Annotated in this window: 53 protein-coding genes and 1 riboswitch (2 of these 54 only partly in view); of the genes, 7 read left to right on the plus strand and 46 right to left on the minus strand. The window is 71.8% G+C overall.

Annotated elements, in window-relative coordinates; genetic code table 11:
- The 9 genes from IE142_RS25360 to IE142_RS25400 form a co-directional block, all read right to left on the minus strand.
- On the minus strand, nt 1-280 hold the beginning of the coding sequence (locus IE142_RS25360) for a hemolysin family protein (RefSeq protein WP_191887902.1). The gene continues 758 nt to the left of window position 1, outside the view; only the first 280 of its 1,038 coding nucleotides appear in the window; the start codon lies at nt 278-280; its stop codon lies off the left edge, out of view.
- Nucleotides 277-1,608, minus strand: coding sequence for a hemolysin family protein (locus IE142_RS25365; protein ID WP_191887903.1), 1,332 nt, complete (start codon nt 1,606-1,608; stop codon nt 277-279). Before IE142_RS25365 ends, IE142_RS25360 begins: the two co-directional genes overlap by 4 nt.
- 204 nt (nt 1,609-1,812) lie before the next feature.
- Nucleotides 1,813-2,280 (minus strand): PH domain-containing protein, encoded by a 468-nt coding sequence (locus IE142_RS25370; protein WP_191887904.1) that lies wholly within the window; start codon nt 2,278-2,280, stop codon nt 1,813-1,815.
- Between the two features lie 47 nt (nt 2,281-2,327).
- Nucleotides 2,328-3,176 (minus strand): ATP phosphoribosyltransferase, encoded by an 849-nt coding sequence (hisG, locus tag IE142_RS25375; protein ID WP_043375216.1) that lies wholly within the window; start codon nt 3,174-3,176, stop codon nt 2,328-2,330.
- A gap of 49 nt (nt 3,177-3,225) precedes the next feature.
- Nucleotides 3,226-3,498: a phosphoribosyl-ATP diphosphatase gene (locus IE142_RS25380; protein ID WP_011027788.1), complete on the minus strand. Its 273-nt coding sequence runs from the start codon at nt 3,496-3,498 to the stop codon at nt 3,226-3,228.
- A gap of 34 nt (nt 3,499-3,532) precedes the next feature.
- Nucleotides 3,533-4,018 carry a 6,7-dimethyl-8-ribityllumazine synthase gene (gene ribH, locus IE142_RS25385; RefSeq protein ID WP_043375214.1) on the minus strand — a complete coding sequence of 162 codons (486 nt, stop codon included), beginning with the start codon at nt 4,016-4,018 and terminating at the stop codon, nt 3,533-3,535.
- Nucleotides 4,019-4,039: 21 nt separating this feature from the next.
- Nucleotides 4,040-5,329, minus strand: a complete 1,290-nt coding sequence (locus IE142_RS25390) for a bifunctional 3,4-dihydroxy-2-butanone-4-phosphate synthase/GTP cyclohydrolase II (protein ID WP_191887905.1) — start codon at nt 5,327-5,329, stop codon at nt 4,040-4,042.
- Nucleotides 5,326-5,970, minus strand: coding sequence for a nicotinamide mononucleotide transporter family protein (locus tag IE142_RS25395; RefSeq protein ID WP_191887906.1), 645 nt, complete (start codon nt 5,968-5,970; stop codon nt 5,326-5,328). The genes IE142_RS25390 and IE142_RS25395 overlap by 4 nt, the downstream gene beginning before the upstream one ends.
- Nucleotides 5,967-6,569, minus strand: a complete 603-nt coding sequence (locus IE142_RS25400; protein WP_043375208.1) for a riboflavin synthase — start codon at nt 6,567-6,569, stop codon at nt 5,967-5,969. The genes IE142_RS25395 and IE142_RS25400 overlap by 4 nt, the downstream gene beginning before the upstream one ends.
- Before the next feature lie 150 nt (nt 6,570-6,719).
- A riboswitch (FMN riboswitch) is annotated at nt 6,720-6,850 on the minus strand.
- 218 nt (nt 6,851-7,068) lie between these two features.
- Here IE142_RS25400 and IE142_RS25405 point away from each other — a divergent pair.
- Nucleotides 7,069-9,444: a chitinase C-terminal domain-containing protein gene (locus IE142_RS25405; RefSeq protein WP_191887907.1), complete on the plus strand. Its 2,376-nt coding sequence runs from the start codon at nt 7,069-7,071 to the stop codon at nt 9,442-9,444.
- A gap of 173 nt (nt 9,445-9,617) precedes the next feature.
- Here the strand turns inward: IE142_RS25405 and IE142_RS25410 are convergent, their stop codons facing one another.
- The gene (locus tag IE142_RS25410) at nt 9,618-10,811 is read right to left on the minus strand and encodes an ROK family transcriptional regulator (RefSeq protein ID WP_191887908.1); all 1,194 of its coding nucleotides are present in this window, start codon (nt 10,809-10,811) and stop codon (nt 9,618-9,620) included.
- A gap of 151 nt (nt 10,812-10,962) precedes the next feature.
- On the opposite strand from IE142_RS25410, the gene IE142_RS25415 reads away from it, so the two are divergent.
- Nucleotides 10,963-12,174, plus strand: coding sequence for an MFS transporter (locus IE142_RS25415; RefSeq protein ID WP_191887909.1), 1,212 nt, complete (start codon nt 10,963-10,965; stop codon nt 12,172-12,174).
- Here the strand turns inward: IE142_RS25415 and IE142_RS25420 are convergent.
- Nucleotides 12,134-12,601, minus strand: a complete 468-nt coding sequence (locus IE142_RS25420; protein WP_191887910.1) for an acyl-CoA thioesterase — start codon at nt 12,599-12,601, stop codon at nt 12,134-12,136. The genes IE142_RS25415 and IE142_RS25420 overlap by 41 nt on opposite strands.
- 163 nt (nt 12,602-12,764) lie before the next feature.
- On the opposite strand from IE142_RS25420, the gene IE142_RS25425 reads away from it, so the two are divergent.
- Nucleotides 12,765-14,201, plus strand: a complete 1,437-nt coding sequence (locus IE142_RS25425) for a uracil-xanthine permease family protein (protein ID WP_191887911.1) — start codon at nt 12,765-12,767, stop codon at nt 14,199-14,201.
- On the opposite strand, the gene IE142_RS25430 is transcribed toward IE142_RS25425, so the two are convergent.
- Complete coding sequence (locus IE142_RS25430) at nt 14,183-15,319, minus strand: glycoside hydrolase family 6 protein (protein WP_191887977.1); 1,137 nt, start codon at nt 15,317-15,319, stop codon at nt 14,183-14,185. The two genes, IE142_RS25425 and IE142_RS25430, sit on opposite strands and share 19 nt — an antisense overlap.
- 174 nt (nt 15,320-15,493) lie before the next feature.
- On the opposite strand from IE142_RS25430, the gene IE142_RS25435 reads away from it, so the two are divergent.
- Entirely contained in the window at nt 15,494-16,189 is a 696-nt protein-coding gene (locus tag IE142_RS25435) for a DUF5995 family protein (protein WP_191887912.1), read from the plus strand.
- Between the two features lie 242 nt (nt 16,190-16,431).
- Here the strand turns inward: IE142_RS25435 and IE142_RS25440 are convergent, their stop codons facing one another.
- Both IE142_RS25440 and IE142_RS25445 read right to left on the minus strand, forming a co-directional pair.
- Nucleotides 16,432-18,129 (minus strand): flavin monoamine oxidase family protein, encoded by a 1,698-nt coding sequence (locus IE142_RS25440; RefSeq protein WP_191887913.1) that lies wholly within the window; start codon nt 18,127-18,129, stop codon nt 16,432-16,434.
- A gap of 46 nt (nt 18,130-18,175) precedes the next feature.
- Complete coding sequence (locus IE142_RS25445; RefSeq protein ID WP_191887914.1) at nt 18,176-18,973, minus strand: carbon-nitrogen hydrolase family protein; 798 nt, start codon at nt 18,971-18,973, stop codon at nt 18,176-18,178.
- Between the two features lie 294 nt (nt 18,974-19,267).
- Between IE142_RS25445 and IE142_RS25450 the strand changes: the two genes are divergently transcribed.
- Nucleotides 19,268-19,813 (plus strand): Repetin, encoded by a 546-nt coding sequence (locus tag IE142_RS25450; protein ID WP_191887915.1) that lies wholly within the window; start codon nt 19,268-19,270, stop codon nt 19,811-19,813.
- On the opposite strand, the gene IE142_RS25455 is transcribed toward IE142_RS25450, so the two are convergent.
- The 9 genes from IE142_RS25455 to fmt all read right to left on the minus strand — a co-directional run bounded on the left by IE142_RS25455 (nt 19,761) and on the right by fmt (nt 29,800).
- Complete coding sequence (locus IE142_RS25455) at nt 19,761-20,993, minus strand: MFS transporter (RefSeq protein WP_191887916.1); 1,233 nt, start codon at nt 20,991-20,993, stop codon at nt 19,761-19,763. The two genes, IE142_RS25450 and IE142_RS25455, sit on opposite strands and share 53 nt — an antisense overlap.
- A gap of 139 nt (nt 20,994-21,132) precedes the next feature.
- Nucleotides 21,133-21,585, minus strand: coding sequence for an Lrp/AsnC family transcriptional regulator (locus IE142_RS25460; protein WP_043375183.1), 453 nt, complete (start codon nt 21,583-21,585; stop codon nt 21,133-21,135).
- A gap of 10 nt (nt 21,586-21,595) precedes the next feature.
- The gene (locus IE142_RS25465; protein ID WP_191887917.1) at nt 21,596-23,080 is read right to left on the minus strand and encodes an amino acid permease; all 1,485 of its coding nucleotides are present in this window, start codon (nt 23,078-23,080) and stop codon (nt 21,596-21,598) included.
- Nucleotides 23,081-23,498: 418 nt separating this feature from the next.
- A complete protein-coding gene (locus tag IE142_RS25470) occupies nt 23,499-24,941 on the minus strand; it encodes a GuaB1 family IMP dehydrogenase-related protein (RefSeq protein WP_191887918.1) in 1,443 nt (480 codons plus the stop codon).
- A gap of 108 nt (nt 24,942-25,049) precedes the next feature.
- A complete protein-coding gene (locus IE142_RS25475; protein ID WP_191887919.1) occupies nt 25,050-25,403 on the minus strand; it encodes a barstar family protein in 354 nt (117 codons plus the stop codon).
- A 28-nt stretch (nt 25,404-25,431) separates the two neighbouring features.
- Nucleotides 25,432-26,475 carry a sugar-binding transcriptional regulator gene (locus tag IE142_RS25480; RefSeq protein ID WP_191887920.1) on the minus strand — a complete coding sequence of 348 codons (1,044 nt, stop codon included), beginning with the start codon at nt 26,473-26,475 and terminating at the stop codon, nt 25,432-25,434.
- A 77-nt stretch (nt 26,476-26,552) separates the two neighbouring features.
- Entirely contained in the window at nt 26,553-27,239 is a 687-nt protein-coding gene (rpe, locus tag IE142_RS25485) for a ribulose-phosphate 3-epimerase (RefSeq protein ID WP_191887921.1), read from the minus strand.
- Between the two features lie 138 nt (nt 27,240-27,377).
- Nucleotides 27,378-28,787, minus strand: a complete 1,410-nt coding sequence (locus IE142_RS25490) for an RsmB/NOP family class I SAM-dependent RNA methyltransferase (RefSeq protein ID WP_191887922.1) — start codon at nt 28,785-28,787, stop codon at nt 27,378-27,380.
- An 80-nt stretch (nt 28,788-28,867) separates the two neighbouring features.
- Nucleotides 28,868-29,800 carry a methionyl-tRNA formyltransferase gene (gene fmt / locus IE142_RS25495; protein WP_191887923.1) on the minus strand — a complete coding sequence of 311 codons (933 nt, stop codon included), beginning with the start codon at nt 29,798-29,800 and terminating at the stop codon, nt 28,868-28,870.
- A 327-nt stretch (nt 29,801-30,127) separates the two neighbouring features.
- Between fmt and IE142_RS25500 the strand changes: the two genes are divergently transcribed.
- A complete protein-coding gene (locus IE142_RS25500; RefSeq protein ID WP_191887924.1) occupies nt 30,128-30,679 on the plus strand; it encodes a hypothetical protein in 552 nt (183 codons plus the stop codon).
- 126 nt (nt 30,680-30,805) lie between these two features.
- On the opposite strand, the gene IE142_RS25505 is transcribed toward IE142_RS25500, so the two are convergent.
- The 14 genes from IE142_RS25505 to pyrR form a co-directional block, all read right to left on the minus strand.
- A complete protein-coding gene (locus IE142_RS25505) occupies nt 30,806-32,956 on the minus strand; it encodes a primosomal protein N' (protein WP_191887925.1) in 2,151 nt (716 codons plus the stop codon).
- A 441-nt stretch (nt 32,957-33,397) separates the two neighbouring features.
- On the minus strand, nt 33,398-34,606 hold the full coding sequence (gene metK / locus IE142_RS25510) for a methionine adenosyltransferase (protein ID WP_043375162.1): 1,209 nt from the start codon (nt 34,604-34,606) through the stop codon (nt 33,398-33,400).
- Between the two features lie 240 nt (nt 34,607-34,846).
- Nucleotides 34,847-36,049, minus strand: a complete 1,203-nt coding sequence (coaBC, locus tag IE142_RS25515; protein WP_191887926.1) for a bifunctional phosphopantothenoylcysteine decarboxylase/phosphopantothenate--cysteine ligase CoaBC — start codon at nt 36,047-36,049, stop codon at nt 34,847-34,849.
- Nucleotides 36,050-36,176: 127 nt separating this feature from the next.
- The gene (rpoZ, locus tag IE142_RS25520; RefSeq protein ID WP_003977348.1) at nt 36,177-36,449 is read right to left on the minus strand and encodes a DNA-directed RNA polymerase subunit omega; all 273 of its coding nucleotides are present in this window, start codon (nt 36,447-36,449) and stop codon (nt 36,177-36,179) included.
- Between the two features lie 51 nt (nt 36,450-36,500).
- Complete coding sequence (gene gmk, locus IE142_RS25525) at nt 36,501-37,094, minus strand: guanylate kinase (protein ID WP_043375157.1); 594 nt, start codon at nt 37,092-37,094, stop codon at nt 36,501-36,503.
- Between the two features lie 37 nt (nt 37,095-37,131).
- Complete coding sequence (locus tag IE142_RS25530; protein ID WP_003977346.1) at nt 37,132-37,455, minus strand: integration host factor; 324 nt, start codon at nt 37,453-37,455, stop codon at nt 37,132-37,134.
- Between the two features lie 232 nt (nt 37,456-37,687).
- Nucleotides 37,688-38,533 carry an orotidine-5'-phosphate decarboxylase gene (gene pyrF, locus IE142_RS25535; RefSeq protein WP_191887927.1) on the minus strand — a complete coding sequence of 282 codons (846 nt, stop codon included), beginning with the start codon at nt 38,531-38,533 and terminating at the stop codon, nt 37,688-37,690.
- Nucleotides 38,530-39,636 carry a quinone-dependent dihydroorotate dehydrogenase gene (locus IE142_RS25540; protein ID WP_191887978.1) on the minus strand — a complete coding sequence of 369 codons (1,107 nt, stop codon included), beginning with the start codon at nt 39,634-39,636 and terminating at the stop codon, nt 38,530-38,532. The genes pyrF and IE142_RS25540 overlap by 4 nt, the downstream gene beginning before the upstream one ends.
- A gap of 62 nt (nt 39,637-39,698) precedes the next feature.
- Nucleotides 39,699-43,007, minus strand: a complete 3,309-nt coding sequence (gene carB, locus IE142_RS25545) for a carbamoyl-phosphate synthase large subunit (protein ID WP_191887928.1) — start codon at nt 43,005-43,007, stop codon at nt 39,699-39,701.
- Nucleotides 43,000-44,142, minus strand: a complete 1,143-nt coding sequence (carA, locus tag IE142_RS25550; RefSeq protein WP_191887929.1) for a glutamine-hydrolyzing carbamoyl-phosphate synthase small subunit — start codon at nt 44,140-44,142, stop codon at nt 43,000-43,002. The genes carB and carA overlap by 8 nt, the downstream gene beginning before the upstream one ends.
- Nucleotides 44,139-44,705 carry a PH-like domain-containing protein gene (locus tag IE142_RS25555; RefSeq protein ID WP_191887930.1) on the minus strand — a complete coding sequence of 189 codons (567 nt, stop codon included), beginning with the start codon at nt 44,703-44,705 and terminating at the stop codon, nt 44,139-44,141. The genes carA and IE142_RS25555 overlap by 4 nt, the downstream gene beginning before the upstream one ends.
- Entirely contained in the window at nt 44,702-45,988 is a 1,287-nt protein-coding gene (locus tag IE142_RS25560) for a dihydroorotase (protein WP_191887931.1), read from the minus strand. Before IE142_RS25560 ends, IE142_RS25555 begins: the two co-directional genes overlap by 4 nt.
- A 5-nt stretch (nt 45,989-45,993) precedes the next feature.
- Nucleotides 45,994-46,974, minus strand: coding sequence for an aspartate carbamoyltransferase catalytic subunit (locus IE142_RS25565; protein ID WP_191887932.1), 981 nt, complete (start codon nt 46,972-46,974; stop codon nt 45,994-45,996).
- A 115-nt stretch (nt 46,975-47,089) separates the two neighbouring features.
- Nucleotides 47,090-47,683 carry a bifunctional pyr operon transcriptional regulator/uracil phosphoribosyltransferase PyrR gene (pyrR, locus tag IE142_RS25570; protein ID WP_191887933.1) on the minus strand — a complete coding sequence of 198 codons (594 nt, stop codon included), beginning with the start codon at nt 47,681-47,683 and terminating at the stop codon, nt 47,090-47,092.
- A gap of 300 nt (nt 47,684-47,983) precedes the next feature.
- Between pyrR and bldD the strand changes: the two genes are divergently transcribed.
- Entirely contained in the window at nt 47,984-48,487 is a 504-nt protein-coding gene (bldD, locus tag IE142_RS25575) for a transcriptional regulator BldD (protein ID WP_019325075.1), read from the plus strand.
- Nucleotides 48,488-48,710: 223 nt separating this feature from the next.
- Here the strand turns inward: bldD and nusB are convergent, their stop codons facing one another.
- The 9 genes from nusB to mltG all read right to left on the minus strand — a co-directional run.
- A complete protein-coding gene (gene nusB / locus IE142_RS25580; RefSeq protein ID WP_019325076.1) occupies nt 48,711-49,139 on the minus strand; it encodes a transcription antitermination factor NusB in 429 nt (142 codons plus the stop codon).
- A gap of 2 nt (nt 49,140-49,141) precedes the next feature.
- Entirely contained in the window at nt 49,142-49,708 is a 567-nt protein-coding gene (efp, locus tag IE142_RS25585; RefSeq protein ID WP_043375134.1) for an elongation factor P, read from the minus strand.
- Nucleotides 49,709-49,776: 68 nt separating this feature from the next.
- The gene (locus IE142_RS25590; protein ID WP_191887934.1) at nt 49,777-50,883 is read right to left on the minus strand and encodes an aminopeptidase P family protein; all 1,107 of its coding nucleotides are present in this window, start codon (nt 50,881-50,883) and stop codon (nt 49,777-49,779) included.
- 172 nt (nt 50,884-51,055) lie between these two features.
- Nucleotides 51,056-51,985 carry a Pro-rich N-terminal domain-containing protein gene (locus IE142_RS25595; protein WP_191887935.1) on the minus strand — a complete coding sequence of 310 codons (930 nt, stop codon included), beginning with the start codon at nt 51,983-51,985 and terminating at the stop codon, nt 51,056-51,058.
- Nucleotides 51,986-52,148: 163 nt separating this feature from the next.
- Complete coding sequence (gene aroB, locus IE142_RS25600) at nt 52,149-53,240, minus strand: 3-dehydroquinate synthase (protein ID WP_043375128.1); 1,092 nt, start codon at nt 53,238-53,240, stop codon at nt 52,149-52,151.
- The gene (locus IE142_RS25605) at nt 53,237-53,752 is read right to left on the minus strand and encodes a shikimate kinase (RefSeq protein WP_191887936.1); all 516 of its coding nucleotides are present in this window, start codon (nt 53,750-53,752) and stop codon (nt 53,237-53,239) included. The genes aroB and IE142_RS25605 overlap by 4 nt, the downstream gene beginning before the upstream one ends.
- Complete coding sequence (gene aroC, locus IE142_RS25610; RefSeq protein ID WP_043375125.1) at nt 53,749-54,933, minus strand: chorismate synthase; 1,185 nt, start codon at nt 54,931-54,933, stop codon at nt 53,749-53,751. Before aroC ends, IE142_RS25605 begins: the two co-directional genes overlap by 4 nt.
- Nucleotides 54,934-55,120: 187 nt before the next feature.
- Nucleotides 55,121-55,957, minus strand: a complete 837-nt coding sequence (locus IE142_RS25615; protein ID WP_191887937.1) for a shikimate dehydrogenase — start codon at nt 55,955-55,957, stop codon at nt 55,121-55,123.
- A protein-coding gene (gene mltG / locus IE142_RS25620) for an endolytic transglycosylase MltG (protein WP_191887938.1) crosses the window boundary here: on the minus strand, nt 55,938-57,259 show its 3' portion. Its footprint extends 391 nt past the window's final position; 1,322 of the gene's 1,713 nt are visible here — the last part of the coding sequence; its start codon lies off the right edge, out of view — the gene reads right to left on this strand; the stop codon is at nt 55,938-55,940. Before mltG ends, IE142_RS25615 begins: the two co-directional genes overlap by 20 nt.

Genomic DNA, 57,259 nt, shown 5'->3' on the forward strand with positions numbered 1-57,259 from the left:
CGTGCGGAAGGTGCATCCGCTCGAAGACCGGCTCCAGGAGGTGCGCGACCGTCGGTTCGGCGACCGCGCCGAGGGTGAGTGAGCAGACCGTGATGCCGAACTGGGCGGCCGCCATCATCTGCGGCAGCCGCTCCAGGCCGTACAGCACCTGGCGGGCGCGGGCGGTGCCGAGCGGTTCGATCTGGCTGCGGCGGACCGAGACGAGGGCGAACTCGGCGCCGACGAAGAAACCGTTGGCGAGCACGAGCAGTGCGGCGAGGAGAAGTTGCAGGACGCTCATCGGGCGGCCTCCAGCACGGAGACCGGTGCCGTCCGCACGAGCCGTATGCGCTCGGCGCGGTAGTGGCCGACCTGGCGGACGGACAGCCGCCAGCCGGGCAGTTCCGCGCGGTCGCCGACGGCCGGGATGCGGCCGAGCAGGTCGGCGACGAGGCCGGCCACGGTCTCGTACGGTCCTTCGGGGGCGTCGAGGCCGATGCGGCGCAGGGCGTCGACACGGCAGCTGCCGTCGACGTCCCAGGCGGGCCGGCCGTCCTCGGGCGACGCGGCGGCGAGTTCGGGGACGTCCTGGCCGTCGTGCTCGTCACGGACCTCGCCGACGAGTTCCTCGACGATGTCCTCCAAGGTGACGACACCGGCCGTGCCGCCGTACTCGTCGACGACGACCGCGATGGGCTGCTCGCTGCGCAGGCGGGTGAGCAGCGGCCGTACGGGCAGGGTCTCGGGGACGAGGAGCGCCGGGCGGGCGATCCGGCCGACGGGGGTTCGCAGCCGGTCCCGCGCGGGGACCGCCAGAGCGTCCTTGAGGTGGACCATGCCGACGATCTCGTCGATCTTCTCCCGGTAGACGGGAAAGCGGGACAGGCCGGTGGCGCGGGTCAGGTTGACCACGTCCTCGGCGGTGGCCGAGGAGTGCAGGGCGCTGACCTTCACGCGCGGGGTCATGACGTGCTGGGCGGCCAGTCCGCCCAGCGACAGGGTCCGTACGAAGAGGTCGGCGGTGTCCTGTTCCAGGGCGCCGGCCCGGGCGGAGTGCCGGGCCAGGGAGACCAGTTCATCGGGGGTGCGGGCGGAGGCCAACTCCTCGGCGGGTTCGATGCCGAGCGCGCGGACCAGGCGGTTGGCCACGGCGTTCAGCGCGGCGATCACCGGGTGGAACAGCCGGGCGAAGGCGTGCTGCGGGCCCGCGACGAAGCGTGCGACCTGAAGGGGCCTGGACACCGCCCAGTTCTTGGGCACCAACTCGCCGATCACCATCTGCACCGCGGAGGCCAGCAGCATGCCGACGGCGACGGACACGCCGGGGACTGCGCCGTCGGGAACGCCGATCGCCGTGAACGGGCCGTCCAGGAGCCGGGCGAGCGCCGGTTCGGCGAGCATGCCGACGACGAGGGAGGTGACGGTGATGCCGAGCTGGGTGCCGGAGAGCTGGAAGGACAGCTCCTTCAAGGACTCCACGACACGGTGGGCGCGCCGGTCGCCGTCGGCGGCGGCCTGCTCGGCGTCCGGGCGTTCGACGGTCACCAGGCCGAACTCGGCGGCGACGAAGAAGCCGTTGGCGAGAATCAGCAGGAACGCGGCTGCCAGGAGCAGCAGGGGGGTGGTCATGAGGCCGCCGCCTGTGGGGATTCACAGCAGGGGGCGGCGCAGGTACTGCAGGACGATCCGTCCATCGCCGGAGGGAGTCACTCCTCGGGTAGCAGGAACCCCCGCGCACCGGGCGGAGCGACAGGGGCGAGGACGCGACGGCCGCGTCCTCGTTCCCAGATTAATCACGAAAGGGGTGCCCGCGGCAGGGTCGGCGCCTCCGCGTCAGCCGCGCGGTGCCTCGGGGGTGGCGGTGGAGCGGGCCTCGACGAGGGCGCGCAGGGCACGCGCGTCCTGGATGGCGCGCTGACGGGCGATGCCCGGCTGGATGCCGAGCGCGGGCAGGCTGCTGCCGTCGCTGAGATCGAGGAAGGCCCAGGGATCGCCCTGCCGGAGGTTGACCCGGATGATCTCGGCCCAGGCCAGGCGCCGCTTGGCGGTGAGGTTGACGACGGTGACGCCCGTCTCGTCGGCGGTGACGTGCGGCCTGGCCAGCAGGAACAGGACCCCGGCGAGGAGGAGGGCGGTCAGCACGAAGCTGAGGCGCTCCCCGATGCCGAGGCCGTCCAGCAGCATGCCGACCGCCGTGACGGCCGCGAACGCGAACACGGCGAGGACGGTCAGGACGGCGCGGGTACGGCCCGGCCGGAAGGTGACGGGCAGGGCCGGCAGGTCCGGCGTGGTGTCGGGCATGAGGTGCTCCGGGGCGCGCTCAGTAACGGCAGGCGTGAGGGCCGTGGTCACAGACGGCAGGCGTGGATGGCCGTGGTCAGGATGGCCCGGGCGCCGATCTCGTAGAGGTCGTCCATGATCCGCTGGGCCTCCTTGGCGGGGACCATGGCGCGGACGGCGACCCAGCCCTCGTTGTGCAGCGGGGAGACGGTCGGGGACTCCAGGCCGGGGGTGAGGGCGACGGCCTTCTCGAGCTGCTCCACCCGGCAGTCGTAGTCCATCATCACGTACGTCCGGGCCACCAGGACGCCCTGGAGGCGGCGCAGGAACTGCTGCACCTTGGGCTCCTCCGCGTCCGCGCCGGAGCGGCGGATCACGACGGCCTCGGACTTCATGATGGGCTCGCCGAAGACCTCCAGCCCCGCGTTGCGCAGGGAGGTGCCGGTCTCGACCACGTCCGCGATGACCTCGGCGACACCGAGCTCGATGGCGGTCTCGACGGCGCCGTCGAGGTGGACGACGGAGGCGTCGACGCCCTGCTCGGCCAGGTGGGCGGCGACGATGCCCTCGTAGGAGGTGGCGACGGTGCGGCCCTTGAGGTCGGTGACGCCGTTCGCGGTGCCCGGCTTGCCGGCGAAACGGAAGGTGGAGCGGGCGAAGCCGAGCGGCAGGATCTCCTCCGCGTCGGCGCCGGAGTCGATCAGCAGGTCGCGGCCGGTGATGCCGATGTCGAGCTTGCCGGAGGAGACGTAGATCGCGATGTCGCGGGGGCGCAGATAGAAGAACTCGACCTCGTTCGTCGGGTCGACGATCCGCAGTTCCTTTGACTCGCGGCGCTGCTGGTAGCCGGCCTCATGCAGCATCTCCCCCGCGGGGCCTGACAGGGAACCCTTGTTGGGGACGGCGATGCGCAGCATGAGGTCGGCTTCCTTTGTGTGGAGGGGTGGAGAAGAAGGGGGTCCGGCTTTACAGGTGGGCGTAGACGTCGTCCAGGGAGATGCCGCGGGCGACCATCATCACCTGGACGTGGTACAGCAGCTGGGAGATCTCCTCGGCCGCCGCGTCCTTGCCCTCGTACTCGGCGGCCATCCAGACCTCGGCGGCCTCCTCGACGACCTTCTTGCCGATGGCATGGACCCCCTTGTCCACCAGTTCGGCGGTGCGGGATGTGGCGGGGTCGCCGTTGGCGGCCTTGTGCTGGAGCTCGGTGAAGAGCTCCTCGAAAGTCTTCTTGGACATGGTGCCGCCCACTTTACGCGTAGTGCCGGGCGGCCTAGCGCCACGGTTCGGATACTGAGCGGAGCGTGGCCGCCGTGGCGACGGCCGCGGTCACCGCCTCGTGCCCCTTGTCCTCGCTGGAGCCCTCGATGCCGGCCCGGTCGAGGGCCTGCTCCTCGGTGTCGCAGGTGAGGACGCCGAAGCCGACGGGGACACCGGTCTCCACGGAGACCTGGACCAGGCCCTGGGTGACGCCCTGGCACACGTAGTCGAAGTGGGGGGTGCCGCCGCGGATGACGACGCCGAGGGCGACGATCGCGTCGTAGCCGCGGCCGGCGAGGACCTTGGCGACGACCGGGAGCTCGAAACTGCCGGGGACCCTGAGCAGGGTCGGCTCGTCGATGCCCAGCTCGTGCAGGGCGCGCAGGGCGCCGTCCACCAGTCCGTCCATCACCTTGTCGTGCCACTGTGCCGCGACCACGGCGACCCGCAGGTCCCCCACGTTGCGTACGGACAGTTCCGGTGCACCCTTGCCGCTCACGTCTCTCCTCGTGTTACTTGCTTACTGGTTGCCGCAGGTGGACACGGGCGTCGTGTCCAGCCAGGGCAGGTCGTGGCCCATCCGGTCCCGCTTGGTGCGCAGGTAGCGGAGGTTGTGCTCGCCGGCCTGGACGGGCATCGGCTCGCGGCCGGTGACGTCGATGCCGTGCCGTTCGAGGGCGTCGCTCTTGTCCGGGTTGTTGGTCATCAGGCGGACGGCGCGCACACCGAGGTCCTGGAGGATCTGGGCGCCGGCGCCGTAGTCGCGGGCGTCGGCGGGCAGGCCCAGTTCCAGGTTGGCGTCGAGGGTGTCCCGGCCGCGCTCCTGGAGTTCGTAGGCGCGCAGCTTGGACATCAGGCCGATGCCGCGCCCCTCGTGGCCGCGCAGGTAGACGACCACTCCCCTGCCCTCGGCCTGGATGCGTTCCAGGGAGGCGTCGAGCTGGGGGCCGCAGTCGCAGCGCTGGGAGCCGAAGACGTCGCCGGTGAGGCATTCGGAGTGGATACGGACGAGGACGTCCTTGCCGTCGCCGATCTCGCCGTGGAGGAGGGCGACGTGCTCGACGCCGTCGACGGTGGAGCGGTAGCCGTACGCCGTGAACTCGCCGTGCCGGGTGGGCAGGTTGACCTCGGCCTCGCGGCGGACGGTGGGCTCGGCGCTGCGGCGGTAGGCGATCAGGTCCTCGATGGAGATGATCGTCAGACCGTGCTTGCGGGCGAACGGGATCAGCTCGGGCAGGCGCAGCATCCGCCCGTCCTCGCCGGCGATCTCGACGATGGCGCCGGCCGGGCGCAGGCCCGCGAGGCGGGCGAGGTCGACGGCGGCCTCGGTGTGGCCGTTGCGGACGAGGACGCCGCCGGAGCGGGCGCGCAGCGGGAAGATGTGGCCGGGACGGACCAGGTCGGTCGGCTCGGCGGTGCCGCTCGCCAGGAGCTGGAGGGTCGTGGCGCGGTCGGAGGCCGAGATTCCGGTGCTCACGCCGTGCGCGGCGGTGGCGTCGACGGAGACGGTGAAGGCGGTCTTCATCGACTCGGTGTTGTCGTCGACCATCTGCGGCAGGCGCAGCCGGTCGAGTTCGTCGCCCTCCATGGGTGCGCAGATCAGGCCGCGGCACTCGCTCATCATGAAGGCGACGATCTCCTCGGTCGCCTTCTCGGCGGCGATGACGAGGTCGCCCTCGTTCTCGCGGTTCTCATCGTCGACGACGACGATCGGGCGGCCGGCGGCGATGTCGGCGATGGCCTGCTCGACGGGGTCGAGGAGCAGGCCCTCGGGGCCGTCGGGCGTGTAGAGGATGGGTGCCGTGCTCATGTGGGCGCTCCTTCCGGGACGGGCCGCGTCGCGGTGCGGGAGCGCAGCCACCAGTCGCGCAGGCCCCACAGGACGAGCGCCCCGTAGATGACGTAGACCAAGCCGGAGAAGGCGAAACCGTTGGCGAAGTTCAGCGGGACGCCGACCAGGTCGACCAGCAACCAGGCGAACCAGAACTCGACCATGCCGCGTGCCTGGGCGTACATGGCGACGACGGTGCCGACGAAGATGTACGCGTCCGGCCAGGGGTCCCAGGACAGGGTGGGGAAGGCGGTGAACAGTCCGCCGACGACGAGGGTGCCGACGGCGGCGGCGGCCACGAGGGCGCCGCGCTCGCGCCAGGTGGCGAACCGGACGGCGATCGAGCCGTCCTGCGTCTGCTGCCGGCCGCGGTTCCACTGCCAGAAGCCCCAGGCGGCGACGATCATGACGACGATCTGCTTGCCCGCGCTGCCGGAGAGGTGGGCGGTGGCGAAGGCCGTGAAGAGGATGAGCCCGGAGACGAACTGCACGGGCCAGGTCCAGATCGAGCGCCGCCAGCCGAGCGCGAGACCGAGCAGACCGATCACGTTGCCGATCATGTCCGACCACTTGATGTGCTGGTCGAAGAGCGTGAACGCCTCGGAGTTGAGCCAGTTCACCGGGTACCCCCCTGGGTGCCGAGCAGCCGCTCGACGTACTTGGCGATGACGTCCACCTCGAGGTTGACCGGGTCGCCGGGCTGCTTGAGGCCGAGCGTGGTCAGGGCGAGGGTGGTGGGGATGAGGCTGACGGTGAAGAAGTCGGGACCGGCGTCGACAACGGTGAGGCTGATGCCGTCGACGGTGATGGAGCCCTTCTCCACGACGTAGCGGGCGAGGTCGGCGGGGAGGGAGATCTTGACGATCTCCCAGTGCTCGGAGGGCTTGCGCTCCAGGATCTCGCCGGTGCCGTCGACGTGGCCCTGCACGATGTGCCCGCCGAGGCGGGCGCCGACGGCGGTGGGGCGCTCCAGGTTGACGCGGGAGCCGGTGGTGAGGACGCCCAGGCTGGAGCGGTTCAGGGTCTCCGCCATCACGTCGGCGGTGAACTCGTCGCCCTCGTGGTCGACGACGGTGAGGCAGACGCCGTTGACGGCGATGGAGTCGCCGTGCCGTGCCCCTTCAGTGACCACGGGGCCGCGCAGGCGGAAGCGACAGGCGTCGTCGAGGGTCTCGACGGCGGTGATCTCGCCCAGCTCTTCGACGATTCCGGTGAACACTTCCCGGGTCCTCCTGCCTCTTCGGGCACGGACTCCGGGGCTGTCGAGGACGACAGAGATCGCGAGCGAGGACACCGGGAGCGACGCCGGACGGGGCCCGCCCTCGACGGGCGGTCCCAGAGGTCGGCGGCGCGCACGCATGCCCGCCCGCCGCGCACTGCCTCCCATCCGGACTTTAACCGTCGGTCCAGGAATTTCACCTGGTCAACCGGCCGCTGGAGGCGACCGGGTCGCGGACTGTAACCGCCGGTTCGGACTTTCACCGACCCCGGAGTGCGCTGCTTCTGGTACAGGGTCAGTGTGCCACGCCCGATCGCCCTCCATGCGGCCGGGGTGTGTGGAGTGGCTCACAGGACACCCCTCCACCGGAACCCACCCCGACCCTCGACCGCACCAACCCGCCTGCCGGGACCCCGGACTTGAGATTGGTCCATACCTATTGACTCACTGGTCTAGTCCTCTCTAGGGTCTGCGCAACTTCCGTGGAGAGGAACCGACTGTGCCTTCCCCCTCACGCTCCAGAACCCGCCACAGAGTGAGACCGGCCCTGTTCGCGGCGGCCGCCGCCGTCGCGGGCCTCGTGCTCGCCGGCCTCCCGGCGTCCGCGTCGCACGCCGCCGACCAGGGCAGCTGCCGTCCCGACGGGCTCTACCAGACCCCTGGCGTCGACGTCCCCTACTGCTCGGTCTACGACACCGAGGGCCGGGAGAGGATGGGCGCGGACCACCCCCGCCGGGTGATCGGCTACTTCACGGGCTGGCGCACCGGCAAGGACGGCAAGCCCGCCTATCTCGCCTCCGACATCCCGTGGGACAAGGTCACCCACATCAACTACGCCTTCGCGCACGTGGACGGAGGCAACAAGCTCTCCGTCGGCTCGGACAGCGCGACGAACCCGGCGACCGGCATGACGTGGCCGGGGGTCGAGGGCGCCGAATTGGACCCGGACCTCCCCTACGAGGGCCACTTCAATCAGCTGAACAAGTTCAAGAAGCAGCACCCGAACGTCAAGACGATGATCTCGGTGGGCGGCTGGGCGGAGACCGGCGGCTACTTCGCGGACGACGGCGAGCGCGTGGACTCGGGCGGCTTCTACGCGATGGCCACCGCCGCCGACGGCTCGGTCAACCAGGCCGGCATCGACACCTTCGCCGACTCCGCGGTCGACTTCGTACGGAAGTACGGCTTCAACGGCGTCGACATCGACTACGAGTACCCGACGACGATGAAGGACGCGGGCAACCCGCTCGACTGGTCGTTCGCGAACGGCCGCCGGGCCGGGCTGGTCAAGGGCTACGCGGCCCTGATGAAGACGCTGCCCGAGAAGCTCGACCGCGCGGGCGCCGTGGACGGAAAGCACTACCTGCTCTCCGTCGCCGCGCCGTCCTCCGGTTACCTGCTGCGCGGCATGGAGACCTTCCAGGTCCAGAAGTACCTGGACTACGTCAACATCATGTCCTACGACCTGCACGGCGCCTGGAACGAGCACGTCGGCCCGAACGCCTCCCTCTTCGACGACGGCAAGGACGCCGAACTCGCCGCCGCGGGCGTGTACACCACCTCCCAGTACGGCGGCATCGGCTACCTCAACACCGACTGGGCCTACCACTACTTCCGCGGTTCGATGCCGGCCGGCCGGATCAACATCGGGCTCCCGTACTACACGCGCGGCTTCAAGAACGTCACCGGCGGGACCGACGGGCTCTGGGGCAAGGCACCGGCCACGGACTGCCCGGCGGGCTCCGGCCTCACCGAGTGCGGTGACGGCGCGGTCGGCATCGACAACCTCTGGCACGACCTGGACACCGACGGCGAGGAGTCACCCGCGGGCTCCAACCCGATGTGGCACGCCAAGAACCTGGAGAAGGGCATCGTCGGCGACTACGTCACCGACTACGGCTTCCCTGCCGACACGAAGCTGACCGGGACGTACGCCCGCAAGTACGACGCGACGCTGGTCGCGCCCTGGCTGTGGAACGCCGAGAAGAAGGTCTTCCTGTCCACCGAGGACGAGCAGTCGGTCCAGGCCAAGGCGGACTACGTGGTCGACCGCGGCATCGGCGGGACGATGGTCTGGGAGCTCGCGGGCGACTACGCCTGGGACACCGGCAAGGGGCAGTACGTGCCGGGCTCGACGCTGACCGACACGATGTACGAGACGTTCAAGGGCGCGTCGCCCTACGGTGCCGAGCGCGCCACGATCGACATGCCGGCCCAGGCGCTGGACGTCGACGTGGAGTTCGGGGAGTTCCCGCTCGGTGACTCCAACTACCCGATCAGCCCCGAGCTGAAGATCACCAACAACACGAGGACCACCCTGCCCGGCGGTACGGAGTTCGAGTTCGACTACTCCACCGCCGCGCCCGGCAACGCCAGGGACCAGTCCGGCTGGGGCACTTCGGTGATCCGCAGCGACCACACGGGCGGCAACGCGGGCGGTCTGAAGGGCGACCACCACCGCGTCTCGCTGAAGCTGCCGGCCTGGCAGTCACTGGCGCCGGGCGCGTCGACGACAGTGGACTTCGTCTACTACCTGCCGGTGTCGACGCCGTCGAACTGGACGGTGACGTTCGGCGGGAAGACGTACGCCCTCGCGGGCGATCTGGCCCGGGGCACGACCGTCGTGGAGCCGGGAACGGAGACACCGAACCCGACCCCGACGCCCACGGGTACCGGGGCACCCAGTCCGAGTCCGAGCCCGACGGCCGGCACCGGGCAGTGCACGGCGCCGGCCTGGGACGCGGCGACGCCGTACGGCGGTGGCATCACGGTGTCGCACGAGGGGCACTCGTGGAAGTCCAAGTGGTGGACGACGGGCGAGGAGCCCGGCACCACCGGCGAGTGGGGTGTCTGGCAGGACCTCGGCGCCTGCTGACCTCCGGCGAGACCGGCCCGGCGGCGGTGACGACGGCCCTTGCCCGCCGCCGGGCCTCTCCAGCGCATCCGCATGTCACATCCCGCGGATGCCGGACGTCCCGGGCAACGACGGGGCGCCCCGCCCGGGAGCGCCCCCTGGGGTCCAAGGGGCTGAACCCGCGCGGCAGACCGCTACCCCTGCGACGGCGAGAACAGCTCGTCCTGCGCGCGGTCCCGGGCGGTCAGCAGTGCCCCGCGCAGTACGGCGCCGCCGCCCAGCGTGCTGGCCCGTACCTCGGTGGCCAGCGGCGACATGCGGTTGAGGCGGTGCTGCACGCGAGCGGCGAGGGCGCCGGCGCCGGCCCGGCCGACCTCGCCGGCCAGCACCACGCATCCGGGGTCGAGGACGGAGACGACGGCGGCCGCGCCGAGGGCGACCCGGTCGGCGAGGGTGTCCAGGAAGCGGGCGGCCTCCGGGGTCGTGGCCGACCTGCGTACCGCCTCCCGCACCAGCGCGGCGGCTTGCGGCTCGGGCCCCTCGGGCACGGCCGTCACACCGTGCTCCGCCGCCAGGGCGCTCACCGCCGCCGCTCCGGCCACGGAGTGGAACCCGCCGTCGCAGTCGGTTGCCGACGGCAGACCCGCGGTGCCCGGCACCGGCATGAAGCCGATCTCGCCCGCGCCGCCGGAGACGCCCCGGCGCAGCGTGCCGTCGAGGACGACCGCGGCGCCGATGCCGAGGCCGAGCCAGAGCAGGACGAACGTCTCCCGGTCCCGGGCCGCCCCGTCGCGCTGCTCGGCCAGGGCCGCGAGGTTGGTCTCGTTCTCCACGCCGACCCGCGCCTCGGGAAACTTCTCCTGCAGTGCGGCCATCAGCCGGCGGTGCCACGCGGGCAGGCCGGTGGAGTCGCGGAGCTCACCGCTCGCCGGGTCGATCAGGCCGGGCGCGCCGATGCCGACGGTGTGCAGCCGGTCGGCGCCGGCCTCCTTCGCCGCGCGCTCGACCAGGCTCACCGCCTGCTCCACGGCGGGGCCCGTCCCGGTGTCGTCGCCGATCGGCACGGACGCCTCGGCGAGCACCCGGCCGAGCAGGTCGGACACCAGCACGGCGACGCCCTCGGTGCGCACGTCTAGGGCGGCGAGGTACGCGCGGTCGGCGACGATGCCGTACAGCTTGGCGTTGGGACCGCGGCGCTGCTCCCCCGACTCGCCGGCCACCTCGATGAGGCCGGAGGCGATGAGGCGTTCGACGAGGTCGGCCACGGTGGGCCGGGACAGGCCGGTCAGCTGCTTCAACTGCCCCGCCGTCAACGGGCCTTCACGTTGCAGCAGGCGCAGGGCGAACCGGTCGTTGATGGCCCGGGCGGTGCTCGGTGATGCGGGCATGCCGGGATCCTTCCAGATCGGCGGCGCGGCGGCCCGCGCCGATGATCCCCTATCCATCAGGAAGGGACCCTGATAGTTTACGCGGCGCGGTACGGCAGCGAGCGGTGCGGCAGGGAGACGAGCCGGTGCGGACCGGACGGAGGGGCCGAGAATGAGCGCAGTGGTCTACGAACAGGGCCGGGTGAGGCGCGCCCGGTACGCCGTGGCGGCCGTGTTCGCCGTGCACGGCGCCGTCACCGGCTCGTTCGCGACCCGGGTGCCGTGGATCCAGGACCATGCCGGGGTCAGCGCGGGCCAGTTGGGCCTGGCGCTCGCCTTCCCGGCACTCGGCGCGTCCCTCGCCATGCCGCTGGCCGGGAGCGTCAGTCACCGCTTCGGCGCCCGCACCGCCCTGCGCGGCCTGCTGGCCCTGTGGACACTGGCGCTGGTCCTGCCCTCCCTGGCCCCGAACCTGCTCACGCTCTGCCTCGCCCTGTTCGTCTACGGCGCCACGGCGGGCATGTCGGACGTGGCGATGAACGCGCTCGGCGTCGAGATCGAGAACCGCCTGGACAAGTCGATCATGTCCAGCCTGCACGGCATGTGGAGCGCCGGAGCCCTGATCGGTTCGGCGGCCGGCACGCTCGCCGCCCACCTGGGCTCGGACGCCCGTCTGCACCACGTCCTGGCCGCCGCGGTACTGACCGTGGCGGGCCTGGTCGCCTGCACCTGGGTGCTGGACATCCAGCCCGCCGAGGACGAGGACCCGCCACCGAGGTTCGCGCTGCCGCCCCGGTCGGCGGTGCTGATCGGCGCGGTCGGGTTCTGCGCGGTGTTCGCGGAGGGCGCCAGCCTGGACTGGTCGGCGGTCTACCTGCGGGACGAGCTGGAGACGTCGGCGGGACTGGCGGCGGCATGCACGACGGGCTTCACGCTCACCATGGCCGTGGCCCGGCTCGCCGGCGACAAGGTGGTGGACCGGTTCGGCGCGGTACGCACGGTGCGGGTGAGCGGCGTGCTGGCCTCCCTCGGCGGCCTGCTCGTCGTCGTCGGCGGCCACCCGGGGGTGGCGATGACCGGCTTCGCGCTGATGGGGCTCGGTATCGCCGTGGTCGTCCCGCTGTGCTTCGCGGCGGCCGGCCGCGCCGGTTCCAACCCGAGCCTGGCCATCGCCGGTGTCGCCACCATCACGTACACCTCGGGCCTGGTCGCCCCGAGCGCGATCGGCGGCCTCGCCCAGGCGACCAGCCTGGTGGTGTCGTTCGGCCTGGTGACCGTCCTGGCCTGCTGCCTCGTGGTGTTCGCGAAGGTGCTGCGCGCCGGGGACCGGGACCGGCCGAAGATCAGTCCGTCGAACGCAGGAGTGCCCGACCGGCATCCCTGAAGGTGTCGCTCCACGGCGCCGGGCGCAGGGTTCCCGAGTCCAGCCGGACCAGCACCCGGGTGCCGCGGGCGTACGTGGTGGCGCCGTCCGCCGAGCAGAAGCGGAAGCCGTAGGTCAGCCCGGTCGTGCCGAGCCGGTCCAGCCAGAGGTGGACGGCGTAGGCGCCCGGCCGGGTGACCGGCGCGTCGTAGGTGATCGTCAGTTCCTTGACCGCGTTGCAGGCGTCGCCGGCCGCCGCCCAGTCTCCCTCGAACCGGAATCCGTGCTCCGTCCACAGCTCGGCCCAGGCACGCTCGACCATCACGGGGTACCGGGCGTTGTGCAGCAGGCCGAGCGCGTCGAGGTCGTCGAAGTGGACGGTGACGGGGACGAGGCGGCCGTACGGCACGGCGGGCAGGGCGGGGGCGGCGGGCGCTTCGGCGGTCACGGCGGGCTCCTGAGTGGTGCGCGGTGGTACAGGCGTACGGACGATCACCACCATCCTAAGCGGACGCTCAGCATGCCCGTCGGGGAAGGGTGCAGGTCAGCCGCACGTGCCGCACCCCTGACAATGGTCCGGACAGTCATCACGTACAGAAAGCGAAACCTCCATGGACCTCGGCGTGCGCTGGAAGCTGCACGGGGACGGGAAGGTCCCCGCCCCCGGAGCGGTGGTCCGCCCCGACGAACGGCTCTCGTGGCCCCGCACGGTCGGGCTCGGCGCCCAGCACGTGGTGGCCATGTTCGGGGCGTCCTTCGTGGCTCCGGTCCTGATGGGCCTGGACCCCAACCTCGCGATCATGATGTCGGGCGTGGCGACGGCCATCTTCCTGCTCGCCACCCGCGGCCGGGTCCCCAGCTACCTCGGCTGCTCCCTCTCCTTCGTCGGCGTCGCCGCGGTGATCCGGGCCCAGGGCGGTACGAGCGCCACGGTGACCGGCGCGGTCCTGGTCGTCGGCGCCGCGCTGTTCCTGGTGGGGCTCGCCGTTCAGCGGTTCGGGGCGCGGATCATCCACGCCGCGATGCCGCCGATCGTCACCGGCGCGGTGGTGATGCTGATCGGCTTCAACCTGGCCCCGGTCACCGCCTCCACCTACTGGCCGCAGGACCAGTGGACGGCCCTGCTGGTGATGCTGTTCACCGGTCTGGCCGTGGTCTGCCTGCGGGGCTTCTGGTCCCGGATCGCGATCTTCCTGGGACTGGTCTTCGGGTACGTCCTTTCCTGGACCCTGGACCGGATCTTCGGCAAGATCCACTCGGTGGACGGCAGCGGCAAGCTGACCGACCACTGGCGGCTGGACTTCTCGGCCGTGGGGCAGGCCGACTGGATCGGGCTGCCGTCCTTCCACGGACCGAGTTTCGAGTGGTCGGCGATCCTGGTCGCCCTGCCGGTCGTCATCGCACTGGTCGCCGAGAACGCCGGTCACGTCAAGGCGGTCGGCGAGATGACCGGGGACCCGCTCGACGACAAGCTCGGCACGGCGATCTCCGCGGACGGCGTCGGCTCCATGCTGTCGACCGCGGTCGGCGGCCCGCCCAACACCACGTACTCCGAGAACATCGGAGTGATGGCGGCGACCCGCGTCTACTCGACGGCCGCGTACTGGGCGGCGGCCGGTTTCGCCCTCCTCTTCGGTGTCTGCCCGAAGTTCGGCGCGGTCGTCGCCGCCATCCCCGGCGGTGTGCTGGGCGGCATCACCGTCATCCTCTACGGCATGATCGGCCTGCTGGGCGCGCAGATCTGGATCAACGCCAAGGTGGACCTGCGCAACCCGCTGAACCTGGTACCGGCCGCCGCGGGCATCATCATCGGCGTCGGCAACGTCAGCATGGAGATCACCGACAACTTCTCGCTCAGCGGCATCGCGCTCGGCACCCTCGTGGTCATCACCGGCTACCACGCGCTGCGCGCCTTCGCCCCGGCCCACCTCAAGACGCAGCAGCCGCTGCTCGACGAGGGCACGTCGTCGTACGACGAGAAGACCGGGGCTGCCTCGCGGGACGCGCAGTCCGGGGACGGCGACGGGTCTCAGCGCGCCAAGTCGTAGGCGTAGGACGGCGTGAAGGTGCCCGGCTTGCCCTTGCAGCCGTCCGACTCCCCCGGCAGCTTCACCCACAGGTAGGCGTCGATGCGCCCCATGCCGGTGCTCAGGGTCGGAGTGCTGCCGATCTTGCGGCCGGCCGGGTCGCACCACTCGCCGTCGGCCGGGGCGCCGTTGCCGTTGCGGCTGGTGTCGATGACGGCGCCGAGGCTCGCCGGACCGCCGAGGGCGTCGAGGACCGCGCGGTCGTAGGCGATCTCGTCGGCGGTGGTGTGGAAGTTGGAGACGTTGCTGAAGATGCCGTCGGAGGAGGCGGGCGAGGCGGCGCCGGCCTCTCTCAGCCAGCCCGCCTGCTTGGCGGGCGCGTGCCAGCCGGAGTGGCCCGCGTCGTGGTACACGCGGGCCTTGGGGTTCGCCTCCTTGAGCACGCGTCCGGCGCGGGCCAGGGAGGCGAAGCGGTCGGCGCGCTCTCCGGCGGGGAGGCAATCGACCTGGGCCACCGAGTCGGGCTCCAGGATGACGACGACCTCGCCGGAGCCGAGCCCCGCGGCGAAGAGGTCGATCCAGTCGTCGTAGGCGTCGAGGCCGGGCGCGCCGCCCTGGGAGTGGCCGCCGCAGTCTCGGTCGGGTATCGCGTACGGCACGAGCACGGGCACCCGTCCCTCGGCGGCGCCGCCCGACGCCACGGCCCGGACCCGTGAGGTGATGGTCGAGGGCGTGTAATCGGCGAACCACACGGCGGCCGGGTGGTCGGCTATCCGCGAGCGGATGACGTCCTGGCGCGGGTCGTCGGGGTGGGCCCGGATCCAGGAGAGGATCTGCGACTGCGGGTGCCGGTAGAGCCGGGTGGCGGCCGGGGCCGCCCGGGGCGTCTTCTCGGCGGTCCTCTTCGGCGACGGCTCGGGGCTCGCCTTCTTCACGGGGGCCGAGGGCGGGGGCGAGGCGGGAACCGACGGCTTCACCGACGGGGACGGGGACGGCACCAGGGGCAGGGACTGCAGCCGAGCCGGCCGGGTCACCTGCGGTCGGGCCTCGTCATCGCCGCCGCCGTCGTCGTCGCCGAACGCGGTCAGCAAGCCGGTCGCGGTGCCGACCGCGACGACGACGGACGCCGCCGCGACCATCGCTCCACGTCGGGCGGCACGCCTGCGCTCGGCCCTGCGAGCGGCCAGGCGCCGGGCACGAAGGCCTGACACTACGGCTTCCCCCTCCCCCGCACGGCGGGCGCGTTCCCCCGTTCTGGGGAAGCGTCGGGCCCGCCGGCACTCCCGTCAGCCTAAAGCTGCGAACCTGCCGCCATGGCGCACTGCGAGCAACTCCCGACGGCCGCCCCGACGGTGGACACGGTCCTGACCCGGATGCGCGCCCTCGACACGACGCTGCCTCCGCGGGACGGCGTGGCGGTCTTCAACCGCGTCTACCTGACCGTCACCGAGGCGGTGGACCGGCACATCGACGGCGGCCGTTTCCCGGACGCCCGCTCGGCGATCGCGCTGGACGTGCGGTTCGCGGAACGCTATCTGGCCGCCGTCGACGCACTGGAGAACGGGCGTCGGCCGCCCGCCTGCTGGCGTCCCCTGTTCCAGTTCCGCCGCCACCCCGGTGTACGACCGTTGCAGTTCGCGCTGTCGGGCATCAACGCGCACATCGGCCACGATCTCGCGCTGGCCGTGGTGGACACCTGTCGTACGCTCGGCTGCGAACCCGTCGACCTGGAGGACGAGTTCGACCGGGTGGGCGATCTCCTCGTGTCGCTGGAGGAGCGCGTCCGCGAAGAACTGATGCCGGGTCCCGACCTCCTCCAGATCGCCGACCCGCTGACCCATCTGCTCGGCTCCTGGAGCCTGGAGCGCGCCCGCGACGCCACCTGGGCGGCGGCCCGCGCTCTGTGGGCGCTGGACCGACTGCCGGATGTCGCCGGGGAGTTCACCGAGCGGCTGGACGCGGCGGTGGGCTTCGCCGGCCGCATGCTGCTCACCCCGCTGCCGGACTGATCCGGCCGTTCCCCGGCGCGCACGCCCGGACCATCTCTCGCCGCCGTCCAACCTGAAGACGGCACTGACCGAGTGGGCGATCTCCTCGGCCAGGCACCACAGCCGACCTGACGGTGGACACGGACCGACGGGACAAGGCCGCAGCGGCGCATGACGCGCTCGGCCCAGGTCGGCCAAACACCGAGGTGACCGCTGCGTGACCAGCCCCAGCGCACGTCACTCACCGGTCAAGGAGACAGGCTCTAGTCCTCCGGCAGTTCGACCGGCGCGATCTCGGCGTACACGTCGCCCGGGCCGGGGTTGGTCGCGTCGGTCTGTCCGCCGAAGTGGTGCATGACGCCCCAGACCGCGTTGAGCGCCGTCTGGACGGCTCCCTCGGCCCAGCCGGCCGTCCAGGAGATGTCGTCGCCGGCGAGGAAGATGCCCCGCTTGTCCTCGGGCAGCTCCTCCTGGATGAAGTGGGTGAACAGGCGCCGCTGATAGCGGTAGTGGCCGGGGAGGTTGGCCTTGAACGCGCCCATGAAGTAGGGCTCGTTCTCCCAGGAGACGGTCACCGGGTTGCCGATGATGTGCTTCCTGATGTCGACCTTCGGGTAGATCTCGCCGAGCGACTTCAGCATGACCTCCATCCGCTCGTTCGCGGACAGCGGCAGCCACTTCAGGCTGTCGTCGCACCAGGTGTAGGAGAGGCAGATGACGGCGGGCTTGTCGGGGCCGTCGTCCAGGAGGTAGGTGCCGCGGGTCATGCGGTCGGTGAGCGTCATCGACATGACGTCCCGGCCGGTCTCCTCGTCCTTGTCGAGCCAGAAGGGGCGGTCCACGGGGACGAAGAGCTTGGAGCTCTCCATGTAGTGGGTGCGCTCGATCGCGGTCCAGTGGTCGATCGGGAAGAGCGAGTCGTCGCAGGCGATCTTGGAGAGCAGCATCCAGGACTGGGCGGTGAAGATCGCCGCCCGGTACGTGCGGATGTCGCCGTCGGCGTCGGTGACGGTGATCCGGTTGCCGGCCGTGCGGTTCAGGCGGGTCACCGCCGGGCGCGTCTCGCCGTCCGTGTGCAGGGACTTCAGCGAGGTGCCGTACGGCCAGTGGACGATCTTCTCCGGCTCGCGTTCCCAGAGCCGGAGCGGCAGCTGCTGGGAACCGCCGACGATGCCGCGGTGGTGGTCGTCGGCCTCGGTGTAGACGACGCGGAGGATCTCCAGGATGGAGTTGGGGAAGTCGGTGTCCCAGCCACCGGTACCGAAGCCGACCTGGCCGAAGATCTCGCGGTGCCGGAAGGACTTGAAGGCCTCGGAGTCGCAGAGGAAGCCGTAGAAGGTCTGGTTGTCGAGCTTCTCGACCAGCTTCGCCCAGATCTCGCGGATGCGCGGGACGTCTCGCTCGCGCAGGGCGCGGTTCATGTCGGAGAAGTCGGCACCTTCCTCCAGGCACTTCGCCCAGGCGTCGGCGACGTCCCGGTAGACCTGCGGCAGGTCGTCGAGCGTCTCGGCGTAGTGCGACTCGCCCTTGAGGTCGACGACGGTGGAGGGCGTGGCCTCGGAGAGCGGGTTGGGGAAGGGGCGGGTCTCCAGGCCGACCAGGTCGATGTAGTGCTGGAGGGCGGTTGAGGAGGGCGGGAAGCGCATCGCGCCCATCTCGGCGGTCAGGGACTCGTCGCAGCCGTCGAAGCCGACGGTCCGCAGCCGGCCGCCGATCTTGTCGGCCTCGTAGACGACGGGCTTGAGGCCCATCTTCATCAGTTCGTAGGCGGCGACGATGCCTGACAGGCCGCCACCGATGACCGCGACCTCGGTACCGTGCTCGGTCGCCGGTATCTGGCCCAGACCGGCGGGGTGGGCGAGGAAGTCGTCGTACGCGTACGGGAAGTCCGGCCCGAACATGGTGATCGGCGGCTGCTGCTCGTCTGCGTGCTCGATCGCGTTGGGCACGGTGGACGTCATGGGGTACGGACTCCTTGCACGGTGAAGCGGGGGGCGGCTGAAGTGTTCAGAGGTTGCGGGCCAGAGAGCCGTACAGGCCGGGGACACGGTCCTCCAGATACGGGTTGGCCTCGCGGGAGGCGGCGAGGACGGCCGGGTCGGCGTCGGCGAGGACCAGCTCCTCGGCGCGCCCGGCGCGGGCGCGGGACGTGCCGTCGGGCCCGGCGAGCACGGAGAGCCCGACGAACTCGAACTCGCCCTCCGGTCCGACGCGGTTGACGTACGCGACGTACATCTGGTTCTCGAAGGCCCGCACCGGCACGACGGACTCGGCGACGAACTGGAACGGGTGCATCTGCGCGGTGGGGACCAGCAGCAGGTCGGTGCCGGCCAGGGCGTGGGCGCGGACGTTCTCCGGGAACTCGACGTCGTAGCAGATCATCAGGCCGACGGTGAGGCCGTTCAGCTCGGCCTGGACGACGGGCTGCTCGCCGGGGGTGAAGTGGTCGCGCTCGAAGCAGCCGAAGAGGTGGGTCTTGCGGTAGTTCGCCAGGCGGGTGCCGTCGGCGGCGACGAGCTGGACGGAGTTGAAGACGCGCTCGCCGTCCCGCTCGGGGTAGCCGTAGGCGACGGCCAGACCGTGGCGCCCGGCGATCTCCGCGACGGCGTCGGCCGAGTCGCCGTCGGCCGGCTCGGCGAGGGCGGCGATGTCGTCGCCGATCGCGTACCCGGTCAGGAACAGCTCCGAGGTCACGAGCAGTCCCGCACCACCGGCCGCGGCACGGGCGGCGGCCTCGTCGAGGACCTTGAGGTTCTCGGCGACGGATCCGGGCCGTCCGGAGCTCTGGAGCAGGGCGGTGCGCATGGGTGTTCCTCACCGGAGGGAAGGGGGTCGGGGGCCAGATAGACCGTACGGTCGGCGGACTCAACCAAACAAGAAGGAGCCGTTGCGCGCCGGTGAGCGGATCGTTGCGTGCGTCCGGCGTCCCGCGGTGATTCGTTGCGTGCCCCCGTCCTCCCCGAGAACCAGACGCTTCCGTCCTCCCCCGCCGCGCGGCGGAGGGCTCTCCCCGCCCTCGGCGCGATGTGGCGCGGGCGCGGGGCCGGGACAGTGGTGACCGTTCGGTTCACCGGCTTCGATCCTTGGGAGAGGACCTCCATGAAACGCCGTACGACAACCGTCTCGCTCGGTGTCGCCCTGCTGCTCGCCGCCGTCACCCCCGGCGCGGCCGTCGCCTCCGGCCCCCACGGGGAACAGCCCCCGAGACAGGCCGCCGCGCTTACCGGCACGGCCGAGCTGTACCGGTCGGCCGGGGACGACATCACCTTCACCTTCGACGCCCATCTGGCGGCCGAGCACCACGACGACCCCCTCGAGGCCACCGGGACCTTCGAGTTCAGCCACTACCTGAACGGCAAGGGCGCCCGGGCCGAGGCCGACGTCGACTGTCTCCTGACCGGCGGTGACGTGGCCGTCGTCTCCGGCGTCATCACCGACTCCGACCTGCCCGGCGCGAAGGGCAAGCGGGTCGGCATCACGGTTCACGACCTCGGGCGCCACGACCGGCTCGGTTACAGCTGGGCTGCGACGGGCAGCCCCGCCGAGGTCGGGGAGCTGCCCCGGTGCGTGTCGTCGGCGCCCTTCGAGAAGGTCAAGAAGGGGACCGGCGACTTCGAGGTCGTGCCCTGGAAGCCGCGGCTGTAGTCCGGGCGGCGGCGGCCAGCAGCACCGCCGTCAGCAGGTACGGCACCGCGGACCAGGCGAACGCGGTGCCGTGCCCCGTGACCGTGGCCGTCGCGGCGTAGGCGCCGTAGGTGGCGAGGGTGCCCAGCTCGGTACCGAGGCCCGCGACCGAGGTCAGTGTGGCCCGCCCGGTGTCATCGATACGCCGCTGGAGGCGGGCGTCGGCCAGCACGGTCGCCAGCTGGAACCCGCCGAAGGCCAGGGCGACGAGCACCAGCGCGGGCGCGGTGCCCGCTGCGGCGCCCGCCGCCAGGGCGACCGCGGAGCCGGCGAGCAGGGCGGCGAACCCGTTCGTGGTCAGGCGTTCGGCGGCGCCCGCCAGCAGGCCCCCCGCCGTGGCGCCGGCCCAGATCACCAGCAGCAGCCAGGGGACGGTCTCCTGCGCCACGCCGGTGTCGGCCGCCAGCAGCGGGGTGTACTCGTCGAGCGCTCCCCACACCGCGGTCACGGCCGGTACCAGCAGCAGCGCGCCCCGCACGGAGCGGTCGGTGCGGGCCTCGGTGAGCCCGGCCCGCAGGATCATGGTCCAGCGGTCGCCGGCCACGGACGGTGCGCGGTGTTCGGGGAACCGGGTCGCCACGGCCGCCCCGGCCAGGCAGACCAGGACACTCGCCGCGCCCACCGCGTCGTACCCGCCCCAGGCGAAAACGGGGCCGGCCAGACCCATGGCGGCCATCGTGGCGGTGATTCCGACCGCCCTTGCCCGGCCCATGACCCGGGCGTACCGGTCGGCGGCGCCGGCCCGGTCCAGCTCGTCGTGGACCAGTGCCTCCAGCGCGCCCGAACCGAGCGCGCCGCCGGCGCCCCACAGCACGAAGCCGACCGCGAAGGCGCCGTAGGAGGGCACGAGGACCCACAGGGCGAAGCCGGCGGCGCTCAGCAGCGGGCCGAGCACCAGCAGCAGTCGCCGGGAGAACGCGTCGGCCCAGGCGCCGGAGGGCACCTCCAGCAGGACGCCGGTCAGCGACCACAGGGCGAACAGGGACGACATCTGCCAGACGGACAGACCGGTGTCGCTGAACAGCAGCGCGTACACCGGGTAGAGCAGGACGAACTCGTCGCAGAACGCGGAGGCGTACAGCGTGCGCGTCATCCGCCGGGTACCGGCGGTCTTGGGGGCACGCTCGGGTGTGAGAGTCATGAGGCCTTCCCGAGGGGGCGGATCGGACACCGGGGGTACGGCGTCCGGGGCGGCCCTCGGGAGGAGGCGCGACGGTGGGATCAATGTCGCCAGGTCATGGCACCGATGGTAGTCGGGCGACCCGGCTCCGGTCCCGCGATTACGTGGGCGATCCCGACGAGTAGCGCCGCAGCAGCGGCGACAGGACCAGCACGGACTTGGTCCGCTCGACGAACGGCTCCCCGGCGATCCGCTCCAGGACCCGTTCGAAGTGCCGCATGTCGGAGGCGAAGACCTGGGCGACCGCGTCCGCGTCCCCGGTGACGGTGGACGCGGCCACGACCTCCTGGTAGCGCTCCAGGCCCCGCTGGATGGTCTCCGGCGAGGTGTTGCGGCGGCAGAAGATCTCGACGAACCCCTCGGTCTCCCAGCCGAGCGCGGCGGGGTCGACCCGTACGGTGAATCCGGTGATGGCCCCGGTGGCGCGAAGCCGGTCCACGCGCCGTTTCACGGCGGGCGCGGACAGGCCGACCGACTGGCCGATGTCCGCGTAGGAGCGGCGGGCGTCCTCGGCGAGGGCGTGCACGATGCGTTCGTCGAGATCGTTCAGCACTGCGGGTGGTTCACTTCGCTTCTGGTGTCACGGTGTCCGGCGTGGCCAGCCGGGAACGGCGTTGGCCGTACACGAAGTAGAACACGAGCCCGACCGCCATCCAGACACCGAACACGACCCAGGTGACGGTGGACAGGCTGCCCATCATCCAGACGCAGAAGGCGAAGCCCAGCGCCGGCAGGACCGGCGACAGCGGCACCCGGAAGGTGCGGCGCATGTCGGGGCGGGTCCGGCGCAGCAGCACGACGGCCACGTTGACCAGGGCGAAGGCGAAGAGGGTGCCGATGCTGGTGGCGTCGGCGAGCTGCCCGAGCGGGATGGCGGCGGCCAGGACGCCGCAGAAGAGGGAGACGATCAGCGTGTTGGCGCGGGGTGCGCCGGTCTTCGGGTGGACGCGGGAGAACACCTTCGGCACGAGTCCGTCGCGGGACATGGCGAACAGGACGCGGGTCTGGCCGTAGAGCACGGTCAGGACGACGCTGGCGATGGCGACGACCGCGCAGAACGCGAGCAGGGTGCCCCAGAAGTCCCGGCCGGTGACGTCGCTCATGATCTGGGCGAGGGAGGCCTCGGAGTCGGTGAAGGTACGCCAGGGGCGGGCGCCGACGGCGACGGCGGCGACGAGGACGTACAGCACCGTCACGATGACCAGGGAGAGCATGATCGCGCGGGGCAAGTCGCGCTGGGCGTTCTTGGCCTCCTCACCGGCGGTGGAGGCGGCGTCGAAGCCGATGTACGAGAAGAAGAGCGTGGCGCCGGCCGCGCTGACGCCTGCCATGCCGAGGGGCATGAAGTTCTCGTAGTTGCCGGAGCGGAAGCCCTGCACGCCGACCGCGCAGAACAGCACCAGCGCGGCGATCTTCACGACGACCATGACCGTGTTGGCGCGGGCGGACTCGCGGGCACCGCCCAGCAGGAAGGTCATGGCGAGGAGCACGACGATCAGCGCGGGCAGGTTGAAGACGCCGCCGTCACCGGGCGGGGCGGACAGCGCGGCCGGGATGGTCACGCCGATGGTGCCGTCGAGGAGTTCGTTGAGGTACTCGCCCCAGCCGACGGCGACGGCGGCGACGGACACGCCGTACTCCAGGATCAGGCACCAGCCGCAGACCCAGGCGACCAGCTCGCCCATCGTGGCGTAGGCGTACGAGTAGGAGGAACCGGAGACCGGGATGGTGCTGGCCAGTTCGGCGTAGGACAGAGCCGAGAAGAGCGCGGTGAGGCCGGCGATGACGAAGGAGAGCGTGACGGCCGGGCCGGCCTTGGGGACGGCCTCGCCGAGGACGACGAAGATGCCGGTGCCGAGGGTGGCGCCGATGCTGATCATCGTGAGCTGCCACAGGCCGAGGGAGCGGCGCAGCGTGCCGCCCTCGCCCTGGCCGCCCTCGGCGACCAGCGTCTCCACGGGCTTGCGGCGCATGAGGCGCGCGGCCAGGCCCGGGGACGCGGGGCCGGCCGATGTGTCGTGGTGCGGGGGTGCGCCTTGGTCGAGCACGCGTTGACTCCTTTGTCGCTGCCGGTCGGGCCCGTCGGTGTGAGCCGACGGGCTCGCGGCGGGCTCTGGAGCGGCGGGAACGCGGCGGGCACCCGTGAAGCACGGAGACCCACCGAGCGGGGTCCCCGCCACGCCACGTACAGCGCAGAACACTACGAGGGGGGCGCCGCGCCGGTAATGCAGCAACCTTGCGCATCTCCGCACGATCGTTGCGTTCACCGGGGCGGGACGGACGTTCGTTGCGCGGAGGGTGCGGAGCGTTGCGCGCGGGCCCGGCGGATGACGGATCGGGCCTGGTCACAGACGGTCGACCGGGCCCGTTCAGCCGCCGTTTCGTTCCGCTGCCGAGCGGAGGAACGGCCCCCGTCCCTTCCCGCGGACGGGAGGAACGGGGGCCGTGCGGAGCGGGTGGGCGCGGTCAGCTCCAGCTGGCGTGCAGCGGCTTGCCCTCGGCGTAGCCGGCGGCGCTCTGGATGCCGACGATGGCCTTCTCGGCGAACTCCTCCAGGGAGGCGGCACCGGCGTAGGTGCAGGAGGAGCGGACGCCCGCGATGATCGAGTCGATCAGGTCCTCGACGCCGGGCCGGGTCGGGTCGAGGAACATGCGGGAGGTGGAGATCCCCTCCTCGAACAGCGCCTTGCGGGACCGGTCGTACGCTGACTCCTCGGAGGTGCGGTTGCGCACCGCACGGGCGGAGGCCATGCCGAAGGACTCCTTGTAGGCACGGCCGTCGGCGTCGTGCTGGAGGTCGCCCGGGGACTCGTAGGTGCCGGCGAACCAGGAGCCGACCATCACGTTGGACGCGCCGGCCGCGAGGGCCATCGCCACGTCACGTGGGTGGCGGATGCCGCCGTCGGCCCACACGTGCTTGCCGTACTTCTTGGCCTCGGCGGCGCACTCCAGGACGGCGGAGAACTGCGGCCGGCCGACGCCGGTCATCATGCGGGTGGTGCACATGGCGCCGGGGCCCACGCCGACCTTGATGATGTCGGCGCCGGCCTCGATCAAATCACGCACGCCCTCGGTGGAGACGATGTTGCCGGCGACGATCGGGACCCGCGGGTCGAGGTCGCGTACCAGCTTGACGGCGCTGATCATCGACTCCTGGTGGCCGTGCGCGGTGTCGATGACGAGGGTGTCCACACCCGCGTCCAGCAGCTGCCGGGCCTTGCCCGCCACGTCACCGTTGATGCCGACGGCGGCGGCGATGCGGAGCTTGCCGTTCGCGTCGACGGCCGGGGTGTAGAGGGTGGCGCGCAGGGCGCCCTTGCGGGTGAGGATCCCGGCCAGGCGGCCGTCCCCGTCCACGGCGGGCGCGTAGCGGCGGTTGGCGGCGTCGAGGGTGTTGAAGGCCTCGCGCGGGTCCATGTCCGCGTCGATCAGGATCAGGTCCTTGGACATGACCTCTTCGAGCTGCGTGAAGCGGTCCACGCCGGTCAGGTCGGTGTCGGTGACCACGCCGATCGGCTTGTGGTCCTCGTCGACGACGACACCGGCGTTGTGCGCCCGCTTGGGCAGCAGGGACAGCGCGTCGGCGACGGTCTGGTGCGGGGCCAGCACGATGGGGGTGTCCAGGACGAGGTGGCGGCTCTTCACCCAGGAGACGACCTCGGTGACGACCTCGATCGGGATGTCCTGCGGGATGACCACGAGGCCGCCGCGCCGGGCCACCGTCTCGGCCATGCGGCGTCCGGCGATGGCGGTCATGTTGGCGACGACCAGCGGGATGGTGGTGCCCGTGCCGTCCGGGGAACCGAGGTCCACGCCCTGCCGGGAGCCGACGGCGCTGCGGCTCGGCACCATGAAGACGTCGTCGTACGTCAAGTCGTACGAGGGCTGGATGTCATTGAGGAAACGCACGTGCTGCACATCCCAGTCGATCAGAGGTGGCCCCCGGACAGGTCAGCCAGGGGGAAAGAGCACGTACTTCATTCTCCCATGACCGGTGGCCGATAATCCCCGGGCAGATCATCCAGGCTGGTCAGCGGCCTCCCTGGAGGATCCTCCAGGGCCGAGGGTCACGAAGAGCCCCGGGCCCCGGTCCGTCGCCTCGGCGAAGACCTCCTCGGCGACGGCCCACTCGTCCGGCCGCTCCTCGGCGTACGCCCGCCAGCCCCGGACGACGAGGACCAGCCCCCGGTCCTGCGCGCCCTCGGGCCAGACGGACGGGTCGGCGAGGGAGTCGGCGAGCGCGTCCCAGTTCCGCCCGAACCAGTCGGGCAGCGCCAGGTCACGGGCGCAGCGGTCCATCAGGCCCGCCTTGTCCGTGACCCCGTCGAGGTCCAGCGTGACCACGAGCCGCCCTGCGGGGTCCTCGGCCATCGTCCTGCCCCTCTCTCTTGAATGCCCGTCAGGCGCCGTCGGGGTCGGCCCGGTTGAGCGTCGACTTCGGCGCCGGGCCGGCCGTCATCAGGTAGTCGGCGGCCGATGTGTCCGTCACCAGGCTGGTGACCAGCCCGGAACGCAGCACCGCGTCGATCGCCGCCGCCTTGCGCTGGCCGCCCGCGATCGCCACTACCTCGGGGATACGGCGGAGCTGATCGGCCTTGACCGTGATGCACCGCTCCCCCAGGTCCCGTCCGACCCGGCGCCCCTCGGCGTCGAAGAGGTGCGCGGACATCTCGGCGGCGACACCGAGCGAGGCGTAGTGCGCGCGCTCCTCGTCGCTGAGCATGTCGTGCACCGTCGAGATGCCCGGCTCCCAGGAGCCGATGGAGACGCAGGCGACGGTGACCTTGTCGAAGTACTCGAAGGCGCGGGCGATGCCGGTCTGGTGGCGCAGCGCCTCCGCGGTGGCCGCGTCCGGCAGCAGCATCGGCGCGTAGATGGGGTGGGCGTCGCCGCCCGACACCTGGGCGGCGCGGCGGACGGCCTCGACCGAGCCGCGCTCGGCGGTCCCGGCGTCGTAGACGCCCGTCAGCTGCACCACCGTGCACGGCGGCAGCCGGTCGAGCGCAGCCGCCATGTGGATCGTGGACCGGCCCCAGGCCAGGCCCAGCACGTCGCCCTCGTTGACCAGCTCGCCGAGCAGGTCGGCGGCCACCTCGCCCAGGTTCTCCGGGTCGGGTGTCTCCTCGGCGTCGGCCGGGGACTCCACGACCACAGCGTGCTTGAGGCCGTAGCGCGCCCGTAGGGCGTCCGAGCGTTCGGCGTCCAGTTCGGCAGGTACCCGGATCTCGATTCGTACTAGGTCTCGCTCGAGGGCGGTCTCCAGGACCCGGGCCACCTTGAAGCGGCTGACGCCGAACTCCTCGGCGATCTGGATCTTGGACTTGCCCTCGAGGTAGAAGCGGCGGGCCATGGCCGCCGCCTGGACCAGCTCAGCGGGTCCCATCCGCATGGCTGAACGGCCCGCCGACATACCCGACACGGCGTTCTCCTCACTGCTGTTCACACTCTGGATTCGCCGTTCATCCTTGCAGATTCGGCGCGCTTGATCAGCCCTGATGGGAGCCGTTCACGTTCTGTTCCTCAGTGGTCGCACGCCCAGGACGCCTCGGCGGTGGCCGCGTCGGCCCGGTTGCGCAGTGCACGTACCGCCTCGGCCGGGTCGGACGCCCCGTACACGGCGGAACCCGCGACGAAGACGTCGGCGCCGGCGTCGGCGCACCGCTCGATCGTCGATGCCGACACTCCGCCGTCGACCTGGAGCCAGAGCTCCAGGCCGTGCTTCTTGATCAGCTCACGGGTGCGGCGGATCTTCGGCAGCATGATGTCGAGGAACGCCTGCCCGCCGAAGCCCGGTTCAACCGTCATGATCAGCAGCATGTCGAGCTCGGGGAGCAGATCCTCGTACGGCTCGATCGGCGTCGCCGGGCGCAGCGCCATGGAGGCGCGGGCCCCCTTGGCACGGATTTCGCGGGCGAGCCGCACGGGGGCGGTGGCCGCCTCGACGTGGAAGGTGACGGAGCCGGCGCCGGCCTCCACGTACTGGGGGGCCCAGCGGTCGGGGGCCTCGATCATCAGGTGGCAGTCCAGCGGGGTGTCCGTCGCCCGGGCCAGCGACTCCACCACCGGCACGCCGAGGGTGAGGTTGGGGACGAAGTGGTTGTCCATGACGTCGACGTGGAGCCAGTCGGCTCCCTGGACCGCCTTGGCCTCGTCCGCGAGGCGGGCGAAGTCGGCGGACAGGATGCTGGGGTTGATCTGCGCGGCCATGCCCCCAAGACTGCCATGCCGTCCGGGGGTGGGCGGCATCGGTCCCGGGGGGGGTGGGGTTGGTCGTCGGGTGCGGATGCGTGGACCCTGGGCGCGCGGTTTCCCCGCACCCCTACCGGCGCCTGCGTCGGCCCGCGTCTACGCGGTGCGGCGGATCAGGGCGAGGTACATCGCGTCGGTGCCGTGGAGGTGGGGCCAGAGTTGGATGTCGGGGCCCTCGCCCAGGTCGGGGACGTCGGGGAGGAGGGGACGGGCGTCGATGAGGTCGGTGTCGGGGAACTGCTTGAGTCCGTCGGCGACGACCGCGCGGGTCTCGGCGAGGTGCGGCGAGCAGGTCGCGTAGGCGACGACGCCGCCGACCCGGACGGCCTCGAGGGCGCTGCGCAGCAGGGCCCGCTGGAGCGGAGCGAATCCGTCCAGGTCCTGCGGGCGGCGGCGCCAGCGGGCCTCGGGGCGGCGGCGCAGGGCACCGAGGCCGGTGCACGGCACGTCGACCAGGACGCGGTCGAAGCTGCCGGGGCGCCATGCCGGGCGCGTGCCGTCGGCGGTGATCACCTGGTACGGCCCCGGGTTGCCGTCCAGGGCCTTGGCCACCAGCCCGGCGCGGTGCGGCTGCTTCTCGGAGGCGAGCAGGAAGGCACCGCGTTCAGCGGCCAGAGCACCGAGAAGCGCGGCCTTCCCGCCGGGCCCGGCGCACCCGTCCAGCCAGCGCCGGTCCGGGCCGTCCAGGGGCGCGTTGGCCAGGGCCAGGGCGACGAGCTGGCTGCCCTCGTCCTGGACGCCGGCCCGGTTCTCGCGTACCGCGTCGACGGCGCCGGGCTCGCCGCCCTCGCTCAGGCGCACGGCGTACGGGGACCAGCGGCCCGGCACGGCGGCCTCCTCGGCGAGCAGCTCGTCGCGGGTGGCCCGGCCGGGGCGGGCGACCAGGGTGACCTCGGGGCGCTCGTTGTCCGCGGCCAGCAGTTCCTCCATGCCGGCCCGGCCGCCGCCGAGCGAGTCCCACAGCGCCGAGACGACCCAGCGGGGGTGCGAGTGCACGACGGCGAGGTGGTCCTCGGGGTCGTCGTCGTAGGGCGGGGCCACCCGCTCCAGCCACCCGTCGAGGTCGTCCCGCGCGACCTTGCGCAGCACGGCGTTGACGAACTTGGCCCGCCCGTCGCCGAGCACGACCCTCGCCAGCTCGACGGTGGCGGACACGGCGGCATGGCTCGGGATACGCGTCCCGAGCAGCTGGTGCACGCCGAGGCCGAGCACGTCCAGCACCGGCGGGTCGACCTCCCGCAGCGGCCGGTCGACGCAGTCGGCGACGATCGCGTCGTACGTCCCCTGCCTGCGCAGCGTCCCGTACACCAGCTCGGTGGCGAGCGCCGCGTCCCGCGCGTCGAAGTCCCCCTTCTCGCGGGCCTTGCGCAGCAGGGGCGGCAGCACGAGGTTGGCGTACGCGTCCCGCTCGTCCACGGCCCTGAGCGCCTCGAAGGCGAGGATGCGGACGGGGTCCTTCTGGGGCCTGCGGTACGGCTTGCGGGGACGGCGGGGCTGCTCGCTCACGAAAAAGGTGCTCCGGATGTGGGGTGAAGTGCGCTCACCAGCGTACGCCCGGCCGGTGAGCGGTGATGCGGAGGCGCAGGTCAGCCGCCGAGCTGCTCGCCCTCGGCGATCCGCACCCCGCGCGCCCAGTCGGCGGCGCGCATCGGCTTCTTGCCCTGGGCCTGCACCCACAGCAGCTCGACGGCGTGCGAGCCGGTGCCGACGTACACGTCGTTCTTGCCGACGGCGAGCTGCCCGGGGGCAAGGTCCGCGCGGTCGGGGACCGGCACGGCCTGGACGAGCTTGAGCCGCTCGCCCCGGAAGGTGGTCCACGCGCCGGGGGCCGGGGTGCAGCCGCGCACCACCCGGTCCACTCGCAGCGCCGGGGCCGACCAGTCGACCCGGGCGTCCTCGACGGTGATCTTCGGGGCGAGAGTGACGCCCTCGGACGGCTGCGGCACCGCCTTCAGGCTGCCGTCCTCGATGCCGTCCATGGTGGCCGCCAGGAGCCCCGCGCCCGCGAAGGCGAGCCGGGTCAGCAGGTCGCCGCTGGTGTCGGTGGGGCGGACGGTCTCGGTGACCGTGCCGTAGACGGGGCCGGAGTCCAGGCCCTCCTCGATCAGGAAGGTGGACGCCCCGGTGATCTCGTCGCCCGCCATCAGCGCGTGCTGCACGGGCGCGGCCCCGCGCCAGGCGGGCAGCAGCGAGAAGTGCAGGTTGACCCAGCCGCGGGCGGGCACGTCGAGGGCGACGCGGGGCAGCAGCGCCCCGTAGGCCACGACGGGGCAGCAGTCGGGCGCGATCTCCCGCAGCCGCTCCAGGAACTCCGGCTCGCGCGGCTTGGCGGGCTTGAGCACCTCGATCCCGGCCTCCTCGGCCCGTTCGGCCACGGGAGAGGCGACCAGCCGACGACCGCGCCCGGCCGGAGCGTCCGGCCGCGTGACGACGGCGGCCACCTCGTGGCGCCCGGAGGCGATCAGGGCGTCCAGGGCGGGAACGGCGACCTCGGGGGTGCCGGCGAAGACGAGCTTCATGGGTGGGACGGGCCTCTCGGGCAGGGGCGGACAGCGGCCAGCGCACCAGTCTACGAGCCCGCACCGGCAGGAAAGCCGCCGACGGTGGCGCACCCCCGCGGCAGACCCCAGCCTCTCGGCCGACAGGAGACGGTGGTGCGCGGGCGGGGGAGAACCCGCCGACGGCCGAAGGCCGAGGCGCGCACCTCCCGAAACCGGGCGCACGCATATGCCACCACGCCCCACCCCGTGACCAGCGGAGCGCCCACGCGTTGGTCAAGGAAGAGTTGACCACCGGGCCGCCCGCGCGGCCCGATTCCTTTCAACGCCGGTTCGAGAGGCTTGTTCATGGCCGACCACGCAACCCACGACGCCCAGGCTCGGGCCAGCCTGCACTTGCTGGTGCGGGACATCGAGCGGGTCCGCCGGCAGGTGGACGCACTGCGCACCCTCACCGCCCAGCTGGGCAACGTCTACCGCCCGCGGCGCTCCGGCCCCTCCACGGGCTTCGTCGTCTACGGGCGCGCCCCCGCCCCGACGGTCCGTCTCGCCCAGGAGCTCCGGGACAGCGTCGAGACCCTGGTCACGGCCGCCGTGGACTTCGACCGTTCGCTCGGCTTCTCGTGGGACGCGGTGGGCTCCGCGCTCGGCGTCACCAAGCAGGCCGTTCACCGCCGCTACGGCTCCCGCCGCGCCGCCGCCCAGACGGCGCCCGCCGCCGAGACCACCGAGCACGCGCCGGAGCCGGCGGGCACCCGCCCGGTCACCGTGGGCTCGGTGCTGCCCGCCGTGCCCGCCGTCCCCGCGGCCCGTTCGATGCCGACCCAGCCGACGGCGGGCAGCCCGGCCCTGCGCGACGACGTCCGGCCCACGGCCTTCCCCGGCCCGCGCAACGGCTGAGCCGCACCGACGGGGCCGCCACGGCTCACCGGCCCTCCGTCTCCCTCCTCCTCGGGAACCGGAGGGCCACTGCACGCACGCTCCTCACCACAGCACACACCACTCCCCCCCCGGCATGCTCACGCCTCACCCGATGTCGGGCGGATCGATCCGCACCCACACCGCCGCGTCGCTCCCCCGCGCCATCCGCGCCGCCTGCGCGGCCTTCAGCGCACCGGCAAGCGCCGCCCCTCGCCCCGGCGGCACCCGGACCAGCGCCCGCTCCCAGCGTTCGCCCGGCGGCGGCGCGCCCGCCCGGCGCGGACGCCCCGCGGCCGTGACCGGAAGTGGCACGGGACCGAGCACCTCGGCCTCGCGCGGCAGTTCGACGGCGCCCAGGAAGTCGGCCACCGCCTGAGCCGGCCCCGCCACGGCCGCCATCCTGGAGACCGGCGGGAAGCCGAGCTCGGCCCGCTCGGCCAGCTCCCGCAGCGCGTGACCGACGGGATCCCAGCGCACCAGCGCCTGCACCGGCCGCAGCGTCGGCTCGGCGACCGCGACAACGGTGCCCCCGGCGCTCTGCGGACGCACCAGCGCGGCGGCGGCCAGCCAGCGCCGCAGCGCGTCCTCGCCGGCGTGGAGGTCGGGCCGCCCGAGCATCGCCCAGCCGTCGAGCAGCAGGGCCGCCGCGTATCCGCCCTCGGCGACGGGTTCGGCGCCCGGCGTGCTCACGACCAGCGCGGGAGCCTCGGACACGGTGTCCAGCACCTGCTCGCGCCCGGAGGTGCGCACGGGCACGGCCGGGAAGGCCCGCCCCAGTTCCTCGGCGGTGCGCCGGGCCCCGACGACCTGTGCGCGCAGCCGGAAGGCCCCGCACTCCGGGCAGTGCCAGGCGCCCTCCTCGCGCCCGCACCATCCGCACCGCAGAGCGGGCCCGGACTCCTGGCCCTCCAGCGGCCCCGAGCAGTGCCGGCACCGCGCGGGCGTCCGACACGAAGCGCACGCCATCCGCGGCACGTAGCCCCGCCGGGGCACCTGCACGAGCACCGGGCCGCGCCGCAGCCCGTCCCTGACGGCCTGCCAGGCGAGGGTCGGCAGCCGCGCGGCCCGTGCGGCCTCGTCCCGGGCCAGGTCCTGGTCCCCCACGGTCCGTACCAGCGGGGCCGCGGCCCGCACCTGCTCGCGTGCGGCGACCAGCGGCCGGGCCCAGCCGGTCTCCACGAGCTGGGCGGCCTCCACGGTGCAGCTCCAGCCGCCCAGCAGGAAGGCGCACCGGTCCTGGGCGGCGCGCAGCAGCAGCACCTCGCGCGCGTGCGGCTGCGGGGCGTGCGGCTCGCTGTGGCTGTCGTCGCCGTCGTCCCAGAGGGCGACCAGCCCGAGGTCCCGCACCGGCGCGAACATGGCGGCCCGGGTTCCGACCACGGCCCGTACGGACCCCCTGCGCACCGCGAGCCACTGCGCGTACCGCTTCTCGGGCCCCGCGTCGGCGGTGAGCACCGCGTGCCGTCCCTCGCCGAGCACGGTGGTCAGCGCGGTGTCTGCGCGGGCGACCGCCCGTCCGTCGGGCAGGACGACGAGCGCGCCCCGTCCGGAGGCCAACGTCGCCGCGACGGCCCGCGCCAGCTCTTCGGCCCACTGCGGGCCGGGCAACGCGTTCCACACCGCGCGCGGCGCGCCCCCCGAGGCGAGGGCAGCCACGAACGCCGCCCCTTGTTCGTACCGCGCCCAGGACCCCGGATCCGGCACCGGTGGCGGGGGCAGCGGATCGGGTGACGTCCGCTTCTCGGCGCGCGCGCTGCGCGGCGGTACGGCGAGCTGCAGGACGTCGGCGAGGCTGCCCGCGTAACGGTCCGCGACCCCCCGCGCGAGTCCCAGCAGCTCCCCGTCGAGCACCGGCTCGGGCGAGACGACCTGGGCCAACGCGGCCAGGGGGCCTGAGTAGTCGGACTCGGCGAGCCGCTCGATGAGGAACCCGTCGACCAGTCCCCCGCCCTCGCGCCGCCCGTCCCGCACCCGGTGCCGGCCCGCCCCGAACCGCACCCGCACCCGCACGCCGGGCTGGGCGTCGGCGTCGAGCTCCTCGGGCACGGCGTAGTCGAAGTACCGGTCGAGGTGGAGCACGCCCTTGTCGACGAGCACCCGGGCGACGGGCAACTCCTTGGCGAGGGCCGCTCCGCGCCAGGTCCGCGGCTTGGCCCGAGGCGCCTTCGCCCGGCGCACACTCTCCCGGATGAGCGCGAGCTGCTCGGGCGGCGCGTCCCCCGCGCCACCGCCCGTCGCTTCGTTCTCGCTGCTCACGCCTGCATTCTTACCAAATACCACTGACAACCGACGGCGCCCGACTTACCACCGTCTCACCGGCCCCGGTCCGACTGCGCCCTGGAGCACTCGGCCACGCCGGCCGGCCTCGGCCGACCGGCGACGGCATGCGAACCCGCGGGGGCTCAGCGCCCCGGAGTACCCGTCGTTTCCGCACCGGACGCGTCGTGTCGTCCTCCCGAAATCGAGGTGGCAGCGGTCACGTGCTCCCCATTTGACCGCGCGCGACGAGGCGCGCTCCATCGAAAGCACCCGCGGCCTGCGCACCGGGAGGGTGATCAGCAGTAGAGGGGCGCGTCGGGGCCGCGCGAACGATGTGCGGCGCGGGTCTGCGGACGCGCCGAGACCCGGCGTCCCCATCGGGATCACCGGGCCTCGTCGACGTGCCGTCCGGCGGGGACGGCGGTGGCGCCCGGGGTGCTACAGCCCCGCCGCCTGCCGCAGCGCCTCCACGCGGTCGGTGCGCTCCCAGGTGAAGTCGGGCAGCTCACGGCCGAAGTGACCGTAGGCCGCGGTCTGGGCGTAGATCGGGCGGAGCAGGTCGAGGTCGCGGATGATGGCGGCCGGGCGGAGGTCGAAGACCTCGTCGATCGCCTTCTCGATCTTCTCGGCGTCGATCTTGGCGGTGCCGAAGGTCTCCACGAAGAGACCGACCGGCTCGGCCTTGCCGATCGCGTAGGCGACCTGGACCTCGCAGCGGGCGGCGAGGCCCGCGGCGACGACGTTCTTCGCCACCCAGCGCATCGCGTACGCGGCGGAGCGGTCGACCTTGGACGGGTCCTTGCCGGAGAAGGCGCCGCCGCCGTGGCGGGCCATGCCGCCGTAGGTGTCGATGATGATCTTCCGGCCGGTCAGACCGGCGTCGCCCATCGGGCCGCCGATCTCGAAGCGGCCGGTCGGGTTGACCAGGAGGCGGTAGTTCTCCGTGTCGAGCTTGATGCCGTCGTCCAGCAGCGCCTTGAGCTCCGGCTCGACGACGAATTCCTTGATGTCGGGCGCGAGCAGCGACTCCAGGTCGATGTCACTGGCGTGCTGCGAGGAGACGACGACCGTGTCGAGCCGGACGGCCTTGTCGCCGTCGTACTCGATGGTGACCTGCGTCTTGCCGTCCGGGCGCAGGTAGGGGATGGTCCCGTTCTTGCGGACCTCGGACAGGCGCTTGGACAGGCGGTGCGCCAGGAAGACCGGGAGCGGCATCAGCGTGGGCGTCTCGTCGGACGCGTAGCCGAACATCAGGCCCTGGTCGCCGGCGCCCTGGCGGTCCAGCTCGTCCTCGTCGCCCTCGACCCGGTTCTCGTACGCCGTGTCGACACCCTGGGCGATGTCCGGGGACTGCGCGCCGATCGAGACGGAGACGCCGCAGGAGGCGCCGTCGAAACCCTTCTTCGAGGAGTCGTAGCCGATCTCCAGGATCTTGCCGCGGACCAGGTTGGCGATGTCCGCGTAGGCCTTGGTGGTGACCTCGCCGGCCACGTGCACCAGTCCGGTGGTGATCAGGGTTTCGACGGCGACCCGGGAGGTCGGGTCCTCACGCAGAAGCGCGTCGAGAATGGTGTCGCTGATCTGGTCAGCGATCTTGTCGGGGTGACCTTCGGTCACGGACTCCGAGGTGAACAGGCGACGGGACACAACGCTCCCTGGGGTTGCAGCGGCTGCTGGCTGATCATTGGTGGACGGCACGGGGAGCTGCACCCGGCGACGTCCGAGAACAGTTTATCGGTCGCACTCCGCCACGGGCCCACCCGTCTCGGCTGTCGGAAGGGCTGTGACCTGCGGCACGGGCATTCTGCCCAGAACGGAGCGCCCTTGGCCAGGGTCGCCACGCCGGAATGCGCGGGGACGACGGGGGCCGTGGAGTGAATGAGTCATTCAGCCGAGCCGTTCCGCCACGAGGTCCCACACGGTTTCGGCCAGCGCTTCCTTCGGACCGTGCGCCACCGGGGTCTCGCTGCCGTCGGCACCGAGGACGACCGCCTCGTTCTCCTCGGAACCGAAGGTCTTGCGCTCCCCCACCTCGTTCACCACGAGCAGGTCACAGCCCTTGCGCTTCAGCTTGGCGCGGCCGTTGGCGAGAACGTCGTCGGTCTCGGCGGCGAAGCCCACGATCACCTGCCCGGAACGCGCGCGGTCGCCGGCGATCTCCGCGAGGATGTCCGGATTACGCACCAGGGTGATCGGCGCGGGCTCCTGGTCGTCCTTCTTCTTGATCTTCCCGACGGCGTATGTCGCCGGGCGGAAGTCCGCGACCGCCGCGGCCATGACGATGGCGTCGGCGTCCGCCGCGGCGCGCAGCACGGCCTCCCGCAGCTCCACGGCGGTGCCGACAGGGACGACGTTCACGCCGGCCGGGTCCGGGAGCGACGCGTTCGCCGAGACGAGGGTGACCCGGGCACCCCGCGCGGCGGCGCTGCGGGCCAGGGCGTAGCCCTGCTTTCCGGAGGAGCGGTTGCCGAGGAAGCGAACCGGGTCGAGGGGCTCCCGGGTGCCGCCGGCGCTGACCACGACGTGCCGGCCGGCGAGGTCGGGCTCGCGCACGCCGCGGGCGAGCACCCTGCGGCAGACCTCGAAGATCTCCCCCGGGTCGGGCAGTCGGCCCTTGCCGGTGTCGACGCCGGTGAGGCGGCCGACGGCCGGCTCGATCACGACCGCGCCCCGGCGGCGGAGCGTCGCCACGTTCTCCTGGGTGGCCGGGTGCTCCCACATCTCGGTGTGCATGGCGGGGGCGAAGACGACCGGGCAGCGAGCCGTGAGCAGGGTGTTGGTGAGGAGGTCGTCGGCGAGGCCGTGGGCGGCCTTGGCCAGCATGTCGGCGGTGGCCGGGGCGACGACGACGAGGTCGGCGTGCTGGCCGATGCGCACGTGCGGGACCTGATGGACGTCGTCCCACACCTCGGTCGACACCGGCTTGCCTGACAGGGCGGACCAGGTGGCGGCGCCGACGAAGTGCAGTGCGGAGGCGGTGGGGACGACACGGACCTCGTGCCCCGACTCCGTGAGCCTGCGCAGCAGCTCACAGGCTTTGTACGCGGCGATCCCGCCGCTGACCCCCAAAACGACCTCGGGCTTGTCCACCGTCTCTCCCCGGCTCGGATGACGCGCTCGGGCAGCGCGTACGACCCATCACACACCACAGGCCCGACAGTCGGGCTGCCGGGCCTGTGGATAAGTCAGCTTCAGGCTGAAAATACTACCGCCGGTGTTACTGCGCCGGACCCTCGATGGCCTCGGAGGTCAGCAGACCCGCGTTGATCTCGCGCAGGGCGATCGAGAGCGGCTTCTCGTGGACGTGGGTGTCGACGAGCGGACCGACGTACTCGAGGAGACCCTCGCCGAGCTGCGAGTAGTACGCGTTGATCTGGCGGGCCCGCTTGGCCGCGTAGATCACGAGGCTGTACTTCGAGTCCGTGGCCTCGAGGAGCTCGTCGATCGGCGGGTTGATGATGCCCTCGGGCGCGGAGATGGAAGAGGACACGCTCTACCTTCCGATGGATGGGAAAGATTCAGTCACCGTGACCGGTAACGATCACACGACGTTCGTCAAGGCTAGCAGCTCGCGCGCCACGTCCTCGACGGAGGTGTTGACCAGGGTCCGGTCGAACTCCGGCTCGGCCGCCAGCTCGACCCTTGCGGCGGCGAGGCGGCGCTCGATGACCTCCGGCGGCTCGGTGCCCCGGCCGGTGAGCCTGCGCACCAGCTCCTCCCAGGAGGGCGGGGCCAGGAACACGAGCTGGGCCTCCGGCATGGACTCCCGGACCTGCCGCGCCCCCTGGAGGTCGATCTCCAGGAGCACCGGCTCACCGGCCTCCAGTCGCTCCAGTACGGCCGCACGCGGCGTGCCGTAGCGGTTGCCGGCGAACTCGGCCCACTCCAGCAGCTCGCCGTTGGCGATCAGCTTGTCCATCTCCTCGTCGGTGACGAAGAAGTAGTGGACTCCGTGCCGCTCGCCGGGACGGGGCTTGCGGGTCGTCGCCGACACCGAGAGCCAGACCTCGGGGTGTTCCTTGCGCATATGGGCGACGACCGTGCTCTTGCCGACCCCCGAGGGGCCGGAGAGCACGGTCAGCCGCGGACGTGATTCCGGGGGCACGGGGGTCGTCCCCCGGGATGTTGCAGCCATGCGGCGATTATTCCAGTTGTTCCGGAGTGGTCCGGACTCAGCTGCCGGTGCTGCCGAACTCGCGCTCCAGGGAGGCGATCTGGTTGGAACCGAGGCCTCGTACACGGCGGCTCTCGGAGATGCCGAGCCGCTCCATGATCTGCTTGGCGCGGACCTTGCCCACGCCCGGCAGGGACTCGAGGAGGGCGGAGACCTTCATCTTGCCGATGACGTCGTTCTCCTGGCCCTGCTTGATGACCTCGTGGAGGGAGGCGCCGGAGTGCTTGAGTCGATTCTTGACCTCGGCCCGCTCCCGGCGAGCCGCGGCGGCCTTTTCGAGCGCGGCTGCGCGCTGTTCAGGGGTAAGGGGCGGAAGAGCCACGCCTACGTCACCTCGGATGTCGAACTGTCGGATACGGACCGGTGAGGAACCTAGTCGCCCCACACCTGGGGAGTCGCGAGCAACACGCTTGCCCGAGGACTCTCGACGGAGACTAGCGGTCAACTCCGCCAGAGTCAGCGAGAACGGCGGAAAAGTCCTGGTCAGCCTCCGCCAGGGCAGACATTTCAGACATATTGCCTCCGATTTGAGGATGTATCCAAGGTCTGGAAGCCTAGGCGGCCGTCACCGCGGTCCTGACCTCGTCGGAGAAGCGGTCCGCCGCGTTCCGCAGCGCGGTCACGTCCGGGCCGTGACGAAGGACACCCCGGCTGACGTTCGGCACGACGTTGCGCAGCGCCGCCCCGAACACCCCCGGCAGGTCCGCCGGCGTCGCGCCCTGGGCGCCGATGCCGGGTGCGAGGAGCGGGCCGTTGACGTCCAGGTCGTACGACGAGAGGTCGCCGAGTGTGGCGCCGACGACCGCGCCGAAGGAGCCCAGAGGGGTCTCCCCCGCGTTCTCCGCGGCCAGGTGCGCCAGCATCGTCGCCCCGACGCTCCGCCCGTCGGCCCGGACCGCGTGCTGGATCTCGGCGCCCTCCGGGTTGGAGGTGAGCGCCAGCACGAACAGTCCCGCGCCGTTCGCGCGCGCCAGGTCGACGGCCGGCTTCAGGGAGCCGTAGCCGAGGTACGGGGAGACGGTCAGCGCGTCCGAGAACAGCGGCGCGCCCCTGTGCAGGAAGGACTCGGCGTACGCGGCCATGGTGGAGCCGATGTCGCCCCGCTTGGCGTCCATGACCACCAGCGCGCCGGCCGTCCGCGCCTCCTCGACCGATTTCTCCAGGACGGCGACGCCGCGCGAGCCGAAACGCTCGAAGAAGGCGCTCTGCGGTTTGAGGACCGCCACCCGGTCGCCCACGGCCTCCACGACGGTGCGGCTGAAGCGCTCCAGACCGGCCACGTCGTCGTTCAGGCCCCACTCGGCGAGCAGGGAGGCGTGGGGGTCGATGCCGACGCACAGCGGCCCGCGTTCGTCCATGGCACGGCGCAGGCGCGCGCCGAAGGGCTCGAGTACCGTCATGCGTTCTTCCTCACGTCGGCGCCGACCGCGTCGGCGAGGGTGGCGTACGGGCTCTGCCGCAGGCGGGCGGCGAGCCCCTTGTGGAGGTGGCGAGCGTAGAACGGCCCCTCGTAGACGAAGGCGCTGTAGCCCTGCACCAGCGTGGCCCCGGCCAGGATGCGCTGCCAGGCGTCCTCTGCGGTCTCGATGCCGCCGACGCCCACCAGGGTGATCCGCTCGCCCACGCGCGCGTAGAGGCGGCGCAGCACCTCCAGGGAGCGTGCCCTGAGGGGAGCGCCCGACAGGCCGCCGGTCTCCTGGACCAGGGCGGGCGAGGACGTCAGGCCGAGTCCCTCGCGCGCGATGGTGGTGTTGGTGGCGATGATGCCGTCCAGGCCCAGCTCCACCGCCAGGTCGGCGACCGCGTCGACGTCCTCGTCGGCGAGGTCCGGCGCGATCTTGACCAGGAGCGGGACGCGTCGCGTGGTGACCACGCGGTCGGCGGCCTCGCGCACCGCGCTCAGGAGCGGGCGCAGCGCCTCCGTCGCCTGGAGGTTGCGCAGGCCGGGCGTGTTCGGGGAGGAGACGTTGACGACCAGGTAGTCGGCGTGCGGGGCGAGGCGTTCGGCCGACTTCACGTAGTCACCGGTGGCCTCCTCCTCCGGGACGACCTTCGTCTTGCCGATGTTGACGCCGACGACCGTCCTGAAGACCGGCGTACGGGAGGCCAGGCGGGCGGCGACGGCCAGGGAGCCGTCGTTGTTGAAGCCCATGCGGTTGATCAGCGCGCGGTCGCTCACCAGCCGGAACAGCCGCTTCTTGGGGTTGCCGGGCTGCGGCTCCCCCGTCACGGTGCCGATCTCCACGTGGTCGAAGCCGAGCATGGCCATCCCGTCGATGGCCACCGCGTTCTTGTCGAAGCCGGCGGCCAGCCCGAAGGGACCGTGCATGCGCAGGCCGAAGGCCTCCGTGCGCAGCTCCTTGTACCGGGGCGCGAGCACGGCCGCGGCGAAGGTGCGCAGGGCGGGGACGCGGACGGCGAGGCGGATCCAGCGGAAGGCGAGGTGGTGCGCCCGCTCCGGGTCCATCCGCTTGAAGACGAGGGAGAAGAAGGTCTTGTACATGGGTGTCCTCATGAAGCCTCATGAAGAGGGGGACACCGTTTCCGGTGTCCCCCTCGGGGCTGCTAGTCGCGGGCCGCGGTCAGGAATTCCGCGTGTTCCTGGAGTGAGCGCACTCCCACGTCGCCGTGGTTGAGGGCGTCGATGCCCTGGACGGCCGCCGCGAGCGCCTGGACCGTCGTCAGGCACGGCACGGAACGGGCCACGGCCGCCGTGCGGATGTCGTAGCCGTCGAGGCGGCCACCGGTGCCGTACGGGGTGTTGACGATGAGGTCGACCTCGCCGTCGTGAATGAGCTGGACGATGGTCTTCTCGCCGTTCGGGCCGGTGCCCTCGGACTGCTTGCGCACGACGGTGGCGTTGATGCCGTTGCGCTTGAGGACCTCGGCGGTGCCGGAGGTGGCGAGCAGCTCGAAGCCGTGGGCGACCAGCTCGCGTGCCGGGAAGATCATCGAGCGCTTGTCGCGGTTGGCGACCGAGATGAACGCCCGTCCCTTGGTCGGCAGCGGGCCGTAGGCGCCGGCCTGCGACTTGGCGTACGCCGTGCCGAAGACGGAGTCGATGCCCATGACCTCGCCGGTGGAGCGCATCTCCGGGCCGAGGACCGTGTCGACGCCGCGGCCGTGGATGTCCCGGAAGCGGGACCACGGCATGACGGCCTCCTTGACGGAGATCGGCGCGTCCATCGGGAGCGTGCCGCCGTCGCCGTTGGCCGGGAGCAGGCCCTCGGCGCGCAGTTCGGCGATGGTCGCGCCCAGCGAGATGCGGGCGGCGGCCTTCGCGAGCGGCACCGCGGTCGCCTTCGAGGTGAAGGGCACGGTGCGCGAGGCGCGCGGGTTGGCCTCCAGGACGTAGAGGATGTCCCCGGCCAGCGCGAACTGGATGTTGATCAGGCCGCGCACGCCGACGCCCGCGGCGATGCCCTCGGTGGAGGCGCGCAGCCGCTTGATGTCGAAGCCGCCGAGCGTGATCGGGGGCAGGGCGCACGCCGAGTCGCCGGAGTGGATACCGGCCTCCTCGATGTGCTCCATGACGCCGCCGAGGTACAGCTCCTCGCCGTCGTACAGGGCGTCGACGTCGATCTCGATCGCGTCGTCCAGGAAGCGGTCGACCAGGACCGGCCGGGACGGGCTGATCTCGGTCGACTCGGCGATGTACGCCTCCAGCCGGGTCTCGTCGTAGACGATCTCCATGCCGCGTCCGCCGAGGACGTAGGAGGGCCGGACGAGGACCGGGTAGCCGATCTCGTCGGCGATGGCCCTGGCCTCGGCGAAGGTGGTGGCGGTGCCGTGCTTGGGGGCGGGCAGGCCCGCCTCCTCGAGGACCTGGCCGAAGGCGCCGCGGTCCTCGGCGGCGTGGATGGCCTCCGGCGAGGTGCCGACGATCGGCACGCCGTTGTCCTTGAGCGCCTGGGACAGGCCCAGCGGGGTCTGGCCGCCGAGTTGGACGACCACGCCCGCGACCGGTCCGGCCTGCCGCTCCGCGTGGACGATCTCCAGGACGTCCTCCAGGGTGAGCGGCTCGAAGTACAGCCGGTCGGAGGTGTCGTAGTCGGTGGAGACGGTCTCCGGGTTGCAGTTGACCATCACGGTCTCGTACCCGGCGTCGCTCAGCGCGAAGGAGGCGTGGACGCAGGAGTAGTCGAACTCGATGCCCTGGCCGATGCGGTTCGGGCCGGAGCCCAGGATGATGACGGCCGGCTTCTCGCGGGGCGCGACCTCGGTCTCCTCGTCGTAGGAGGAGTAGAAGTACGGCGTCTTCGCGGCGAACTCGGCGGCGCAGGTGTCGACCGTCTTGTAGACCGGGCGGATGCCGAGCGCGTGCCGCACCTCGCGGACGACGTCCTCGCGCAGGCCGCGGATCTCGCCGATCTGCTGGTCGGAGAAGCCGTGCCGCTTGGCCTCGGCGAGCAGGTCGGCGGTCAGCTCGGGGGCGGCGGCCAGCTCGTCGGCGGTCTCCTTGATCAGGAAGAGCTGGTCGACGAACCAGGGGTCGATCTTCGTGTACTCGAAGACCTCCTCGGGCGTGGCGCCCGCGCGGATGGCCTGCATGACGGCGTTGATGCGGCCGTCGGTGGGCCGGACGGACTCCTCCAGCAGCGCCTTCTTGTCGCCCGCCTCGCCGACGAAGGTGAACTGGCTGCCCTTCTTCTCCAGCGAGCGCAGCGCCTTCTGGAAGGCCTCGGTGAAGTTGCGGCCGATGGCCATGGCCTCGCCGACCGACTTCATGGTGGTCGTGAGGGTGGAGTCGGCGCTCGGGAACTTCTCGAAGGCGAACCGCGGGGCCTTGACGACCACGTAGTCGAGCGTGGGCTCGAAGGAGGCCGGGGTCTCCTGCGTGATGTCGTTCGGGATCTCGTCCAGGGTGTAGCCGACGGCGAGCTTGGCGGCGATCTTGGCGATCGGGAAGCCGGTCGCCTTGGAGGCGAGCGCCGAGGAGCGCGAGACGCGCGGGTTCATCTCGATGACGATCACGCGGCCGTCCTCGGGGTTCACCGCGAACTGGATGTTGCAGCCGCCGGTGTCGACGCCGACCTCGCGGATGATCGCGATACCGACGTCGCGCAGCACCTGGTACTCGCGGTCGGTGAGCGTCATCGCGGGCGCGACGGTGATCGAGTCGCCGGTGTGGACGCCCATGGGGTCGAAGTTCTCGATGGAGCAGACGACCACGACGTTGTCGTTCTTGTCGCGCATCAGCTCCAGCTCGTACTCCTTCCAGCCGAGGATGGACTCCTCAAGGAGCACCTCGGTGGTCGGCGAGAGGGTGAGGCCCTGTCCGGCGATGCGGCGCAGCTCCTCCTCGTCGTGCGCGAAGCCGGAGCCGGCGCCGCCCATGGTGAAGGACGGGCGCACGACGACCGGGTAGCCGCCGAGCTCGTCGACGCCCTTGAGGACGTCGTCCATGGAGTGGCAGATGTAGGACCGGGCGGACTCGCCGTGGCCGATCTTCTTGCGGACCTCCTCGACCACCTCCTTGAACAGGTCGCGGTCCTCGCCCTTGTGGATCGCCTGGACGTTGGCGCCGATCAGCTCGACGCCGTACTTCTCCAGAACGCCGTTCTCGTGCAGCGAGATGGCGGTGTTGAGCGCCGTCTGGCCGCCCAGGGTGGGCAGCAGCGCGTCGGGCTGCTCCTTGGCGATGATCTTCTCGACGAACTCGGGGGTGATCGGCTCGACGTAGGTGGCGTCGGCGATCTCCGGGTCGGTCATGATCGTCGCCGGGTTGGAGTTCACGAGGACGACCCTGAGGCCCTCGGACTTCAGGACCCGGCACGCCTGGGTGCCGGAGTAGTCGAACTCGGCGGCCTGGCCGATGACGATCGGGCCGGAGCCGATGACCAGGACGGACTGGATATCGGTGCGCTTAGGCACGCTGGCCCTCCATCAGGGAAACGAAGCGGTCGAACAGGTAGGCGGCGTCGTGCGGGCCGGCCGCCGCTTCGGGGTGGTACTGGACGCTGAAGGCCGGCTTGTCGAGAAGCTGGAGGCCCTCCACCACGTTGTCGTTCAGGCAGACGTGGGAGACCTCGGCGCGGCCGTAGGGGGTGTCGGAGACCTTGTCGAGCGGGGCGTCGACGGCGAATCCGTGGTTGTGCGCGGTGACCTCGACCTTGCCGGTCGTACGGTCCTGCACGGGCTGGTTGATGCCGCGGTGGCCGTACTTCAGCTTGAAGGTGCCGAAGCCGAGGGCGCGGCCCAGGATCTGGTTGCCGAAGCAGATGCCGAAGAGCGGGGTGCCGCGCTCCAGGACGCCCTGCATGACGGAGACCGGGTGGTCGGCGGTGGACGGGTCGCCCGGGCCGTTGGAGAAGAAGACACCGTCCGGGTTGACCGCGTAGACGTCCTCGACGGTCGCGGTGGCGGGCAGGACGTGCACCTCGATGCCGCGCTCGGCCATCCGGTGCGGGGTCATGCCCTTGATGCCGAGGTCGACGGCGGCGACGGTGAACTTCTTCTCGCCGATCGCGGGGACGACGTACGCCTCGGTGGTGGCGACCTCGGCGGAGAGGTCGGCGCCGGTCATCTCGGGGGCTTCCTGGACGCGGGCCAGCAGCGCGGCGTCGTCCTGGACGGCGTCGCCGCTGAAGATGCCGACGCGCATGGCGCCGCGCTCACGCAGGTGGCGGGTGAGCGCGCGGGTGTCGATGCCGGCGATGCCGACGACGCCCTGGGCGTCCAGTTCGTCGTCCAGCGTGCGGCGGGAGCGCCAGCTGGAGGGCACGCGGGCGGGGTCGCGGACGACGTAGCCGGAGACCCAGATCTTCTTGGACTCCATGTCCTCGTCGTTGACGCCGGTGTTGCCCACGTGCGGAGCGGTCATCACGACCACCTGGCGGTGGTACGACGGGTCGGTGAGGGTCTCCTGGTAACCGGTCATGCCGGTGGAGAACACGGCTTCGCCGAAGGTGGCCCCCACGGCCCCGTAGGCTCGGCCGCGGAAGATCCGGCCGTCCTCCAGGACGAGTACGGCGGGAGCCTTGCCGGCTCCCCGGGTGGAGGTCGTCATCGTGCGCCTTCCGTTTCCGTCTTGTTGATCATGTCGTTCAGTGTCTCGACCCACTCGTTGTGCTCGGCCGCGTGGTCGGAGCGGAAGCCGGAGTCGATCAGCTTGTCGCCGTGCTCCCAGGTGACGACCAGCAGGCCGCCCTCGGTGAGCACCTTGCCGGCGATTCCCTTGTCGAGCCGGGCCTCGCGCAGCGCTGCGACGGGGACGAAGAAGTCGTTCGCGCCGGGGCGTACGACGTCCAGGCCCGCGTTTGTCAGCGTGAGCTCGACCCGGCTGCGGGTGCCCAGGCCGTGCGCCACGATGCGGTCCAGCCACTGCCCGGCGCTGGTGGAGCCGTGGTAGCGGCCGCTCAGGCTCAGTTTCACCGGGCCGGGGGCGTCCGGCGCGCTGGGCAGCTCGGGCAGGTCGCCCTGGAGGGTGCTGCGCCACTTCCAGCCCTCGCGCATCAGCCAGTAGACGAGCGCGACGAACAGGCCGAGGCCGACGACCCAGCCGATGCGGGCGGCCCAGTCGGTCACTTCCGCCGATTCCTTCTCGGCGGCCAGCAGGATTACAGGTGTCACGTGAGCTTCCCGTCGACGAGCGTGGCCTTGCCCCGCAGCCACGTGTGCGTCACACGGCCCGGCAGCTCACGCCCCTCGTACGGGGTGTTGCGGCTGCGCGAGGCGAAGCCCGCGGGGTCCACCTGGCCACGGTATGCCGTGTCGACGAGGGTGAGGTTGGCGGGCTCACCAGCCGAGACGGGACGGCCGTGTCCGGTGGCCTGTCCGATCTTGGCGGGCTTGACGGACATGCGGTCGGCGACGCCGGCCCAGTCCAGCAGGCCCGTGTCCACCATGGTCTCCTGGACCACCGACAGCGCGGTCTCCAGGCCCACCATGCCCATGGCGGCGGCGGCCCACTCGCAGTCCTTGTCCTCGTGCGGGTGCGGGGCGTGGTCGGTGGCGACGATGTCGATCGTGCCGTCGGCGAGCGCCTCGCGCAGCGCGAGCACGTCACGCTCGGTGCGCAGCGGCGGGTTCACCTTGTAGACCGGGTTGTACGAGCGGACCAGCTCGTCGGTGAGCAGCAGGTGGTGCGGGGTGACCTCGGCGGTGACGTCGATGCCGCGGGACTTGGCCCAGCGGACGATCTCGACGCTGCCCGCCGTGGACAGGTGGCAGATGTGGACCCGGGAGCCGACGTGCTCGGCGAGCAGCACGTCCCGGGCGATGATCGACTCCTCGGCGACGGCCGGCCAGCCCCCGAGGCCCAGCTCGGCGGAGACGACGCCCTCGTTCATCTGGGCGCCCTCGGTGAGCCGGGGCTCCTGGGCGTGCTGGGCGACGACGCCGCCGAAGGCCTTCACGTACTCCAGGGCGCGGCGCATGATCACGGCGTCGTGGACGCACTTGCCGTCGTCGGAGAAGACGGTGACGCCGGCCGCGGACTCGTGCATGGCGCCCAGCTCGGCGAGCTTGGCGCCCTCCAGACCGACGGTGACGGCGCCGACGGGCTGCACGTCGCAGTAGCCGGACTCCTGGCCGAGCCGCCAGACCTGCTCGACGACGCCGGCGGTGTCGGCGACCGGGAAGGTGTTGGCCATGGCGAAGACGTTGGTGTAGCCGCCGCTCGCCGCCGCCCGGGTTCCGGTCAGCACGGTCTCGGAGTCCTCGCGGCCGGGCTCGCGCAGGTGGGTGTGGAGGTCGACCAGGCCGGGCAGCAGCACCTTGCCGTCGGCCTCGATCACCTCGGCGCCCTCGGCGGACAGGCCGGTGCCGACCTGAGCGATCGTCGCGCCGTCGATCAGCACGTCCTGCGGCTCGCCGCCGAGCACCTTCGCACCGCGGATCAGGGTCTTGCTCATCTTCTTTACTTCTCCTCGGTGGGGCGGGCGTGGGTCACGGCGGGTTCGTTGCCGCCGAGCAGCAGGTAGAGGACGGCCATGCGGACGGAGACGCCGTTGGTGACCTGCTCGACGACGGTGCAGCGGTCGGAGTCGGCGACCTCGGCGGTGATCTCCATGCCGCGGACCATCGGGCCGGGATGCATCACGATGGCGTGGTCGGGCATCTTCGACATGCGGTCGCCGTCGAGACCGTAGCGGCGGGAGTACTCGCGCTCGGTGGGGAAGAACGCGGCGTTCATGCGCTCGCGCTGCACGCGCAGCAGCATCACCGCGTCGGACTTGGTCAGGGTGGAGTCGAGGTCGTAGGAGACCTCGCAGGGCCAGCTCTCGACGCCGACCGGCAGCAAAGTGGGCGGGGCGACGAGGGTGACCTCGGCGCCGAGGGTGTGCAGCAGGTCGACGTTGGAGCGGGCGACGCGGCTGTGCAGGATGTCGCCGACGAGGGTGATCCGGCGTCCGTCCAGGTCCTTGCCGAGGCCGGCGTCGCGGCCGACCAGGCGGCGGCGCATGGTGAACGCGTCCAGCAGGGCCTGGGTGGGGTGCTGGTGGGTGCCGTCGCCGGCGTTGATGACGTGGGCGTCGATCCACCCGGAGGTGGCCAGGCGGTAGGGGGCGCCGGAGGCGCCGTGCCGGATGACGACGGCGTCGACCCCCATGGCCTCCAGGGTCTGGGCGGTGTCCTTGAGGGACTCGCCCTTGGAGACGCTGGAGCCCTTGGCGGTGAAGTTGATGACGTCCGCCGACAGGCGCTTCTCGGCGGCCTCGAAGGAGATCCGGGTCCTCGTCGAGTCCTCGAAGAAGAGGTTGACGACGGTCCGGCCGCGCAGGGTCGGCAGTTTCTTGATCGGCCGGTCGGCGACCCGGGCCATCTCCTCAGCGGTGTCGAGGATCAGGACGGCGTCGTCGCGGGTGAGGTCGGCGGCCGAGATGAGATGACGCTGCATCTGTCAGGCTCCGTAGGGCGATTCATGCGGAAGAGCGGGATAATTCGGGCGGCCGGGCGTGCGTGCGGGCACACCGAGCGGGCGTACGGCACGGCTGGGCGCGTACGCGGGGGTGCTACGGGTGGGCGCCCGGGGCGGCCGGCTTGGCACCGAGCAGCACGGTGTCCCGACCGTCCTCCTCGGCGAGCTGGACCTTGACCGTCTCCCGCAGCGACGTCGGGAGGTTCTTGCCGACGTAGTCGGCGCGGATGGGCAGTTCGCGGTGACCGCGGTCGACGAGGACGGCGAGCTGCACCGCGCGCGGGCGGCCGATGTCGTTCAGCGCGTCGAGGGCGGCGCGGATGGTGCGGCCGGAGAAGAGCACGTCGTCGACGAGGACGACCAGGCGGCCGTCGATGCCGTCACCGGGGATATCGGTGCGGGCCAGGGCACGCGGCGGGTGCATGCGCAGGTCGTCGCGGTACATGGTGATGTCGAGCGAGCCGACCGGGATCTTGCGCTCGGTGATCTGCTCGAGCTTGTCGGCGAGCCGCCGGGCGAGGAAGACGCCCCGGGTCGGGATGCCGAGGAGCACCACGTCGTCGGCGCCCTTGGCGCGTTCGACGATCTCGTGGGCGATGCGGGTCAGGACCCGGGCGATGTCGGGCCCCTCGAGAACGGGCCGCGCATCGGATCGCGCGCCCGGGGGCGCGTCCAGCTGCTTGTCCATACGAAACGGACCTCCTTCTCCGCCTCACGGGACGGACCTTAAAGGACGTCGGGATGTGCGTCACCCACCGTATCAGGCTCACAGAGCGGCCGATGCGACCCCCTCGACGCTCCCGCGTCACCCTTCCGACACCCTGGCACCACCCGGTCGGAGCAATGGAAGGCGAATACCACGGAAGAGTCGGTGCGGACCATTCGGCTTGACGCAGGAGAGTAACGCTGCGTAACCTCACAGTGAGTTACCAAGCCGCGCGGGTGCACACCTGTGCAGACCGCGTCGACACCTTGTCCGGGGAGCCATATGTCCAGCGAATACGCCAAACAGCTCGGGGCCAAGCTCCGGGCCATCCGCACCCAGCAGGGCCTTTCCCTCCACGGTGTCGAGGAGAAGTCCCAGGGCCGCTGGAAGGCCGTCGTGGTCGGTTCGTACGAGCGCGGCGACCGCGCGGTGACCGTGCAGCGCCTCGCCGAGCTGGCGGATTTCTACGGCGTTCCCGTGCAGGAGCTGCTTCCGGGCACCACCCCGGGCGGTGCCGCCGAGCCGCCGCCGAAGCTGGTCCTCGACCTGGAGCGGCTGGCCACGGTGCCGGCCGAGAAGGCGGGTCCGCTCCAGCGCTACGCGGCCACGATCCAGTCGCAGCGCGGTGACTACAACGGCAAGGTGCTCTCGATCCGCCAAGACGACCTGCGCACACTCGCCGTCATCTACGACCAGTCGCCCTCGGTCCTGACCGAGCAGCTGATCAGCTGGGGCGTCCTGGACGCGGACGCGCGCCGCGCGGTGGCGTCACACGAGGACATCTGAGCCCGAAGAGCCTCAGCAGAAACGTGCCGCCGGGGTGGCGGGAACCGTTGGGTTCCCGCCACCCCGGCGGTTTTGTCACGTCGTGGGGCTCAGCGCCGCCAGTGGGCGCGGGGCTCGGCCGACCTTGCGGCTGCCGCCGCTCGAGCGCGACCGGCCGCGGACAAGCCGCGGCCGCTCCCCCACCGCACCCCTACGGCGCCGCGTCCTGCGGCACCTGCGGAAGCTAGTCGCGACGCAGCGAAGGCTTGAGCTCCTTCAGCCGGCCGAGCAGACCGTTGACGAAAGCGGGCGACTCGTCCGTGGAGAACTCCTTCGCCAGCTGCACCATCTCGTCCAGGACGACGGCGTCCGGGGTCTCGTCGACCCAGATCAGCTCGTACGCGCCCAGGCGCAGGATGTTGCGGTCGACGACCGGCATCCGGTCGAGCGTCCAGCCGACCGAGTACTGGGCGATGAGCTCGTCGACGCGCTCGGCGCGCTCGGCGTAGCCCTCGACCAGCTCCATCGTGTACTCGCTCACCGGCGGCTGCCGGGTGTCGGACCGGGAGTGCCGGACCCAGTCGGCGAGGACCGTCAGGACGTCGGCGCCGCGCTGATCGCCCTCGAAGAGGATCTGGAAGGCGCGCTTGCGGGCCGTGTTGCGGGCAGCCACGGTTAGCTGTTCACCCGGCCGAGGTAGTCGCTCGTACGGGTGTCGACCTTGATCTTCTCACCGGTGGTGATGAAGAGCGGGACGTTGATCTGGTGACCGGTCTCCAGGGTGGCGGGCTTGGTGCCGCCGGTGGAGCGGTCGCCCTGCACGCCCGGCTCGGTCTCCTGGACGGTCAGTTCGACGGCGGCGGGCAGCTCGACGAAGAGCACCTCGCCCTCGTGCTGCGCGACGGTGGCCTCGAAGCCCTCGACGAGGAAGTTGGCGGCGTCGCCGACGACCTTGCGGTCGATGTGCAGCTGGTCGTAGGTCTCCATGTCCATGAAGACGAAGTAGTCGCCGTCCATGTACGAGAACTGCATGTCACGCTTGTCGACAGTGGCCGTCTCGACCTTGACGCCGGCGTTGAAGGTCTTGTCGACGACCTTGCCGGAGAGCACGTTCTTGAGCTTGGTGCGCACGAAGGCCGGGCCCTTGCCGGGCTTGACGTGCTGGAACTCGACGACGGACCAGAGCTGGCCGCCTTCGAGCTTGAGCACCATGCCGTTCTTGAGGTCGTTCGTGGAAGCCACGGTTGCGGAATCTCCTGGACTGGACTGACGTGGACGACCCCGGTGCAGGCATGCGCCCAGCGCGAAGGCTAGAGCGCGAGCAGCTCCTTGGTCGTGATGGTGAGTAGCTCGGGTCCGCCGTCCGCCTCGGGGCGCACGACGAGCGTGTCATCGATCCGGACCCCGCCCCGGCCCGGGAGGTGGACCCCCGGTTCGACGGTGACCGGCACACAAGCGTCCAGTTTACCCATGGCCGCGGGGGCCAACTGCGGGTCCTCGTCGATTTCGAGTCCGACCCCGTGACCGGTGAGGGCGGGAAGGTGCTCAGCGTACCCGGCCGAGTCCAGTGCCTGGCGGGCGGCGCGGTCCACGTCCCGGCAGGCCGCACCGGGTGCGAGAGCCTCCCTACCGGCCCGCTGGGCGGAGAAGACGAGGTCGTACAGCTCGATCTGCCAGTCGGCCGGCGAGGTCCCGATGACGAAGGTACGGCCGATCTCGCAGCGGTACCCGCGGTAGGTGGCGCCCAGGCAGACGGAGAGGAAGTCGCCCTCCTCCACCCGCCGGTCGGTGGGACGGTGGCCGCGGCGCCCCGAGTTCGGGCCGGTACCGACGGACGTGGGGAAGGCGGGGCCGTCGGCCCCGTGGTCCACCAGGCGGCGCTCCAGCTCCAGTGCGAGGTGCCGCTCGGTGCGGCCCACCAGGATGGACTCCAGCAGCTCACCGAGGGCCTGGTCGGCGATCTCGGCGCCGATGCGCAGGCAGGAGATCTCCTCCTCGTCCTTGACCACCCGGAGCTGTTCGACCGCCTGGCCGAGGTCGGTCAGCCGCAGTCGTGGGGCGACCGAGCGCATGGCGCGGTGCCGGACCACGGTGAGGTGGTGGTCCTCGGTGGCGAGGGACTCGGCGCCCTGGGCGGCCGCGAGCCCGGTGGCCGCGACTGCCGGGTCGCCCCCGGGACCGGGCAACGCGCGCACCGGCAGCGAGTCGTCGGGCCTTCCCTCCGTCGGCCGCTCCTCCGGCGGGGCGGAGCAGACCAGCAGGTCCTCGGTCTTGCCCAGGAGCAGCACCGCGCCGTGCGGGGCGGCCCCCGCGAGATAGCGCACGTTGGCGGGCCGGGAGACGAGCGCCGCCGCGCTGCCGCCCGCGTTGCAGCGTTCTCGTAGGCGCGTCCGGCGGGCCGCGTACACCTGTGACATGGACCGAGCGTATGAGCTCCGCTCGGGGGGCGCCGCTCGGGAGGGCCGAGTGGGCACGCCCGGTGCGCCAACCGGGGAGGGGCCGGATGCCGAGTGGCGTCCGACCGCCGCGGGGCGTCTCGCGCCCCGCCGGCGGAGCCGCGGATCGAAACTTGGTCGGGATGCTCCTCGCTTACCAGGCAGGCGGGCTTGCTATCGAGCGGGACAGGACCTCGTCCAGGACTCTGGCCGTTTCCGGTACGTCGAGTTGGGAGTTGTCGATGATCGGGAGGCCGGATCCGTACCAGCCGGCCATGCGGCCGTGGATGCGGGCGACCTCCTCGTCGGTGAGGCGCCGGTTGCCGCTGCGCTCGGCGTTGCGCTCCAGGACGATGTCCAGGCCCGGCAGGAGGACGACCGGGAGCAGGCCGGGTCCGACGTGCCGCTTCCAGCCGCCGAGGCCGACGACCGGGCGGTCCGGGAAGACCGCGTCGTCGAGGATGCAGGAGATGCCGTTGGTGAGGAAGTTGCGTGCGGAGAATCCGCAGGTGCGGCGGGCGAGGCGGTACTGCGCCTCGCTGTTCTCGTTCCACCCGGCCTGCGGGTCGGCGAAGCCGGAGCGGACCCATTCGCGGACGTCGTCGAGGCTGATGTGCGCGGTGGGCACCCGCCGGTGGTCCGCCCAGTACTTGGCGACGCTGGTCTTGCCCGCGCCCGCGGGGCCGATGAGCAGTACCGCGAGGGTGGCCGTGGCGGGGTCGGGCAGGGCCGTCGCGGCCGGCGGCACGCTGGGCACGGCCACGGGAGCCCCGGGCGGCAGCGGAACGTGGCCGGTGGTGTCCGGAGCGGGCGGTCCGGGGGCGGCGGAGGGGTGCGGCCCTTGCGACTGGTGCGGACCCGGAGCGTGTCGCGGACCCGGAGCCTGCTGCGGGCCCTGGGCGTGCTGAGGGGCCGCGGGGGGCGGGGGCGGTGCCTGCACGGGGTACCCCGACGCCACGCGCGGCGATACCGGGGCGGGTCCCTGGTGCGGGCCCGGGTGGTGTGCGGCCGGGGACCAGCCGACGGCCGGTCCGTGCCCCGGCTGAGGGGGCGGCGGCAGCGGAGAACCCACTGCGTGCTGCATCCGGTGCCACTCCGTCTCGTACAGGCGATGGGCGCTGACAGCGGGGGGTGACCGCCCGCTGCTACCGAACGGTACCGCCCCCGGCCGTCGTTTGGTGAACGGCCGGGGGCGGTCCTAAGTGCCCGTAGCGCAGGGCGAATCGGGCGAAAGGTCCGCCGGGGTACTACTCGCCCACCTCGCCGTAGGCGGCGAGGAGAACGGCCGGGTCGGGTCCCTCCAGCACGGTGGGCTTGGCGAGGCCGTCCAGGACGATGAAGCGCAGCAGGTCACCGCGGGACTTCTTGTCGACCTTCATGTTCTCGACGAGCTTGGGCCACTGGTCGTAGCGGTAGTGCAGCGGCAGGCCGACCGCTTCGAGGATGGTGCGGTGCCGGTCGGCGGTGGCGTCGTCCAGGCGGCCCGCGAGGCGGCCCAACTCGGCGGCGAAGTGCATGCCCACCGCCACGGCGGCGCCGTGGCGCCACTTGTAGCGCTCGTTCTTCTCGATGGCGTGGCCGAGCGTGTGACCGTAGTTGAGGATCTCCCTGAGGCCCGCCTCCTTCAGGTCGGAGGAGACGACCTCCGCCTTGACCTCGATGGAGCGCACGATCAGCTCGGCGGTGTGCGGTCCGGCCGGTGTGCGCGCGGCCTGCGGGTCGGACTCGATCAGGTCCAGGATCACCGGGTCGGCGATGAAGCCGGCTTTGATGACCTCGGCGAGGCCCGATACGTAGTCGTTGACCGGCAGCGAGTCCAGCGCGGCCAGGTCGCACAGGACACCGGCGGGCGGGTGGAAGGAGCCGACGAGGTTCTTGCCCTCGGCGGTGTTGATGCCGGTCTTGCCGCCGACGGCCGCGTCCACCATGGCCAGCACGGTGGTCGGGACGGCGATCCAGCGCACGCCGCGCAGCCAGGTCGCGGCCACGAAGCCGGCCAGGTCGGTGCTGGCGCCGCCGCCGACGCCGACGATGACGTCGGTGCGGGTGAAGCCGGACTGGCCGAGCGCCTTCCAGCAGTAGGCGGCGACCTCGGCGGTCTTCGCCTCCTCGGCGTTGGGCACCTGGATGGCGATCGCCTCGTAGCCCTGCTCGGCGAGGTCGGCGCGCAGCGCGTCACCGGTTTCGGCGAGGGCCTCGGGGTGGATCACCGCGACCCGCTTGGCCTTGGTGCCGATCAGGCCGCCGAGCTCGCCCAGGAGCCGACGGCCCACCAGGACCTCGTAGGGGTCGGATCCCGCGGTGCCGCCGATCCGGATCCGGGTGACTGCCTCGCTCATGCTTCCTTCAACTCCAGTGCGTCCAGGGCGGCTCGGGTGACTTCTTCCGGCGTGCGGCCGTCGGTGGCCACCACGACCGTCGCCACCTCCTCGTAGAGGTGCCGACGGGCCTCCATCAGCTCGCGCCACTGTTTGCGCGGGTTGACCGCGAGCAGCGGGCGCGCGGCGTTCAGACCGGTGCGCTTGACGGCCTCCTCGACGTCCATCGAGAGGTAGACGACGCGCTGCCCGGCGAGGAGCGCGCGGGTGTCGGCGTCCAGGATCGCGCCGCCGCCGAGGGCGAGGACGCCGTCGTGCTCGGCGAGAGCGGTCCGCACGGCCTCCTTCTCCAGCCCCCGGAAGGCGGCCTCGCCCTCGTCCACGAAGATCTCGGCGATGGCCCGCCCCTGTGCGGAGACGATGTCCGCGTCCGTGTCGCGGTAGCCGGTGGCCAGGCGCTCGGCCAGCAGCTGCCCGACAGTGGACTTGCCGACGCCCATGGGGCCGACCAGCACGATCAGGGGAGCGCTCATCGGATGGCCAGGCTTTCGAGGTACGACCGCACGTTGCGGCGGGTCTCCGGCACGCTGTCGCCGCCGAACTTCTCCGCCACCGCGTCCGCCAGGACCAGGGCGACCATCGCCTCGGCGACGATGCCGGCGGCCGGCACGGCGGACACGTCGGAGCGCTGGTGGTGGGCCTGCGTGGCCTCGCCGGTGGTGACGTCCACGGTCTTCAGGGCGCGCGGGACGGTGGCGATCGGCTTCATCGCGGCCCGCACCCGCAGCAGCTCACCCGTGGTGAGGCCGCCCTCGGTACCGCCGGAGCGGCCGGAGACCCGACGGATGCCCTCGGCCGTGTTCACGATCTCGTCGTGGGCCTGGGAACCGGGTACGCGGGCCAGCTCGAAGCCGTCACCGATCTCGACGCCCTTGATCGCCTGGATGCCCATGAGCGCGCCCGCGAGCCGTGCGTCGAGCTTGCGGTCCCAGTGGACGTGCGAGCCGAGGCCCACCGGCACGCCGTAGGCGAGGATCTCGACGACGCCGCCGAGGGTGTCGCCGTCCTTGTGGGCCTGGTCGATCTCGGCGACCATCGCCTTGGAGGCGTCGGCGTCCAGGCAGCGCACGGGGTCGGCGTCCAGCTTCTCGACGTCGGCCGGCGTCGGGTACACGCCCTGGGGCGCCTTCGCCGAGGCCAGTTCGACCACGTGGCTGACGATCTCGACGCCGGTCGTCTCCTTGAGGTACGACCGCGCCACCGCCCCCAGCGCCACCCTGGCGGCCGTCTCCCGGGCGGAGGCGCGCTCCAGGATCGGCCGTGCCTCGTCGAAGCCGTACTTCTGCATGCCCGCGAGGTCCGCGTGACCGGGACGCGGCCGGGTCAGCGGCGCGTTGCGGGCGAGACCGGCCAGGACCTCCGGGTCGACCGGGTCGGCCGCCATGACCTGCTCCCACTTGGGCCACTCGGTGTTGCCCACCATGACCGCGACCGGGGAACCGAGGGTGAGCCCGTGCCGGACACCGCCGAGGAAGGTGACCTCGTCGCGCTCGAACTTCATCCGCGCGCCGCGACCGTAGCCGAGCCGCCGCCTCGCCAGGTGGTCCGCCACCATGTCCGTGGTGATCGGCACGCCGGCGGGCAGACCCTCCAGCGTCGCGACGAGTGCGGGACCGTGGGACTCCCCCGCGGTCAGCCAGCGCAACCTGCTCAACGGTGCTCCTCAGTGCTCGCGCCCCGGTTATGCCTTGCGTACGCGTCCTGACCGCGTACGGCAACGGCCCGACCGGGTGCGCGGCCCCGGCCCGCCACCTCCGATCCTCCCACGTCCGCGGGTAGGGGCCGGAATCGGTCCGCTGGACGGACAGGGCGGGGGCGGGCCCTGCGCACCGCACGGCGGGTCAGCCGGCCAGCGCGCGCTCCCCCGCGGCCCGCATCGCGGCGAGCGGGGCCGGCGAACGGCCGGTCATCTGCTCCACCTGGAGCACCGCCTGGTGCAGCAGCAGGTCGAGGCCGCCGACGACGGCGCCGCCGTACGCCGACCAGCGGGCGGCGAGCGTGGTGGGCCAGGGGTCGTAGAGCACGTCGAAGAGGGTCGCGGGCATCTCCGGGACGGCGGCGGCGAGGGAGTCGGTGGTGCCGGCCGGGGTGGTGGCCACGACCAGCGGGGCGCGCAGCGCCTCCTCGGCGTCCGCCCAGTCCGCGATGCGCACGTCGGCGTCCAGCCGCTCCGCCCAGCCCCGCATCTCGGCCGCGCGCGCCTCGCTGCGGACGTAGACGGCGATCTCGCCGGTGCAGATCCGGGCCAGCGCGGCCAGGGCGGAGGAGGCGGTGGCGCCGGCGCCGAGGATCGCGGCGGTCTCGGTCTTCTCGACGCCGTGCTCGCGCAGGGCGGCGACCATGCCGGGGATGTCCGTGTTGTCGCCGGTCTTCCGGCCGTCCTCGGTCAGGACGACGGTGTTCACCGCGTCCACGGAGGCGGCGGTCTCGCTGATCTCGTCGAGCAGCGGGATGACCGCCCGCTTGAGCGGCATGGTCAGCGACAGCCCCGCCCACTCGGGGCCGAGCTCGCCGAAGAAGCCCGGCAGCGCCGCCTCGTCGACGTCGAAGCGGTCGTACGTCCAGCTCTCCAGGCCCAGCTCCGCATAGGCGGCGCGGTGCAGCACCGGGGAGAGCGAGTGCGCGATCGGAGAGCCCAGAACGGCGGCCCTGCGACGGTCAGTTGCCGGAGACGGCATCGAACTTGTCCTTCAGCTTCAGGAACTCGTCGTGTGTCTTGGCGAACTCGGTCTTGCTCACGCCGTCGGTGGCCACGAAGTACATCCAGCCGTCGCTCGTCGGGGAGAGCGCCGCCTTCAGCGCCTCTTCGCCGGGGTTGCCGATGGGTCCGGGCGGCAGACCCTTGTTGGTGTAGGTGTTGTACGGGTCCGGGTTGCTGTTGATCTCGGACTCGCTGATACGGATTTCGCTCTGGCCCTTCAGATAGTTGAAGGTCGAGTCGAACTGGAGCTCCTGGTTGGTCTCGGTGTTGGTGGGCTTGAGCCGGTTGTAGATGACCTCGGACATCTTGCGGAAGTCATCGTGGGTCTTGCCCTCGGCCTGTACGAGGCTGGCCACGGTGAGCAGTTCCCAGGGGCTCTTGAGGCCCAGGCCCTCCGCCTTCTCCTCGAGCCCGATCTCCTCGTACCGCTCGTTGGCCCGCGCCACCATCTGCTTCAGCACGTCCTCGGGCTTCTGGCCCTTGGCCGCCGAGTAGCTGGACGGGTAGAGGAACCCTTCCAGCGGGTCCTTCACGTCCTTGTGGTTCATCGCCCACTCGGGCAGGCCGAGGTTCTTCCACTCGGTCTCGGCGACCTTGGCGGTGGTGCCCTCGTCCACGCCGAGCTGCTTGTCGATCGCCTTGTAGACGTCGACGTTGCGCCTGCCCTCGGCGACGATCAGGTTGCTGCGGCTCTTGGGGTTGAGCAGGAGTTCGACGGCGCTCTCGGCCGACATCTCCTTCTGCAGCGTGTACACGCCGTCCTGGATGCTCTTGCCGCGGGGGTTGCTCTGCTGGGCGGCGATGAAGGCGTCGACGCTCTTCACCACGCCCTGGCGTTTGAGCTCCTGGCCGATCGTCGAGCCGCCGGCGCCCTTGGGGATGGTGACGGTGACCTGCTCGCCATTGCCGTCGCCCGCGTAGTCCGGGGCTGCGCCGAAACGTTCCTGGTAGAACTGGTAGCCGAAGTACCCGATGCCCGCGACACCGCCGCCCAGGACCAGGCAGACCACCAGGCACGCGCATCCGTTGCGTCGCTTCTTGGGCTTTCCGCCCCGGGACCTGCGCTCGCCCCGGCCTTCGTCGGCGGCCTCGTCGTCCTCGTCGGGGTCCCCGCCCGCGAAGAAGGCGTGTTCGCCCTCATCGGGGCCCGGGTCCCAGTCGGTGCGCTGCGGTTCGGGCTCGGCACGCCGGCGCGTGGGCGGTTCCGGCGGCGGGTAGGCCTCCGGGGTGCCGTAGTAGTCCGGCTGGTCCGTGCCGTAGGCGGCCTGCTGGCCGTAGG

It is taken from the genome of Streptomyces mutabilis, from assembly GCF_014649815.1.
Classification (GTDB): Bacteria; Actinomycetota; Actinomycetes; order Streptomycetales; family Streptomycetaceae; genus Streptomyces; species Streptomyces mutabilis.

Coding starts and splice junctions, on each gene's coding strand:
- IE142_RS25450 (WP_191887915.1), top strand. CDS start 19,268: ATGAAACGCCGTACGACAACCGTCTCGCTCGGTGTCGCCCTGCTGCTC.
- IE142_RS25440 (WP_191887913.1), bottom strand. CDS start 18,129: ATGACGTCCACCGTGCCCAACGCGATCGAGCACGCAGACGAGCAGCAG.
- IE142_RS25435 (WP_191887912.1), top strand. CDS start 15,494: ATGGCGCACTGCGAGCAACTCCCGACGGCCGCCCCGACGGTGGACACG.
- IE142_RS25425 (WP_191887911.1), top strand. CDS start 12,765: ATGGACCTCGGCGTGCGCTGGAAGCTGCACGGGGACGGGAAGGTCCCC.
- IE142_RS25560 (WP_191887931.1), bottom strand. CDS start 45,988: ATGAGCAAGACCCTGATCCGCGGTGCGAAGGTGCTCGGCGGCGAGCCG.
- bldD (WP_019325075.1), top strand. CDS start 47,984: ATGTCCAGCGAATACGCCAAACAGCTCGGGGCCAAGCTCCGGGCCATC.
- pyrR (WP_191887933.1), bottom strand. CDS start 47,683: ATGGACAAGCAGCTGGACGCGCCCCCGGGCGCGCGATCCGATGCGCGG.
- IE142_RS25540 (WP_191887978.1), bottom strand. CDS start 39,636: ATGTACAAGACCTTCTTCTCCCTCGTCTTCAAGCGGATGGACCCGGAG.
- carA (WP_191887929.1), bottom strand. CDS start 44,142: ATGACGACCTCCACCCGGGGAGCCGGCAAGGCTCCCGCCGTACTCGTC.
- pyrF (WP_191887927.1), bottom strand. CDS start 38,533: ATGACGGTACTCGAGCCCTTCGGCGCGCGCCTGCGCCGTGCCATGGAC.
- IE142_RS25380 (WP_011027788.1), bottom strand. CDS start 3,498: ATGTCCAAGAAGACTTTCGAGGAGCTCTTCACCGAGCTCCAGCACAAG.
- IE142_RS25605 (WP_191887936.1), bottom strand. CDS start 53,752: ATGAGCGCTCCCCTGATCGTGCTGGTCGGCCCCATGGGCGTCGGCAAG.
- IE142_RS25590 (WP_191887934.1), bottom strand. CDS start 50,883: ATGTCACAGGTGTACGCGGCCCGCCGGACGCGCCTACGAGAACGCTGC.
- IE142_RS25500 (WP_191887924.1), top strand. CDS start 30,128: ATGGCCGACCACGCAACCCACGACGCCCAGGCTCGGGCCAGCCTGCAC.
- IE142_RS25390 (WP_191887905.1), bottom strand. CDS start 5,329: ATGAGCACGGCACCCATCCTCTACACGCCCGACGGCCCCGAGGGCCTG.
- rpe (WP_191887921.1), bottom strand. CDS start 27,239: ATGGCCGCGCAGATCAACCCCAGCATCCTGTCCGCCGACTTCGCCCGC.
- IE142_RS25565 (WP_191887932.1), bottom strand. CDS start 46,974: ATGCAGCGTCATCTCATCTCGGCCGCCGACCTCACCCGCGACGACGCC.
- IE142_RS25365 (WP_191887903.1), bottom strand. CDS start 1,608: ATGACCACCCCCCTGCTGCTCCTGGCAGCCGCGTTCCTGCTGATTCTC.
- IE142_RS25370 (WP_191887904.1), bottom strand. CDS start 2,280: ATGCCCGACACCACGCCGGACCTGCCGGCCCTGCCCGTCACCTTCCGG.
- IE142_RS25410 (WP_191887908.1), bottom strand. CDS start 10,811: ATGCCCGCATCACCGAGCACCGCCCGGGCCATCAACGACCGGTTCGCC.
- IE142_RS25475 (WP_191887919.1), bottom strand. CDS start 25,403: ATGGCCGAGGACCCCGCAGGGCGGCTCGTGGTCACGCTGGACCTCGAC.
- IE142_RS25595 (WP_191887935.1), bottom strand. CDS start 51,985: ATGCAGCACGCAGTGGGTTCTCCGCTGCCGCCGCCCCCTCAGCCGGGG.
- fmt (WP_191887923.1), bottom strand. CDS start 29,800: ATGAAGCTCGTCTTCGCCGGCACCCCCGAGGTCGCCGTTCCCGCCCTG.
- hisG (WP_043375216.1), bottom strand. CDS start 3,176: ATGCTGCGCATCGCCGTCCCCAACAAGGGTTCCCTGTCAGGCCCCGCG.
- IE142_RS25430 (WP_191887977.1), bottom strand. CDS start 15,319: ATGGTCGCGGCGGCGTCCGTCGTCGTCGCGGTCGGCACCGCGACCGGC.
- aroB (WP_043375128.1), bottom strand. CDS start 53,240: ATGAGCGAGGCAGTCACCCGGATCCGGATCGGCGGCACCGCGGGATCC.
- IE142_RS25615 (WP_191887937.1), bottom strand. CDS start 55,957: ATGCCGTCTCCGGCAACTGACCGTCGCAGGGCCGCCGTTCTGGGCTCT.
- gmk (WP_043375157.1), bottom strand. CDS start 37,094: ATGGCTGCAACATCCCGGGGGACGACCCCCGTGCCCCCGGAATCACGT.
- IE142_RS25455 (WP_191887916.1), bottom strand. CDS start 20,993: ATGACTCTCACACCCGAGCGTGCCCCCAAGACCGCCGGTACCCGGCGG.
- IE142_RS25415 (WP_191887909.1), top strand. CDS start 10,963: ATGAGCGCAGTGGTCTACGAACAGGGCCGGGTGAGGCGCGCCCGGTAC.
- IE142_RS25445 (WP_191887914.1), bottom strand. CDS start 18,973: ATGCGCACCGCCCTGCTCCAGAGCTCCGGACGGCCCGGATCCGTCGCC.